General features: G+C 28.6%; 56 protein-coding genes and 2 riboswitches (1 of these 58 running past the window's edge). Of the genes, 48 read left to right on the top strand and 8 right to left on the bottom strand.

The annotated features are described in order from the left end of the window. The 12 genes from J7M87_RS05560 to J7M87_RS05505 form a co-directional block, all read left to right on the top strand. On the top strand, nt 1–805 hold the final stretch of the coding sequence (locus tag J7M87_RS05560) for a glycoside hydrolase family 3 N-terminal domain-containing protein (RefSeq protein ID WP_291649457.1). It extends 1,445 nt beyond the left edge of the window; only the last 805 of its 2,250 coding nucleotides appear in the window; the start codon falls outside the window, past its left edge; it ends in the stop codon at nt 803–805. A gap of 1 nt (nt 806) precedes the next feature. Beyond that, complete coding sequence (locus tag J7M87_RS05555; protein WP_291649455.1) at nt 807–2,102, top strand: PTS transporter subunit EIIC; 1,296 nt, start codon at nt 807–809, stop codon at nt 2,100–2,102. Nucleotides 2,103–2,173: 71 nt separating this feature from the next. Next, a complete protein-coding gene (locus J7M87_RS05550; protein WP_291649453.1) occupies nt 2,174–3,160 on the top strand; it encodes an alpha/beta hydrolase in 987 nt (328 codons plus the stop codon). Then, a complete protein-coding gene (locus J7M87_RS05545; protein WP_291649451.1) occupies nt 3,144–4,160 on the top strand; it encodes an alpha/beta hydrolase in 1,017 nt (338 codons plus the stop codon). Before J7M87_RS05550 ends, J7M87_RS05545 begins: the two co-directional genes overlap by 17 nt. 18 nt (nt 4,161–4,178) lie before the next feature. Beyond that, on the top strand, nt 4,179–5,060 hold the full coding sequence (locus J7M87_RS05540; protein ID WP_291649450.1) for an ROK family protein: 882 nt from the start codon (nt 4,179–4,181) through the stop codon (nt 5,058–5,060). After that, nucleotides 5,061–6,428, top strand: coding sequence for a glycoside hydrolase family 1 protein (locus J7M87_RS05535; RefSeq protein ID WP_291649448.1), 1,368 nt, complete (start codon nt 5,061–5,063; stop codon nt 6,426–6,428). A 9-nt stretch (nt 6,429–6,437) separates the two neighbouring features. After that, complete coding sequence (locus J7M87_RS05530; protein WP_291649446.1) at nt 6,438–7,247, top strand: alpha/beta hydrolase family protein; 810 nt, start codon at nt 6,438–6,440, stop codon at nt 7,245–7,247. A 66-nt stretch (nt 7,248–7,313) separates the two neighbouring features. After that, nucleotides 7,314–8,549 carry an SGNH/GDSL hydrolase family protein gene (locus J7M87_RS05525; protein WP_291649444.1) on the top strand — a complete coding sequence of 412 codons (1,236 nt, stop codon included), beginning with the start codon at nt 7,314–7,316 and terminating at the stop codon, nt 8,547–8,549. Nucleotides 8,550–8,574: 25 nt separating this feature from the next. Beyond that, nucleotides 8,575–9,666 carry a MupG family TIM beta-alpha barrel fold protein gene (locus tag J7M87_RS05520; protein WP_291649442.1) on the top strand — a complete coding sequence of 364 codons (1,092 nt, stop codon included), beginning with the start codon at nt 8,575–8,577 and terminating at the stop codon, nt 9,664–9,666. Nucleotides 9,667–9,676: 10 nt separating this feature from the next. Then, on the top strand, nt 9,677–10,579 hold the full coding sequence (locus J7M87_RS05515; RefSeq protein ID WP_291649439.1) for an ROK family protein: 903 nt from the start codon (nt 9,677–9,679) through the stop codon (nt 10,577–10,579). A 2-nt stretch (nt 10,580–10,581) separates the two neighbouring features. After that, nucleotides 10,582–10,884 carry a PTS sugar transporter subunit IIB gene (locus J7M87_RS05510; protein WP_291649438.1) on the top strand — a complete coding sequence of 101 codons (303 nt, stop codon included), beginning with the start codon at nt 10,582–10,584 and terminating at the stop codon, nt 10,882–10,884. Nucleotides 10,885–10,917: 33 nt separating this feature from the next. Further along, the gene (locus J7M87_RS05505; protein ID WP_291649436.1) at nt 10,918–11,229 is read left to right on the top strand and encodes a PTS lactose/cellobiose transporter subunit IIA; all 312 of its coding nucleotides are present in this window, start codon (nt 10,918–10,920) and stop codon (nt 11,227–11,229) included. A 150-nt stretch (nt 11,230–11,379) separates the two neighbouring features. Here the strand turns inward: J7M87_RS05505 and J7M87_RS05500 are convergent, their stop codons facing one another. Further along, on the bottom strand, nt 11,380–11,589 hold the full coding sequence (locus tag J7M87_RS05500) for a cold shock domain-containing protein (RefSeq protein ID WP_291649434.1): 210 nt from the start codon (nt 11,587–11,589) through the stop codon (nt 11,380–11,382). Nucleotides 11,590–12,120: 531 nt separating this feature from the next. On the opposite strand from J7M87_RS05500, the gene J7M87_RS05495 reads away from it, so the two are divergent. From J7M87_RS05495 to J7M87_RS05445, 11 genes are all read left to right on the top strand, one after another. Then, the gene (locus J7M87_RS05495; protein WP_291649432.1) at nt 12,121–13,350 is read left to right on the top strand and encodes an MFS transporter; all 1,230 of its coding nucleotides are present in this window, start codon (nt 12,121–12,123) and stop codon (nt 13,348–13,350) included. A 373-nt stretch (nt 13,351–13,723) separates the two neighbouring features. Next, nucleotides 13,724–13,907, top strand: a riboswitch (Lysine riboswitch). 149 nt (nt 13,908–14,056) lie between these two features. Continuing rightward, nucleotides 14,057–14,881, top strand: coding sequence for a transporter substrate-binding domain-containing protein (locus J7M87_RS05490; protein WP_291649430.1), 825 nt, complete (start codon nt 14,057–14,059; stop codon nt 14,879–14,881). Nucleotides 14,882–14,954: 73 nt separating this feature from the next. Continuing rightward, nucleotides 14,955–15,731: an amino acid ABC transporter permease gene (locus J7M87_RS05485; protein WP_291649429.1), complete on the top strand. Its 777-nt coding sequence runs from the start codon at nt 14,955–14,957 to the stop codon at nt 15,729–15,731. Nucleotides 15,732–15,742: 11 nt separating this feature from the next. After that, the gene (locus tag J7M87_RS05480) at nt 15,743–16,483 is read left to right on the top strand and encodes an amino acid ABC transporter ATP-binding protein (protein WP_291649427.1); all 741 of its coding nucleotides are present in this window, start codon (nt 15,743–15,745) and stop codon (nt 16,481–16,483) included. Between the two features lie 181 nt (nt 16,484–16,664). Then, on the top strand, nt 16,665–18,662 hold the full coding sequence (locus J7M87_RS05475; RefSeq protein WP_291649425.1) for a methyl-accepting chemotaxis protein: 1,998 nt from the start codon (nt 16,665–16,667) through the stop codon (nt 18,660–18,662). Nucleotides 18,663–18,812: 150 nt separating this feature from the next. Then, nucleotides 18,813–19,703, top strand: a complete 891-nt coding sequence (locus tag J7M87_RS05470) for an SDR family oxidoreductase (RefSeq protein WP_291649423.1) — start codon at nt 18,813–18,815, stop codon at nt 19,701–19,703. A gap of 135 nt (nt 19,704–19,838) precedes the next feature. Further along, nucleotides 19,839–20,405: a dihydroxyacetone kinase transcriptional activator DhaS gene (gene dhaS / locus J7M87_RS05465; protein WP_291649421.1), complete on the top strand. Its 567-nt coding sequence runs from the start codon at nt 19,839–19,841 to the stop codon at nt 20,403–20,405. A 204-nt stretch (nt 20,406–20,609) separates the two neighbouring features. Next, complete coding sequence (locus J7M87_RS05460; RefSeq protein ID WP_291649419.1) at nt 20,610–20,975, top strand: hypothetical protein; 366 nt, start codon at nt 20,610–20,612, stop codon at nt 20,973–20,975. A 264-nt stretch (nt 20,976–21,239) separates the two neighbouring features. Continuing rightward, nucleotides 21,240–22,028: an electron transfer flavoprotein subunit beta/FixA family protein gene (locus J7M87_RS05455; RefSeq protein ID WP_291649417.1), complete on the top strand. Its 789-nt coding sequence runs from the start codon at nt 21,240–21,242 to the stop codon at nt 22,026–22,028. Between the two features lie 11 nt (nt 22,029–22,039). After that, nucleotides 22,040–23,242 (top strand): electron transfer flavoprotein subunit alpha, encoded by a 1,203-nt coding sequence (locus J7M87_RS05450; RefSeq protein ID WP_291649415.1) that lies wholly within the window; start codon nt 22,040–22,042, stop codon nt 23,240–23,242. Then, nucleotides 23,232–24,632, top strand: a complete 1,401-nt coding sequence (locus J7M87_RS05445; RefSeq protein ID WP_291649414.1) for an FAD-binding oxidoreductase — start codon at nt 23,232–23,234, stop codon at nt 24,630–24,632. The genes J7M87_RS05450 and J7M87_RS05445 overlap by 11 nt, the downstream gene beginning before the upstream one ends. Before the next feature lie 112 nt (nt 24,633–24,744). Here the strand turns inward: J7M87_RS05445 and J7M87_RS05440 are convergent, their stop codons facing one another. Next, on the bottom strand, nt 24,745–24,873 hold the full coding sequence (locus J7M87_RS05440; protein WP_291649412.1) for a hypothetical protein: 129 nt from the start codon (nt 24,871–24,873) through the stop codon (nt 24,745–24,747). 233 nt (nt 24,874–25,106) lie between these two features. Between J7M87_RS05440 and J7M87_RS05435 the strand changes: the two genes are divergently transcribed. Continuing rightward, nucleotides 25,107–25,382 carry a hypothetical protein gene (locus tag J7M87_RS05435; protein WP_291649409.1) on the top strand — a complete coding sequence of 92 codons (276 nt, stop codon included), beginning with the start codon at nt 25,107–25,109 and terminating at the stop codon, nt 25,380–25,382. A 113-nt stretch (nt 25,383–25,495) separates the two neighbouring features. Here J7M87_RS05435 and feoB read toward each other — a convergent pair whose 3' ends face one another. Together feoB and J7M87_RS05425 are read right to left on the bottom strand one after the other, a co-directional pair. Then, nucleotides 25,496–27,607: a ferrous iron transport protein B gene (gene feoB, locus J7M87_RS05430; protein WP_291649408.1), complete on the bottom strand. Its 2,112-nt coding sequence runs from the start codon at nt 27,605–27,607 to the stop codon at nt 25,496–25,498. A 21-nt stretch (nt 27,608–27,628) separates the two neighbouring features. After that, nucleotides 27,629–27,856: a FeoA family protein gene (locus tag J7M87_RS05425; protein ID WP_111928528.1), complete on the bottom strand. Its 228-nt coding sequence runs from the start codon at nt 27,854–27,856 to the stop codon at nt 27,629–27,631. A 172-nt stretch (nt 27,857–28,028) separates the two neighbouring features. Here J7M87_RS05425 and J7M87_RS05420 point away from each other — a divergent pair, with 172 nt between their 5' ends. The 3 genes from J7M87_RS05420 (at nt 28,029) to J7M87_RS05410 (ending at nt 30,909) form a co-directional block, all read left to right on the top strand. Continuing rightward, complete coding sequence (locus J7M87_RS05420; protein ID WP_291649403.1) at nt 28,029–28,508, top strand: iron dependent repressor, metal binding and dimerization domain protein; 480 nt, start codon at nt 28,029–28,031, stop codon at nt 28,506–28,508. 84 nt (nt 28,509–28,592) lie between these two features. Continuing rightward, entirely contained in the window at nt 28,593–30,035 is a 1,443-nt protein-coding gene (locus J7M87_RS05415) for an FAD-dependent oxidoreductase (RefSeq protein ID WP_291649401.1), read from the top strand. Continuing rightward, on the top strand, nt 30,025–30,909 hold the full coding sequence (locus tag J7M87_RS05410; protein WP_291649399.1) for a tocopherol cyclase family protein: 885 nt from the start codon (nt 30,025–30,027) through the stop codon (nt 30,907–30,909). Before J7M87_RS05415 ends, J7M87_RS05410 begins: the two co-directional genes overlap by 11 nt. Nucleotides 30,910–30,943: 34 nt before the next feature. Here the strand turns inward: J7M87_RS05410 and pflB are convergent, their stop codons facing one another. After that, nucleotides 30,944–33,175 carry a formate C-acetyltransferase gene (gene pflB, locus J7M87_RS05405; protein WP_291649397.1) on the bottom strand — a complete coding sequence of 744 codons (2,232 nt, stop codon included), beginning with the start codon at nt 33,173–33,175 and terminating at the stop codon, nt 30,944–30,946. Nucleotides 33,176–33,403: 228 nt separating this feature from the next. Here pflB and J7M87_RS05400 point away from each other — a divergent pair, with 228 nt between their 5' ends. The 10 genes from J7M87_RS05400 (at nt 33,404) to J7M87_RS05355 (ending at nt 42,802) form a co-directional block, all read left to right on the top strand. Then, the gene (locus J7M87_RS05400; protein ID WP_291649395.1) at nt 33,404–33,724 is read left to right on the top strand and encodes a (2Fe-2S)-binding protein; all 321 of its coding nucleotides are present in this window, start codon (nt 33,404–33,406) and stop codon (nt 33,722–33,724) included. 224 nt (nt 33,725–33,948) lie between these two features. Further along, complete coding sequence (locus J7M87_RS05395; RefSeq protein WP_291649393.1) at nt 33,949–34,701, top strand: DeoR/GlpR family DNA-binding transcription regulator; 753 nt, start codon at nt 33,949–33,951, stop codon at nt 34,699–34,701. After that, nucleotides 34,698–35,603 carry a 1-phosphofructokinase gene (pfkB, locus tag J7M87_RS05390; protein ID WP_291649391.1) on the top strand — a complete coding sequence of 302 codons (906 nt, stop codon included), beginning with the start codon at nt 34,698–34,700 and terminating at the stop codon, nt 35,601–35,603. Before J7M87_RS05395 ends, pfkB begins: the two co-directional genes overlap by 4 nt. Nucleotides 35,604–35,617: 14 nt before the next feature. Further along, nucleotides 35,618–37,489 (top strand): fructose-specific PTS transporter subunit EIIC, encoded by a 1,872-nt coding sequence (locus tag J7M87_RS05385; RefSeq protein WP_291649389.1) that lies wholly within the window; start codon nt 35,618–35,620, stop codon nt 37,487–37,489. A 253-nt stretch (nt 37,490–37,742) separates the two neighbouring features. Beyond that, nucleotides 37,743–38,330, top strand: a complete 588-nt coding sequence (gene rbr / locus J7M87_RS05380) for a rubrerythrin (RefSeq protein ID WP_291649387.1) — start codon at nt 37,743–37,745, stop codon at nt 38,328–38,330. Between the two features lie 290 nt (nt 38,331–38,620). After that, a complete protein-coding gene (locus J7M87_RS05375) occupies nt 38,621–40,468 on the top strand; it encodes an ATP-binding protein (protein WP_291649385.1) in 1,848 nt (615 codons plus the stop codon). A 23-nt stretch (nt 40,469–40,491) separates the two neighbouring features. Continuing rightward, nucleotides 40,492–41,091, top strand: coding sequence for a response regulator (locus tag J7M87_RS05370; RefSeq protein ID WP_291649383.1), 600 nt, complete (start codon nt 40,492–40,494; stop codon nt 41,089–41,091). 509 nt (nt 41,092–41,600) lie between these two features. After that, nucleotides 41,601–42,041: a hypothetical protein gene (locus tag J7M87_RS05365; protein WP_291649381.1), complete on the top strand. Its 441-nt coding sequence runs from the start codon at nt 41,601–41,603 to the stop codon at nt 42,039–42,041. Nucleotides 42,042–42,113: 72 nt separating this feature from the next. Continuing rightward, nucleotides 42,114–42,413: a DUF3892 domain-containing protein gene (locus J7M87_RS05360; protein WP_291649379.1), complete on the top strand. Its 300-nt coding sequence runs from the start codon at nt 42,114–42,116 to the stop codon at nt 42,411–42,413. A 209-nt stretch (nt 42,414–42,622) separates the two neighbouring features. Beyond that, on the top strand, nt 42,623–42,802 hold the full coding sequence (locus J7M87_RS05355) for a hypothetical protein (protein ID WP_291649377.1): 180 nt from the start codon (nt 42,623–42,625) through the stop codon (nt 42,800–42,802). 582 nt (nt 42,803–43,384) lie between these two features. Here J7M87_RS05355 and J7M87_RS05350 read toward each other — a convergent pair. Further along, on the bottom strand, nt 43,385–43,804 hold the full coding sequence (locus tag J7M87_RS05350; RefSeq protein ID WP_291649375.1) for a DUF1700 domain-containing protein: 420 nt from the start codon (nt 43,802–43,804) through the stop codon (nt 43,385–43,387). Between the two features lie 552 nt (nt 43,805–44,356). Here J7M87_RS05350 and sfsA point away from each other — a divergent pair. The 3 genes from sfsA (at nt 44,357) to J7M87_RS05335 (ending at nt 46,283) form a co-directional block, all read left to right on the top strand. Then, a complete protein-coding gene (gene sfsA, locus J7M87_RS05345; RefSeq protein ID WP_291649373.1) occupies nt 44,357–45,052 on the top strand; it encodes a DNA/RNA nuclease SfsA in 696 nt (231 codons plus the stop codon). 109 nt (nt 45,053–45,161) lie between these two features. After that, complete coding sequence (locus J7M87_RS05340; RefSeq protein WP_291649371.1) at nt 45,162–45,665, top strand: NUDIX domain-containing protein; 504 nt, start codon at nt 45,162–45,164, stop codon at nt 45,663–45,665. A gap of 117 nt (nt 45,666–45,782) precedes the next feature. Beyond that, nucleotides 45,783–46,283, top strand: a complete 501-nt coding sequence (locus J7M87_RS05335) for a peptidoglycan recognition family protein (protein WP_291649370.1) — start codon at nt 45,783–45,785, stop codon at nt 46,281–46,283. Between the two features lie 63 nt (nt 46,284–46,346). On the opposite strand, the gene J7M87_RS05330 is transcribed toward J7M87_RS05335, so the two are convergent. Then, complete coding sequence (locus J7M87_RS05330) at nt 46,347–46,691, bottom strand: hypothetical protein (RefSeq protein WP_291649368.1); 345 nt, start codon at nt 46,689–46,691, stop codon at nt 46,347–46,349. Nucleotides 46,692–46,694: 3 nt separating this feature from the next. Then, nucleotides 46,695–47,891 (bottom strand): DUF1576 domain-containing protein, encoded by a 1,197-nt coding sequence (locus tag J7M87_RS05325; protein ID WP_291649366.1) that lies wholly within the window; start codon nt 47,889–47,891, stop codon nt 46,695–46,697. Nucleotides 47,892–48,118: 227 nt separating this feature from the next. Here J7M87_RS05325 and J7M87_RS05320 point away from each other — a divergent pair, with 227 nt between their 5' ends. The 8 genes from J7M87_RS05320 (at nt 48,119) to ugpC (ending at nt 57,391) form a co-directional block, all read left to right on the top strand. Further along, on the top strand, nt 48,119–48,796 hold the full coding sequence (locus J7M87_RS05320; RefSeq protein ID WP_291649364.1) for a hydrolase: 678 nt from the start codon (nt 48,119–48,121) through the stop codon (nt 48,794–48,796). A gap of 72 nt (nt 48,797–48,868) precedes the next feature. Further along, nucleotides 48,869–49,037: riboswitch (Lysine riboswitch) on the top strand. A gap of 132 nt (nt 49,038–49,169) precedes the next feature. Then, the gene (gene lysA, locus J7M87_RS05315) at nt 49,170–50,462 is read left to right on the top strand and encodes a diaminopimelate decarboxylase (RefSeq protein ID WP_291649362.1); all 1,293 of its coding nucleotides are present in this window, start codon (nt 49,170–49,172) and stop codon (nt 50,460–50,462) included. A gap of 135 nt (nt 50,463–50,597) precedes the next feature. Then, a complete protein-coding gene (locus J7M87_RS05310) occupies nt 50,598–50,822 on the top strand; it encodes a DUF3006 domain-containing protein (RefSeq protein WP_291649360.1) in 225 nt (74 codons plus the stop codon). Further along, the gene (gene lepB, locus J7M87_RS05305; protein WP_291649545.1) at nt 50,819–51,388 is read left to right on the top strand and encodes a signal peptidase I; all 570 of its coding nucleotides are present in this window, start codon (nt 50,819–50,821) and stop codon (nt 51,386–51,388) included. The genes J7M87_RS05310 and lepB overlap by 4 nt, the downstream gene beginning before the upstream one ends. 19 nt (nt 51,389–51,407) lie before the next feature. Next, nucleotides 51,408–53,324, top strand: coding sequence for an ATP-dependent zinc metalloprotease FtsH (ftsH, locus tag J7M87_RS05300; RefSeq protein ID WP_291649358.1), 1,917 nt, complete (start codon nt 51,408–51,410; stop codon nt 53,322–53,324). Between the two features lie 98 nt (nt 53,325–53,422). Continuing rightward, nucleotides 53,423–55,522 carry a UvrD-helicase domain-containing protein gene (locus tag J7M87_RS05295; protein ID WP_291649356.1) on the top strand — a complete coding sequence of 700 codons (2,100 nt, stop codon included), beginning with the start codon at nt 53,423–53,425 and terminating at the stop codon, nt 55,520–55,522. Between the two features lie 258 nt (nt 55,523–55,780). Beyond that, nucleotides 55,781–56,257 (top strand): hypothetical protein, encoded by a 477-nt coding sequence (locus tag J7M87_RS05290; protein WP_291649354.1) that lies wholly within the window; start codon nt 55,781–55,783, stop codon nt 56,255–56,257. 24 nt (nt 56,258–56,281) lie between these two features. After that, nucleotides 56,282–57,391, top strand: coding sequence for a sn-glycerol-3-phosphate ABC transporter ATP-binding protein UgpC (ugpC, locus tag J7M87_RS05285; protein WP_291649353.1), 1,110 nt, complete (start codon nt 56,282–56,284; stop codon nt 57,389–57,391). Nucleotides 57,392–57,671: the final 280 nt, after the last annotated feature.

Here is a 57,671-nt window from a genome sequence, read left to right as displayed (position 1 = left end):
TATAGTTTTAACCTTTGGAGAGCAGTTCTTTGAAAGTGGAGAAGGTGCTTCTAAAACTAATTTAAGAATATCAAGAGAACAAAAGGAATTAATTAAGGAGCTTCACAAATTAGGAAAGCCTATTGTAGGAATACTTTATACAGGAAGACCTTTAGTTTTGACAGATGTAGAAGAATATTTTAGTAGCATATTGCTTGTTTGGTATCCAGGGACTATGGGGGGAGTTGGAATTAGTAATATACTAGTTGGAAAAGCTAACCCATCAGGTAAGCTTGCAATGACATTTCCAAGGAGTGAGGGGCAAATACCAATTTATTACTCTCAATACTCAACAGGACGCCCTATAAATGAAAGCAATCATTCTTCTAGATTTGTATCTAAGTATATAGATGAAAGCAACAAACCTTTATATCCATTTGGATATGGATTGTCATACAGTGATTTTAATATAGAGCTTATAGGGGAAGAGGATAGAAAAGTTAATTTACTAGATAGTGTTGTTTTAGAATATTGGGTTGAAAATACTACTAAAATAGATGGAGAAATAGTTTTACAGCTTTATAAAAATGATAAGGTGGCAAGTATTGTTCAGCCTATAAAAGAATTAAAGAAAAGTAAAAGAATTTATATTTTTGGTGGAGAAAAGAAAAAAGTATCATTTAAACTAAATAAAGAAGATTTTTGTTTTATTGATAATAAGGGTAATAAGATTTTAGAAGAAGGAAAATTTAATTGGTATATTGGCACATCTAGTGAGGATATATCAGCCACTGTCACTATTGAATTTATGAAAGAGAGGATTTAAAATGAATAAATTTGAGAAATTATTAAGTGATAAATTAATGCCATTATCAGAAAAAATTCAAAATAATAAGATACTTGGGGCAATGATGGAAGGGTTTATCCGTACAAGCCCAATAACATTAGGTATTGCTTTCATTACTATTATTGGAAACTTTCCAATACCAGCATGGGCAGATATCTTAAAAAAATATGGTCTTTTTGATCATTTTAATGCAATCACAAATGGTGCTACAGGAGTAATATCACTATATATAGTTTATAGTTTAGCTATGGCCTATGCAAAAAGATTAAATGTTAACGAAAGAAACTCAGCAATTATTTCTTTAGCTTTCTTTATTATGATTATGCCTCAAAGTATAATGACTACAGTAATAAATAACGGTGAGCAAACAGAACAAGTAATTAGTGCTTTAAAGTTAGATTATATTGGTGGACAAGGTATTTTCATTGGTATGATAGTAGCTCTGTTAGTAACTAGGTTATATGCGTATTTAAGTAGTAAAAATATGATTATTAAATTACCAGATAGTGTACCACCAATGGTTACTCAATCTTTAGCTCCGGTTTTTGTTGTAACAATTATTTTTTCATTAGCATTTATTGTTAGAGTTTTATTTGGATTAACACCTTCAGGGGACATATTTACATTTTTTATAGATGTAATAAACAAGCCACTTAATTCATTGGCTGCTAGTCCTTTATCAATAATTATAATTATGGAATTGCTTGCATTACTATGGTTCTTTGGTATTCATAATGCAGTATTACAAGGACCTTTAGGCGTAATAAGTATAACTATGGTTGTAGGAAATATTACAGCATATCAACAAGGCGCAGAATTGCCATATTTAATTCCATCAGTAGTTTATGGAGGGATGTATGCAGCCGGATTTATGGGGTTTGTTACAGTCTTTATGATTAAGGGTAAATCAGCTAAATATAAACAACTAGGAAAATTATCAATAGTTCCAGCAATATTTAATATTTCAGAACCAATTGTATTTGGAATACCAGTTATTCTAAACCCTATTTATTTTATACCACAAGTATTTACTCAATTAATAGCGGGATTTGTAACTTGGGGATTAACAACAACGATATTACCTATAAATTTGAATCCAACTATGTCATTATTACCTTGGACAACACCAGTATTTATTAAAATGCCTCTTTCAGGTGGTCTAAATTATACAATATTAATGGTTATTTGCTTAGCAATTGGATGTCTAATGTGGTATCCATTCGTTAAAATAGCAGATAGAAGAGAGTATGAATTAGAGTTAAAGGGAGAAGCTTAAGAAATTACAAATAAACTTATAGAATAAGCAGATAAATTAATTATTTGCTTATTCTAAAAAGGAGATTAACAATGAAGTATATTTTTATATTTTTAATTATTTTAATAGCTTTAATATATACTTTTAACAATAAAATTTTTGTTTGGTATTTGAGAAGAGATAAAGGAGACGGTATAGATAAAAGTCCGAAAAATATAGAAGAAGTAAGAAATAGAATTATAATTAAACTTGATAGACGTTATGATTCAATATTTAAGCAAAATAATTATGATGCATATATACCTAAAACAAATAATAAGGTTCCTGTAATAGTATGGTTTCATGGAGGGTCCTTTATAGCCGGAGATAAAATAGGAATTAAAAACTTCGGAACTTTAATGGCGGATAAAGGATATGCATTTTTTAGTGTCAATTATGAATGGGCACCAGAAAAACACTTTCCAAGTCAATTAGAACAGTTAAATGATTTCTTTAAATATTTAAATAGTGAATTGAAAAATGAACTTTCAATTGATACATCTAAAATTATTTTAGGGGGAGATAGTGCAGGTGCTAATATTATAGCTAGCTATGTTGCTGCATGCAGAAATGAACAACTATCAAAAGAACTTAAATTTAAGTCAATTATTAATGAGGAAATTAAAGGAATGCTTCTTTTTTGTGGACCATTAGATTTCAGATATAATCCTAATATAATTAAGAATAAAAAATTAAAATTTTTTATGAAACAAATAGGTTGGGCTTATCTTGGAAAAAAATTTTGGTGGAAAACTAGATTACCAATCTTATCCTCTCCAATAGCTTGGGTTAATAAGGATTATCCACCTACTTATATTGTGGATGGAAATAAGTTTTCTTTTGAAGATCAAGGAAAAGCAATGCTTAGGGAATTAGAAAGCAAAGGAGTATTTGCGAAGGGGAGATTTTACAAAGATAAGGAAATACCACATGAATTTCAATTCAATTATAAAAAATACAATATTGAAGCGATGGAAGTTTTTGAAGAGAGTATTGAATTTTTAAAGGAAGTTATGAAAGATAATGAAAAAAGTTATTAAAAAAATCATAAGTTTATTTAAGATAATATTACTAACTTTAACTTTTTTAATAATAGTACTCGTATTTTGTAGTAAGATCACTTACAAACCTATTACCTACTTAACTAATAAACTTTTTGATAGTTCGAAGAAAGAAGTTGCTTATCCGAGGATAGAGAATTTTGATGAATTATTATTTAAAGTTGAAGTTAATAGAGATCTTGAGTATAAATCAGAATATGAAAATAATAAGTTAGACTTAATTATTCCAAAGAATAAAGACGATATCCCTGTTATATTCTGGATTCATGGAGGAGCTTATGTTGGAGGGGATAAGAGAGATACTTTAGATTATTTAATTAGTATAGCTTCATATGGATATGCTATTGTAAATATTAATTACGAATTAGCACCTAAAACAACGTATCCAACTCCAATTAAGCAAATTTCAGAGGCTTTTAAATTTATAGAGAGTATTGCACCTAATTATAATATTGATTTAAATAATATATTTATAGGTGGAGATAGTGTAGGAGCTCAAATTGCAGGGCAATTTACTAATATTCAAATGAATAAAGAATATAGTAATAAAGTTAATATAGACCCTTGCATTAAATCTGAAAATATTAGAGGATTCATATCATTTAGTGGATTATTAAATTTAAAGGAATTTAATAAAACTGATAGTAAGCTTTCTAATAAGTTATTTTATCATGCAGCCTGGGCTTATTTTAAAGATAAAGATTGGGAAAATAATCCCTTAGTTAAGGAAGCTTCTATAACTGGAAATATAGAAGAGTTTCCACCTACATTTTTAACAGATGGAAATATAAATTCTTTTGAAAATCAAGCTAAGGATTTGTATTCTGAGTTGAAAAATTTGAATATCCCAGTAAAAATTAACGTATATGAAAAAGATAAGGTTAAATTAGGACATGAATATCAATTTAATATGGATTTAATTGAAGCAAGAGAGAATTTTGATATGGTAATAGAATTTTTAAATGAATACAAAGATTAAGATATTGGAGGGGGAAGTATGGCTTACTTAGGTATAGATATTGGTGGAACCTTTATTAAGTATGGGATTGTTGATAGTAAAGAGATAATTAACAAGGGTAAGGTTTTAACTCCAAAAGATAACTATGATAATTTTATTAAGGAAATAAAGAATATAATATTAGAAAATTGTAGTGATATTAAGGGGATTGGAATTAGTGTACCTGGAAAGGTTAATAGTAAAACAGGGTTAATTCAACATGGTGGAGCTTTAGCTTATTTGCATAATAAAAATTTAAAAGATGAAATAAAAAGGATTATAGATCTTCCAATTTATATAGAAAATGATGGGAAAGCAGCTACATTAGCAGAGCATCTTTATGGAAATCTTAAAGGAGTAAATAATGGTGGAGCTATTATACTTGGTACTGGTGTAGGTTCTGGATATATTTTAGATGGAGTATTAAGAAGAGGAGAACACTTTCAATCTGGTGAGATAAGCTTTATAGTTCAAGATAATAAGCTTCAAGGAGAACAATCCTTTGTAGCCTACAAAGCTTCGGCAGTACTATTGATTAATGAACTAGCTAATATATTAGGTGTAGAGCCAGATGGTAGAGAAGTATTTTCTATTATAGCTAAAAGCCCTGATGCTTTAATTAGATTGAATAATTATAGTAAGAATATAGCTTTATTAATTTATAATATACAAGCAATTTTAGATCTAGATTGCTATGTAATTGGAGGAGGTATAAGTGCTCAATCTTTATTAATAGAGAGTATTAATAAAGCGTATGATGATATTTATAATGCAAGCTCTATAATAAGTGAGACTCTTAGCAGACCTAGAATAATACAAGCAAAGTATAGAGAAGATGCTAACTTAATTGGAGCAACGTGGAATCTTAAGGAGGAGAAATAAATGAGTAAATTTCCAGAAAATTTTTTATGGGGAGCTTCTACAAGTGCTTATCAAGTAGAAGGCGGATGGAACTCCCATGGAAAGTCCCCTTCAGTACAAGACATGAAGGAAATCCCGGCTGGTACTAGTGATTTTAAGGTGGCAGTAGATCATTATAATAGATTCGAAGAGGATGTTAGACTTTTTAAAGAATTAGGATTAAAGGCATATAGATTTTCTATTTCTTGGTCAAGAGTAATTTCAAATGGAAATATAAATGAAAAAGGTTTAAGTTTCTATAGAAATTTAATTGATTTATTAATAGAAAATGATATTGAGCCTATAGTAACTGTATATCATTTTGATCTACCATATGATTTATATAAAAAGGGTGGATGGGAAAATAGAGAAACTATAGATTGTTTTTTAGAATATTGTAAGATTTTGTTTGAGGAGTTTGGTAGCAAGGTTAAGTATTGGCAAACTATAAATGAACAAAATGTAATGGTTTTAGCTGGGAGCGTAATAGGTACAGGAAATAAAACAATGAAAGAAAGATTTCAAGAAAATCATCATATGCTAGTAGCTCAAGCTTTAGTAATGAAGGCTTATCATGATGGAAACTATATTGGGAAAATAGGACCAGCACCTAATATTGCAGCTGTATATCCATATAGTAATAAACCTTGTGATATATTAGCAGCAAGGAATATGAGTGCATTAAGAAACTGGTTGTTCTTAGATGTAGCTGTATTTGGTCTTTACAATCACAATGCAATGAATATTTTGAAAAAGTTAGGGATTGAACCAGAAATAACAGAAGAAGATAAAAAGATATTAAAGGAAGGTACTTGTGATTATATTGCATTTAACTATTATAACACAATGACAGTATCAGCTTACGAAAAGAAAGAAAGCAAAAAAATAGATCAGCAAAGCGGCTTTGGTATTCCAGGATTTTTTCAAGCTCAGGAAAATGATAATTTAGAAAAAACAGAGTTTGGATGGGCAATAGATCCGATTGGATTGAGGGTGACTGCTAATGAAATATATTCACGTTATAGATTACCTATGCTGATAACTGAGAATGGTTTAGGAGGAAGAGATATTCTTGAGGAAAATGGAGAAGTTCATGATTCTTATAGAATTGACTATTTATCAAAGCATATAGAACAACTAAAATTAGCTATTGAAGATGGAGTAGAGTTTATAGGATATTGTCCATGGAGCGCTATTGATTTAATTAGTACTCATGAAGGGATAGAAAAAAGATATGGATTTATATATGTAAATAGAACTGATAATGATTTAAAAGATCTTAAGAGGTATAAAAAAGATAGTTTCTATTGGTATAAAGAAGTTATTAAAAATAATGAATTAATAAAATAGGAGGATATGATGGCATTTTTAAAAGTTAACTTTTTTTCAAATGTATTGGGAATTAATACTGCTATGAATGTTATATTGCCGCAACAAAAGGCCAATCATATAGGAATGAAGGAAGAGGTAAGCAGTAAAAGTTATCCAGTGCTATATTTATTACATGGAATGAGCGATGATGAAAGTATTTGGATGCGTAGAACATCTATAGAAAGATATGCTTCTGAGTATGGATTTGCAGTAATAATGCCAACTACTGGCTTAGGATGGTATACAGATACTACTTATGGATTAAAATATTGGACGTTCATATCAGAAGAATTACCAAGGATTTGTAAGGAGTTTTTTGCAAATATATCAGATGAAAAAGAAGATACCTTTGTAGCAGGCCTATCTATGGGAGGCTATGGAGCTTTTAAATTAGCATTAGCAAATCCTAAAAGATTTAAAGCATCAGCTTCTATATCAGGAGCTTTAAATTTAGCAAGTGAATCAAGCATTTTAAGATTTAAAGAGAATAAGAGTTTTTGGGAAGGTATATTTGGTCCTTTAGAGAATATAAGAGGATCAAAAAATGATTTATTTTATCTTTCAGATTCTATAGTAAATAATACTGAAATTAAAGTTGAAGAAAGACCTAAGTTTTACTTATGTTGTGGAACAGAAGATTTTTTATATCAAAGTAATCTAGAAATGGAAAAAAAGATGCTAGATTTAGGATTAAGTATAGAATCACATTATTTAAAAGGGAATCATAATTGGTCTTTTTGGGACTTAGAAATTCAAAATGTTTTAAATTGGTTTGATAAATTAAGATCTAATAAATAATATAAATAATAAAAAATAAGAAGTAATATGAAATATACTTAAAATATAAAAACAAGAGGTATCAATATGGAAAGTAAAGACAGGTGGATAACCTATTGGAGCCAACCTCAAAGAGGATTAAGGTTAATTCCTAAGAATGACTTGGGAAGGACTATTGAAGTTAGCTTACCAATTAATATAGAAGGAAATATGATTAGAATAAGATTTTCAAATGATTATGGATTATCTAGCGTTTATATTGAAGATGTTCATATTTATTATAATGATAATGTATATAAAGTTACATTCAATAAATCTAGCTGTTTAAAAGTAAGTCCTTCTATTGAATATATAAGTGATAGGATAAGTTTGAATTTAGAAAGAAACACACAAATAAAAGTAAGGTTTTATATAAAAGAAAATCAAGCAAATAGACCAGTTTCAGGGTCTGTTATACATCCATCATATGGTATCAATCTAATAAGATCTGATATTGGAAACTATGCTGATTTTACTCATTGGGAGATAGATAAGACTGAAGATGAATTTATAGATAAAGAAAATTTAGTAGCATCAGATGATAAGTATAAAGCAATACTTATGCTTTTATCAGGAATGGATATATATACTAAAGACTATAAACAGACAGTGGTAGCTTTTGGTGACTCTATAACAGAACAAGGAGTTTGGACTGAACCTCTAAGAAAAAGCTTTGAAAATTCGTCATTGATAAATCAAGGATTAGGCGGAAATAGATTACTTAAAGAAATTAGAAATTATGCAAGTGATATAAATGAAGATTCTGAACCGGTTGAAAAGTATCTAAAAAGCTTAAATAGTTTTCCATTAGATATACAGTTTTTTGGAGAGGCTGCCATAAAAAGATTTGAAAGAGATGTATTTAAAAGGAATGTCAATGTATCACATGTTATCGTATCACTAGGAATAAATGATTTATATCAACCAGGCAAAAATTTGGCCCTTCAAGAAGAATTGCCATCATTTGAAGATATTATAGATGGATATCTCAATTTAATTGAAGTAGCTAGAATATATAAAAGTAAGATTTTCTTTTGCACAATAACTCCATTTAATGGAGCAGAAGGAATAATAGAGGAAAGAGAAGAATTAAGAAAAAGAATAAATCATTGGATTAGAAATAATAAATATATAGATGGTTTTTTTGATTTTAGCAAACAGATTGAATCGAAGGAAGAGTTTACGAAAATACAAGAGATTTATGATTCAGGAGATCACTTACATCCCAATAGTTTAGGTGGGATGAAGATGTTTGAATGTATTGATTTAAATGCATTTAAATAAAAAATTATCAGAGGAGGAAAATTTAATGGGGAAAGTTGGTATTTCGATTTATCCAGAACATACTACGATTAAAGAAGATGAGGAATATTTAAAATTAGCTAAAAAGTTAGGGTTTTCCAGGGTATTTACAAGCTTTTTACAACTTAATTTAGATAATATTCAAGAATCTATGAGAAGATTTAAAGAAAGTATAGGTATTGCAAGAAATTTAGGATTTGAAATTATAGTGGATGTACATCCATTTGTATTTAAATACTTAAAGATAGATTGTACTGATTTAAAGTATTTTTATGACTTAGGTGTGAGTGGGATTAGGCTAGATAAGGGTTTTACAGGAAGAGAAGAAGCAATTATGACTAGAAATCCTTATGATTTAAAAATAGAAATAAATATGAGTAATTATAATCATTATTTAAACCAAATATTAGATTATAATCCTAATAAAGAAAATCTAATTGCAAGTCATAATTTTTATCCTCAAAGATATACAGGATTATCTAATGAGCATTTTGAAAAATGTTCAAGAAGATTTAAAGAAAATAATATAAGAACAGCAGCTTTTGTTACATCGCAGGTTGGAGAAATTAGTCCATGGCCTGTTCAAGAAGGGTTATGTACCCTTGAGCATCATAGGGATTTACCTATAGATGTTCAAGTTAGAGATTTAGCGATGACGGGATTAATAGATGATATTATAATTGCAAATCTTTATGCTTCAGAGGCAGAATTAGAATTAGTTGCAAAGTGTTTCTTTTCAAAAATTGATGCTATAAAGGTAGAAACTTTTGAGGATATAACAGATTTAGAAAAGAAAATACTTTTTGAAAACATTCAAACCTATAGAGGAGATTTTTCTGAATATGTTATTCGCTCAACTAAAGGTAGATTAAAATATACTAAAGAATCAATACCTAAAAAGAAAGTAGTTAGAGATATTAATTTTGGTGATATCCTTATATTAAATGATGAGTATGGTCAGTACAAAGGAGAAGTTCAAATTGCTTTAAAGCCTAGATCTGGAGATGAAAGGATAAATGTAGTTGGCAGAGTAAATTCTGAAAATATAACATTGGTAGATAAATTAAAAATATATCAAGATTTTATGATATATGAATAAGGAGGAATATATGGAATTTTATATTGGAGTAGATATAGGAGGAACCTTCATCAAATTTGGAGTAGTTTCAAAAGATGGAGTGGTAATACATGAAGAAAAGGTTGAAACAGGACAAGTAGGTATTGAAATAATATCTAAGATAAAAGAATTTTATTTATCCCAAAAAGAAAAGCATAATTTATTAGGGCTTGGATTAAGTCTTCCTGGAATAGTTTCAGAAGATGGTTTAATGAGAACAGCTGGAGCAATTAAGGATTTTATAGGTGTTAATGTTAAAGAACTGTTACAAAATGAGATAGATATACCTGTAAAGATAATTTCAGATAGTAATGCTGCAGCAGCGGCAGAAGCTTGGAATGGAAAAGGGAGAAATATTAAGAATTTTGTTTGCTTGACTTTAGGGACAGCAGTTGGAGGAGCAATATATATAGATGGTAAATTATACAAAGGGTTAGAGGGATTAGCTGGTGAATTTGGAGTTGCTTTAATGGAAAGAGAAAGTCCAAGTTACAAGGAACAATCATATTCAATGCATGCTGGCGTAGTTGCAGGACTTTGTAGAAATTATAGCTTAAAAGTAAAAGAAAGAATTTTAGATGCAGAAGAAATATTTAAAAGATCAAAAAATGGAGATTTAATTGCAAAAGAATGCATCCAAGAATTTTATTCAAGTATATCAAGATTATTAATAACAGTAGCTTTGACAGTAGCTCCTGATGTAATATTAGTTGGTGGAGGTATAAGCAACAATAGAGAAGTGATGGATAATATAATAAATGAATATAAAAAAATATGTGTTGATTATAAGGTATTATCAATGGTAAGTATGCCAAGAATTGAAATCTGTCATCATAAGAACAATGCAGGATTAATTGGGGCAGTTTCGATGTTTATAAATGAAAGGAATGAGTAATAATGAAAAAGATTTTATTAATATGTTCAGCAGGGATGAGTACAAGCCTTCTTGTAAATAAGATGAAGGAATCTGCTAAAGAGAGAAATATTGAGGTGGATATAAAGGCTATACCTATTTCAGAGGCTCAAGAGGTGGTTAATACAGTAGATGTCATATTATTAGGACCACAAATTAGATTTCAACAAAAGTCAGTAGAAAATATGGTAGAAGGTAATACTCCTGTATTAGTTATAGATATGGTTTTATATGGGACTATGAATGGGAAAGAAGTATTAAATAGAGCATTAGATTCAATAAAGTAAAACTTTATAAACATAAGATGGGTGGTGTTATATATGGAAGGTTTAGAATTAATATCCTTTGAAATAATAAGTAATGTTGGTATGGCAAAATCACTTGCTATAGAAGCGGTAAGAGAAGTTAGAGACGGAAAATATGAAGATGCAAAAGGTAAGTTAAAAGAATCTAACACTTATATGATTCAAGCGCATAAGGCTCATTCATCATTAATTGAAAGTGAAGCAAATGGAGAAAAGGTGGAATTTTCATTAATACTTATGCATGCTGAAGATCAAATGCTAAGTGCAGAGACTATAATAGTTTTAGTAGAAGAAATGATAGAAATGTATATAGATTTAAAGAAATAAAGAAGTTTATACTAGATTTGGTTTTTATAAAAATTTAGATGATTTCTCATTATTTCAGTAAGGAATACTATCATAATTTTTTGATTTACACATAAATTTTACATTAAGGGGCTGGCGACAGCCCCTTATATTTTTAGTTTTTATATTAAATTATAATTTTTGTACATTTACAGCCATAGGTCCTTTTTCATTTTCTTTAATATCAAATGTTACATCTTCGCCTTCATGCAAAGATTTTTCAGAACCCTTTTCTTTGATTTGAGAATGATGAACAAATACATCGTTACCCTGATTACAGGATATGAATCCATAACCTCTTTCGCAATCAAACCATTTAACTACACCTGTTATTTCTGCCATGATTTTGCCTCCTTATTTGAACTTTCATTAAATAGTATTTATCAAATTTTATATTTTAACACCTTGATAAATAAGGAATTTAAATATTAGATAGATCAATATTGATAAATATTATTGTTATATCTTAGCAATATTACGATAAAAAATTTTTATTATTAAATAAATAGTTAATTTTATATGAATATTTGATTGACATAACTTTATTTTGAATATATAATTAAATTCAATTTTAAATATGAGGTGATTATATAAAATGTTAATTTAGTCTTATCCAATAAGTTAAAATCAATACAAATAAAATGAAGAGCATCTTCTAAATAAAAGATGTGAGTTTTAGTGTTGTGTTAAACTGTTAAATTAATTTGGATAGGATTAGAAAGCATTATATTACCTTATACAAAGTACAGATTATACTTACAATCTTTTATAGTAATACCTGTATTGAATTTTTATATGGTAATGTTATGTCCTTCCAAATTTATAATTTGGAAGGTCTTTTTATTTTAATTTAAACATGAAAGGGTGATAAATATGACGACTACAAGTATACAGAAGGATTGGAAGAAAAATTCTATACTTTTTTTAGCAAGTCAAACCATATCTTTATTTGGTTCAATGCTTGTTCAATACGCTATTACTTGGTATATTACTTTAACAACACAATCGGGAGCTATGATGACAATAGCCATTATATGTGGATTTTTACCTTCATTCTTCATTTCTCCATTTGCAGGAGTATGGGCCGATAGATATAATCGTAAAATGCTAATAATTTTATCAGATTCAGCGATAGCAATATCTACATTAATTTTAGCTATAGTTTTTCTTTTAGGATATGATTCTTCTTGGATGCTATTTTTAGTTTTGGGAATAAGATCCTTAGGAACAGGAGTTCAAACACCGGCCGTTAGTGCTTTTATACCTCAAATTGTTCCAGAAGATAAGCTTAGTAAAATAAATGGGATAAATAGTAGTATACAATCATTAACAATGTTAGTATGTCCTATGCTGAGTGGAGCATTATTAAGTATGGCTACAATTGAAGCAATATTCTTTATAGATGTTATAACTGCTGCTATAGCTGTTTTTACATTATTACTATTTCTTAAAGTGAAAGCTCATTCTAAAGCATTAGAAGCGCAGCAAGCTAGTTATTTTAATGATATGAAAGAAGGAGTTATTTATATTAAAAATCATAGTTATGTAAAAAAATTCTTTTTATTTTGTACTATTTTCTTTCTTTTAGCTGCACCTATTTCTTTTTTAACTCCACTACAAGTAACTCGTAGTTTCGGAGATGATATTTGGAGATTGACAGCCATAGAAATTACATTCTCTATAGGAATGATGGCTGGTGGTATAATTATGGCATCTTGGGGAGGATTTAAAAATAGAGTATATACGATGATTTTATCTACTAGTATTATAGGAATAGGTACATTTCTTTTAGGTGTTATTCCAATATTTTGGATATATCTAACGGTTATGGCTATTGTGGGAGTAGCTATGCCTATTTTTAATACACCATCAACAGTTTTATTACAAGAGAAGGTAGAACCAGATTTTCAAGGAAGAGTTTTTGGCGTACTTGGAATGATTTCAAGTATTATGATGCCAGCTGGTATGATGATATTTGGACCTTTAGCAGATGTTATAAAAATAGAATGGTTACTTATAATAACAGGAATATTCTTGTTTGTTCAAAGTATTTTTATGTTTAAGGATAATGTGTTAATAGAAGCTGGAGAAAGATTAAATTAAACAATTTAATTAGGTAACAATAATATATTTATAAGAAAGTTAAGTTGTTTAAAAGTAAAATATACTCTATAGAATAGATGGGAGAAAAGTCTTTACTATAGAGTATTATTTTTTTCAAAACAATAGTAGATCTTAGCAGGAGCACTCGTTAAAGTTTAGAAGGTTTTTTATGTCTTATTAAAGATATTTTACGTTTTTGGATAAAAATCAGAGGGAACTGTATAGTTAGAATTACTCCTCAGAAGATAGAGGTTTTATATCGTGATATTTATTAATTTCTATAATATTTTGAAAAATAATACAATGTTGTATTGACAAATATATGAAAAAGATATAAACTATATTTAAAATTTAATAAATACCTCACTTTTATATGTGAGGTAGAGGCGCAAAATTTAACAGTCTTTAGTGGAGCTTGAGAAGGTGATGAAACTATGGAGAAGGAAATTTTGCCGAAGCTTGTAATATTTCTCAATATTGCTTGCTGGGTCTGCAGTTAAGAGCTGCAGGACTGTCTTAATAAATGTCCCGGTTTATTAAGTTGTGCTATCTCAAATGGGAAAGATGAGGATTAGGTTATCTGTAAGATTGAATCTGAGCTTTGCTCAGTTATTTTTTTATAGAATCTTATCTGAATATTTAAGATAGCACCAACCCAAGATTTAAGGGTTGGTTTTTTTATTATAAAAAAAGGAGAGGATTCAATATGAAGAAAAAATTATCACTATTAATTTTACTATCATTAGTAGCAATGCTAATACTAACAGGTTGCGGCTCAGGAAAGTCAGCTAAAAATGAAAATGTATTTAGAGTAGGTATGGAAGCTGGATATCCACCATTTAACTGGACACAAATGAATGATTCGAATGGAGCAGTAAAAATAGATGGAAGTTCAGAGTATGCAGGTGGATATGACGTTGAAATTGCAAAGAAAATAGCAGAAGGACTAGGCAAAGAATTAGTAATTGTTAAAACAGAGTGGGACGGGCTGGTACCAGCATTAACTTCAGGAAAAATAGATGTAATTATTGCAGGTATGTCTCCTACAGCAGAACGTAAGGAAACAATTGATTTTTCAAATAATTATTATCAATCACAATTAGTAATGGTTGTTAAAAGCAATGGAAAATATGCAAATGCTAAAAGCTTAGCAGATTTTAATGGAGCAAAAGTTACTGCTCAATTAAATACATTCCATTATTCAGTAATAGATCAAATTGAAGGTGTAGATAAGCAAGAAGCCATGGATAATTTCCCTGCAATGAGAGTTGCACTTGAATCAGGAGTAATTGACGCATATGTATCAGAAAAGCCAGAGGCTGTAAGTGCTCAATCTGCAAATTCTAACTTTAAAATGATTGAACTTCAAAATGGATTTGTTACTAATCCAGAGGATACACAAACAGCAGTAGGCATTAAGAAAAATAGTGATTTAACTGGAAGAATAAATGAAATTTTATCAGGAATATCAGAAGAAGAACAAGTAAATATAATGGGGGAAGCTGTTAAGAATCAACCAGCAGCGCAATAAAGTTTACTAGAATGGGTTATATTTGATAACTCATTCTAGCCCAATAACTTGATTTTATTTTAGGAGGGTTTAAATGAGCATTGAATGGATAATAAAAATACTTCAAGATAATTTACCAATGTTCTTACGTGGAGCTGGGATGACACTTTTAATTTCTATAATAGGAACTATAATAGGAACTTTAATAGGTTTATTAGTTGGTGTTATAAGAACAATTCCTGTTCCAGAAAGAGGTATAAAAAAAGTATTTCTTAAAATCATAAATATAATTCTTTCTATCTATATAGAATTTTTTAGAGGAACACCTATGATTGTGCAAGCTATGGTAATTTATTATGGTTCAGCTCAATTTTTGGGGATAGATATAAATAAAATAGTTGCAGCTTTATTTATAGTATCTATTAATACAGGAGCATATATGTCAGAAATAGTTAGAGGAGGTATTGTTTCAATAGACAAGGGCCAATTTGAGGCAGCTCAAGCAATTGGAATGACACATTCTCAAACAATGCTTAATGTAATATTACCACAAGTAATTCGTAATATTTTACCAGCAACAGGAAATGAGTTTGTAATTAATATAAAAGATACATCAGTTCTTAATGTAATTTCCGTTTCAGAGTTATTTTTCCAAACTAAATCAATTGCGGGAAATAACTTTAGATATTTTGAATCTTTCTTTGTTGCATGCTTTATTTATTTCATAATGACATTTACAGTAACTAGAATATTAAGAGCAATAGAAAGAAAATTAGATGGACCAGATAATTACATTATGGCAGGTAATCAGATGCAAGTAGAAAGGCCAGAGGATATGTTACGTAAATCGAAAGACAACGTAATAGCATAGGAGGAGAAAATATGCGAAAAGTAATTGATATAAAACATTTAAATAAATCTTTCGGATCCCATGAAGTATTGAAGGATATCAACTTTTCAGTAGATAAAGGAGAAGTTGTTTGTATAATAGGTTCTTCTGGGTCAGGTAAATCAACTTTATTACGTTGCATAAACCTTTTAGAGAAGCCAACTGCTGGTGAAATAATGTATAATGAGAAAAATATTCTAGATGATAATCACAATATATATAAATATAGAACTAAGTTAGGAATGGTTTTTCAGCAGTTTAACTTATTTAATAATCACAATGTATTAAGCAACTGTGTAGTTGGACAAATGAAAGTTTTAAACAGATCAAGAGAAGAATCTGAAAAAGTTGCTATGAAATATTTAGATGTTGTTGGTATGGGAAATTATATAAATGCTAAACCAAAGCAATTATCAGGGGGACAAAAACAACGTGTTGCTATTGCAAGAGCCTTATCCATGGAACCAGATGTTATTCTTTTTGATGAACCAACATCAGCTCTTGATCCTGAAATGGTAGGAGAGGTTCTTAAAGTTATGAAAGAACTTGCTGAAACTGGACTTACAATGTTAGTTGTAACACATGAGATGGAGTTTGCAAAGGAAGTATCTGACCGAGTAGTATTTATGAATAATGGAGTTATTGAAGAGGAAGGTAGTCCTGAACAAATATTTAATAATCCAACAAAGGAGCGTACCAGAGAGTTTTTAAAACGTACTTTAACTAATGGTTAGAGAAAGCTACTATCAAAATTTTGATAGTAGTTTTTTTGTTTTTTCAATAGATTTTAAAAAGAAAGTAAAATATATATATTAATCGTTAAAAAATGTGGTTTTTTATCTAAATCTAGAATGAAAAAATACGATAACTTAACTATATAGAATAAATTAAGAATTTGTATATAAGAGGGATAAAATGAAGAAAAAAACAATAAAAAAAGAAATAATTCAACTTTTAATTTTTACATCAATAATACCAATAATAGTAATGGCAATAGCAAACTTTTATTCGCTTAATAAAAATATTAATGAATTTACAGATTCGATAATTAAAAGTAGCGTTAATTTATTAAATGAGGAATTAGTAAATATTCACCTAAATAGCGATAGAGATATTGAGTATTTATCATTAGATGCTAATGCCAAAGGAATAAAAGAAAATAAAAATAATGAAGCATTATGGTTTGAAAAAACTTTACAAAGTTATACCAGCGTGAATGATGATGTGGTTTCAGCTTATATTGGAAGTGAGGATGGAAAGTTTTTATTATCTCCTCATGAGGATATAGGAAGTGATTATGATCCGAGAAATAGGGAGTGGTACAAGAAAGCTGTAACTAACCCATCAGAAGTTATAATTTCAGAACCTTACGAAGATGCAATTAATAAGAGGATTGTAGTTACTTATTCTAAGGCTATATTTAATGAGAAAGGAGAGTTTCAAGGAGTAATTGCAATAGATAAAAATCTAGAAAAATTATCTGATGTAGTTAGCAATATAGATTTAGGAGAAGGGGCATTTGCAAGTATATTTAGCAAGGATGGAACTATTATTGCAAATAATAACTTTAGTTTAATTGGGAAAAATGAAAAGGATATTCCTTGGATAGAAAAAGTGCTTGAGATTGAAAATAAAACTAATAAATATTTGAAGATAGATGGAGTAACTTATCTAAGCTATAAGGATATAGAAAGTGAGAGTGGATTAAATATAGCTACTTTTATTCCAGTTAGTGAACTTATAAAATCATATGTGGAAGATTTTATATTATCAATAATAGTATTTACAGCTATTGTATTACTTGTAATTATATCTTCGAAAATATATACAGGGAAATTAACTAAACCAATAAAACAAGTAGTAGATATATTAAACAGGATAAAAGATGGAGACTTTACAGAAAAGGTAGAAAGCAGGCTTTATTATAATAAGGAAATTGATTCAATGATTAATGGATTAAATGCTTTAATAGAGGATATGGGAGTATTATTATCAGGGGTAAAGGAAGCATCTGAAAAAGTAAATTGTGGCTCTGAAACTCTATTTGGAATTATTTCAGAATCAAGTAATGTAGGAGAAGAAGTAGCAAAATCTATTCAACAAATAGCAGGGGGTGCTACAAATCAAGCATCTCAATTAGATGAAGGTGTAAGAGTAGTTGCAGAATTAGAGGAGGAAGTAAATAAGTCAATAGAAAGCTCGGATAGGATGCTAAGTACTTCAAATGAAGTTAAGTCATCATCTATTGAAGGAATAATTGCAATAGAAAATTTAAGTGAAGCATATGAAAAAAATAAGGAAGCAAGTGAGAATATGGCTTCAAAAGTTGATATGTTATCAGAGAAATCAGAGAAAATAGGAATTATAATTGATGCAATTAAATCAATTACCGAGCAAACAAATCTTTTAGCCTTAAATGCAAGCATAGAAGCTGCAAGAGCTGGTGAAGTTGGTAGGGGGTTTGCTGTTGTAGCTGAGGAGGTAAGAAAACTTGCAGAGGAATCAGCGAAATCAGCTACAGAAATAAACAGTGTTGTAGGAGAAATAAAGGGAAATATAAAAGATCTTTATGAAGATACAGTAACAACTAGAAGATTAAACGAAGATACTCAAGAAAGTTTATTAGTAACAAGAGATAAATTTGGAGTAATAGATAACAGAATAAATGGACTAGAAGAAAATATTAAAGAGGTTAGCGCTTCTTTAGATAAGATAATTCAAAGTAAGGATACTGTTGTTTATAAGATATCAGAAGTAGCTGCTGTATCACAGGAAACTGCAGCGATTACAGAAGAGGTAAGTGCTGCTTCGGAAGAGCAATCATCTTCTTTACAAGAGATGGCTGGGGAAGCAGAAACATTAAGAGACTATTCCGAGATATTAAACAATTTAATCAATAAGTTTAAAGTATAAGAAAGTAGGCAGTAATATTACTGTCTACTTTTAATTGTAAAAGATATTAAAAGTGTTAATGTATTACGATTAGGTATATTTTATGTATGGAACCATATTTTATGTGAATTCATAGTATAAATACTGTGATAAATAAAGTTGGAGGATTACATGAAATCAAATTATAGAAGTAAGATGAGAACTGATAGTGAAATTAGAAATTTCCCACCACAACACCAGGATGTTCAGCCAGGGATAGAATCAATAATGAATCCAAGACCTATATTTGATGATCCTGAGTATACAGGGAGTGGGAAACTAAAGGATAGGGTTGCAATAATAACAGGCGGAGATAGTGGAATTGGAAGGGCTACAGCAGTTGCTTTTGCTAAGGAAGGAGCAAATGTTGTAATAGTATATTTATATGAAAAGGAAGATGCAGAAGAAACTAAAGGGTATGTAGAGAAGTATGGTAGTGAATGTTTAAATTTAGAGGGTGACATTAGTGAAGAAGACTTTTGCAAGGAAATTGTAGAAAGAACAATTGAAAGATTTGGGAAAATAGATATATTAGTAAATAATGCGGGTGTTCAATTTCCACAAAAAAGTATAGAGGATATAACTTCTGAGCAGTTAGAATTAACTTTTAAAGTTAATATTTTCCCCATGTTTTATTTAACTAAAGCTGCATTACCTTATTTAAAAAAGGGAAGCTCTATTATAAATACAACATCTGTTACAGCATATCAAGGACATAAAGACCTTATAGATTATTCAGCGACAAAAGGAGCAATAACAACATTTACTCGCTCATTATCTCAATCTTTAGTTGATAAGGGGATAAGAGTTAATGGAGTGGCACCAGGACCAATTTGGACTCCGTTAATAGTATCTAGTTTTTCAGCAGAAGAAGTAGCTATATTTGGTTCAGATACTCCAATGAAAAGAGCTGGTGAGCCATATGAATTAGCACCAGCATATGTATATTTAGCATCTGATGATTCGAGCTATGTAACCGGACAAGTTATTCATGTAAATGGAGGAACAATGGTAGAAAGTTAAATTATAACTTTACCATTAAAGTTGAAGTAGTATATAAGTGATGTTATAATTTATAATATATTACATTAGAGGGCTTCGAATTTTATCGAAGCCTTTTTAATATAAAGAAAGATGTATTTAGGAGGAAATAAAAAAATGTCTAGTTCTTTACAAACTAAGAAGTCACTAGCAAAGTCATTAAAAAAATTAATGAGAAGAGCTCCATTAAATAAAATATCAGTAAAAGATGTAGTTGAAGATTGCAGTTTAAATAGACAAACCTTCTATTATCACTTTCATGATATATATGATCTTGTAGAATGGATATATAAAACAGAAGCTATTGAAAGTATAGCTGAATATAAGAGTTATAGTACATGGATTGATGGATTTTATAAAATATTTTTATATATAGAGGATAATAAAGAATTTTGTTACAATACATTGAATTCATTAAGCAGAACTCATTTAGATACTTATCTTTTTTCAGTAATAAATGATTTGCTTATGGGAGTTATTAATGAATTATCTAATAATATGAATGTAAAAACAGAAGACAAGAAATTCATGGCAGATTTCTATACTCATGCATTTGCAGGATTGGTAATACAGTGGATGAAAGATGGAATGAAAGAAGACCCTAAGGTATTAATAGAGAAACTAAAAGAGTTAATAGAGGGAAATTTTGTGATAGCACTAAAGCGATACCAACAAATGATTTAAGAACTTATAAATTATTTTGCAATAATAGTTATAGATGTATTATTTATAACGATCTATTCATAATGGATAGATCGCTTTTTTTATATTTTTAAATACTTTAAATTAGTTAATTCCTAAGTATGTATTATATAGAATAATCAAAATATAGGAACAAGGAATAAAGTATTACATATAATAGAAAATAATATTATATAGGTGAAGATAATGTTTATAAAATTTAAGAATACTAATAATAAAAAGCTTATAGATGTTAGAACAAAATCAGAATTTTTAGAGATGAATATGACTCAATATAATATTCCAGTAATAAATGAAGAACAGCATCTAAGAATAAAAAGATTCTATCCATTAGCTATCTTCATTATAGTTAAAAGTATAATAAAAGATAGAGAAAGAATAAAAGAGCTATTAATAAAAATATCTAATAATAAAAGTGAAGAAGTTATAATTGCATGCTCAAGAGGTAGGCTAAGAAGCCCAATTACTTATATATATGCAAGAATTATTGGAGTAAAATGTAGGGTTTTATGGGGTGGGTTAAAGAAAAGATATATTAAAGAAGAGTATTAGAAAAAATTATTTATAATTATTTTAATATCTTTTTTTTATTTTATAATATGTTAGAAAAATAACTATTATAGACAAGCTTCGTTAAAAGGTTTACAATCTATTTGGGGAATATTATGAAAATTATAAATATTAATTTGATAGAAGAAATAGACTAGAAGTTTGTTTAAATATACAAAATTATGTATATTGAAATTTAGTTAATGAATGTTTTCTTAAATTTATATAGAAGACTTTAAAACATAATAAATTAGGGGAGATGAATTTATGAATACTATAGTTTGTATCAAACAAGTACCAGGAACGTCAAAAGTTGAAGTTGATAAAAAAACAGGAGTTTTAAAAAGAGATGGAATAGATACAAAGATGAATCCATATGATCTTTATGCGCTAGAAACTGCATTTAAAATTAAGGAGAAAACTGGTGGAAGTATAAGTGTAATAAGTATGGGGCCACCTCAAGCTATGGAGGTAATAAGAGAAGCTTTTTCAATGGGAGCTGATAATGGAGTGCTAATATCAGATAGAAAATTTGCAGGCGCTGATGTTCTAGCAACATCATATACAATATCGCAAGGAATAAGGAAAACAGAGAATTTTGATTTAATTATTTGTGGCAAGCAAACAACTGATGGAGATACAGCTCAAGTTGGACCAGAGATAGCTGAGTATTTAGATATTCCTCATGTAGCTAATGTTAGAAAAATATTAGAAGTAGGAAATGATTGTATAACAGTAGAAATGGACATGCCTAATACAGTAGAAATTACTGAAGTTAAATATCCTTGTTTATTAACAGTAGAAAAAGATATATTTGAACCTAGATTGCCTTCATATAGAAAAAAGATAGAATCAAAAGATAGAGAAATTAAGGTAATATCATTAAGTGATTTTGAAGATAAAGATGAAAATAAATATGGCTTAAATGGTTCACCAACTCAAGTTGAAAGAATATTTCCTCCTGAATCTAATTCTAGTCATGAAAAATGGAATGGGAATTCAGATGAAATAAGCAAAAATATATTCAATAAGTTAAAAGAATTAAAGTTTATTTAGGAGGAAGAAATATGTCTAAGTTAGTAGTGAATCAAGATAAAGTAGGAAATATAGATGAAATTATTAAAATATGTCCATTTGGAGCCTTAGAAAATAATGCTGGGAAACTGGATATTAATTCTAATTGTAAGATGTGTAAGTTGTGTGTGAAGAAGGGACCAGAAGGTGCTGTAAAATATATAGAAGAAGAAAAAATATTAATAGATAAAAGTGAATGGAAAGGTATAGCAGTATATGTAGATCATGTAGATGGAGATATACACCCTGTTACATTTGAACTTATAGGAAAAGCAAGAGAGCTATCTAATAAAGTAAAACAAGAAGTATATTGTATATTCATAGGCTATAATATAACTGAAAAAGCAGAAGAGTTATTACATTATGGAGTAGATAAAGTATATGTATATGATAATGAGAGATTAAATAATTTTAGAATAGAACCATATACAGCAATGTTTGAGAGTTTCATAGATGACGTTAAGCCATCTGTTATATTAGTTGGAGCAACTACTTTAGGAAGGTCACTAGCACCAAGAGTAGCAGCTAGGTATAGAACAGGTTTAACAGCAGATTGTACAGTTTTAGATATAAAGGAAAATACAGATTTAATACAAATAAGACCAGCTTTTGGTGGAAATATAATGGCTCAAATAATTACTCCAAATTCAAGACCACAGTTAGCAACAGTTAGATATAAGGTTATGTCTGCACCAGAGAGAAATAAAGAAGCTACAGGAAAGTTGATAATTTGTGATATTAACAAAAATAAGTTATCATCAAATATTAATGTAAAAAGTATAGAATCTAAAAAGAAGGAGCATAGCATATCAGAAACTGATGTTTTAGTTGTAGCTGGAAGAGGAATAAAGTCAGAAAAAGATATGAATATGATAACGGAGCTAGCAGATCTACTAGGAGGAGAAGTTGCTGTTACAAGACCCTTAATTGAATCTGGATGGGAAGATGCAAGTAAGCAAGTTGGGTTAAGCGGAAGAACTGTTAGAGCTAAACTTATAATAACATGCGGAGTGTCTGGAGCAGTTCAATTTACTGCAGGTATGAATAACTCTGATTATATATTTGCTATAAATAATGATGAAAAGGCACCAATATTTAAGGTTGCACACTATGGAATAGTAGGGGATATATATGAAATAATTCCAAAGTTAATTCAAATGATTAAGGAGAATGGAGGAGAAGAACATGCAATATAATAAAGTGTTAGAAAAAAATATAGAGGAAATAAAAGTATTAATAAATGACAATGATAGAATTTTTTATGGAGAAAATATCAATGAAGATTATAGTCATGATGAACTAGGATTTGTTAGAAAATTTCCAGAGATAGTAGTTAAAGTTTCTAACACTGAAGAAGTAGCTAATATTATGAAGTATGCTTATGAAAATAATATACCAGTTACAGCTAGGGGATCTGGAACAGGGCTAGTAGGAGCTTGTGTACCGCTTCATGGCGGAATAATCATAGATTTAAGTGGAATGAATAATATATTAGAATTAGATGATGAAAATTTAACTTTAACAGTAGAACCTGGGGTTTTACTTATGGATATAGCAAAATCTGTCCAAGATCATGATTTGTTTTATCCACCAGATCCGGGTGAAAAGACAGCTACAATTGGAGGGAATATAAGTACTAATGCAGGAGGAATGAGGGCTGTAAAATATGGAGTAACCAGAGATTATGTTAGAGGATTAGAGGTTGTAACTCCAAAAGGAGAGGTTCTGAGCCTAGGTGGAAAGGTAGTTAAAAACAGTTCAGGATATAGCATAAAAGATTTAATAATAGGCTCTGAAGGAACATTAGGAATAATAACTAAAGCAACGTTGAAGTTATTGCCACTACCTAAAAAATCTATAAGTTTATTAGTTCCATTTAAGGAGTTAGAAACTGCAATTGAAACTGTACCTAAGATAATCAAATCAAAAGCAGTACCAACAGCTATTGAGTTTATGCAAGGAGAGGTAATACTAGCAGCAGAGGAATATCTAGGCAAGAAATTCCCGGATCATAGTTCAGACGCTTATTTGTTATTAACCTTTGATGGTAACTCAAAAGAAGAAATAGAGAAGAATTATGAAAAGGTTGCAGATATATGTTTAAATGAAGGTGCTATGGATGTATTTATATCAGATACAGAAGAAAGACAAGAGTCGATTTGGTCAGCAAGAGGAGCTTTTTTAGAAGCTATAAAATCATCTACAACTGAAATGGATGAGGTAGATGTAGTAGTTCCAAGAAATAAAGTGGCTAGTTTTGTAAAATTTACTCATAAGCTTCAAGAAGAGTATGAAATAAGAATAAAAAGTTTTGGCCATGCAGGAGATGGGAACTTACACATTTATATACTAAGAGATAAATTAAGTGAAGATAAATGGCAAGAAAAACTAAATAATGTAATGAAAAAAATGTATGATAAAGCTAAAGATTTAGCAGGACAAGTTTCTGGAGAACATGGAATAGGATATGCTAAAAAGGAGTATTTGAGTGATTCATTAAGTGATGAAAATATTGAAATTATGAGAGGGATAAAATCAGTTTTTGACCCTAAAAATATATTAAATCCAGGAAAGGTATTCTATTAAAATTAAATGGTCTAGTAACAATAAAGTTATTAGACCATTTAATTTTAATTAGAAAAAATCCTAATTAATTTGCTATTTTATAATTATAAGGCTTTAGCCTTGGGGGATCGGATTAAATAATATTGTTTACTGTATATATTTTTTCTAACTCATTATTATATTCATTACAGGCATTTAAAACTTTTCTATAATATTTTTTCCTGTAATTTTTGCTAAAGATAGTTTTTAAAAAATTTATCATTAGATTTCCTCCTTAAAAAGCTCATATTACTTAAATTTAATTAAGCTAATAAACCTCTATTAAGTTGATACGAGAATTATATTATATAAATATGAAGAAATTATGGAGATAAAATAAATATTATTACAAATTAATTTTATAACTAATAAGGTATATTCATAAAATCTTCATTTAAAATGATTAATATTATTATAGGAATAAATTATATTAAATTTTATTAAGGAGGATTAAGAATGAATCACAATAATGAAGATGGATATGATTATAAGCATAGTTATTTTAAACATGTATTTCATATGGGTTTATGCTGTGCTTTACCAATAGTTATAATATTACTATTGCCAATAGTCTATAAATTTTCTCCTAAAGTTAGTGAAATATTAGGAGTGATGGCACCATTTATATGCCCTTTAATTATGCTATTAATGTTACCTATGATGTTCTTAAAAAGAAAAAAAGGCAGATGCTGTGAAAAGGAGATAAATAGAAAAAATAAGAAAATGCAATAGTTTCAAATAGAAATATAATTGTATGTTTAGTTAAAAGTCAAATATTATAATAACTATAAATAGTTCAATGGTATTTTATCATTAAGCTATTTATAGTTATCATATAAAAATTATTATACAATTAATCTATATATAGATGCTGTTATAAAACATACTACAAAAGCGATTACAGTAGGAATTATAAATGAAAGTAGTGTCCATTTAATGCTACCAGTTTCCTTTTTTATAGTCCAAAGTGTGGTTGAACAAGGCCAATGAAGTAAACTAAATAGCATAGTATTTAGTGCAGTAAGTAAAGTCCAATTGTTATTTACTAAAATTTCTCTTAATGATTCTATACTTGAAAAGTCTGTTAATGTTCCTGTAGCTAAGTATGCCATTAATAGTACAGGAAGAACTATTTCGTTTGCTGGAAGACCAACTAAAAAAGCAAGAAGTATAAATCCATCTAGTCCAATAGCATTACCTAAAGGTTGCAAGAAATTAGCTACATGACTTATTATGCTTAAGTCTCCTATATAGATATTAGCTAATATCCATGTAATTGCACCAGCAGGAGCAGCAACTAGTACAGCTCTACTTAATACGAATATTGTTCTATCTATAATTGAAGTATATAATACTCTACCTATTTGAGGTTTCCTATACGGAGGAAGTTCTAGTGTAAAGGTAGAAGGTACACCTTTTAAAAGGGTTTTAGATAAAATGAATGAAACTAATAAAGTCATAGCTATACCTAAGATGACAATTAAGGTAATAGATAATGATGGAATTATATTATTTATTGTATTGTTGGATGTAACAGCAAAGAATACTGTAGCTATTGCAATTAAAGTAGGGAAGCGACCATTGCATGGAACAAAGTTATTAGTTATTATAGCTATAAGTCTTTCTCTTGGAGACTCTATGATTCTACAACCTATTACCCCAGCAGCGTTGCATCCAAAACCCATACACATAGTAAGGCATTGTTTACCATGAGCACAACATTTTTTAAACATATGATCTAAGTTAAAGGCTATTCTAGGCAAATATCCTGAATCTTCTAGTAAGGTGAATAGTGGGAAAAATATAGCCATAGGTGGAAGCATTACAGCTATAACCCAAGCTAAGGTTCTGTATAGGCCTAAGACTAAAATTCCATGTAGCCAATCTGGAGCTCCTAGTAAATTAAATAATTCAGTTAGTTTATCTTGAAATGAGAATAGGAGATCAGATAAAACTTGTGAAGGATAGTTTGCACCTTCTATAGTTAACCAAAATACAATGCCGAGTAAGAGTAGCATTAATGGTATTCCGAATACCTTTGATGTTAGTATGTCATCTATTTTTTTATCTCTATTTATTTTTTTTAGGTCTTCTTTTACAAATTTATCTTTTATTATTTTAGCTTGTTTATAATTCATTTCTGAAATGTATTCTCTTAATTTCTCTTTATCTGTATTTAGATTAAGTTCGGATTGAATGTTTTTAGCTATAATAGTGTTGAATTTATCATCGAACTCATCTAGTTTTTTAAATATATCATAGTTACTGTCTATTAACCTTAAAGCCACCCATCTTTTATTTACAATATCATACGATACTAATTTTTTTTCTATTTTTTCAACAAGGTTTTCAATAAATTCATTATATATAATTTTATTTGGGGTAGGAATTTTCTTTTTTACAGCTAAATTTTCGATTTCAGTTTTAAGTTTATCAATACCAATACCTTTATTAGCAGCAGTAAGAACTACTGGTATTCCTAATGAGTTTTCAAGTCCATCTTTATCAATTTGTATGTTTTTCTTTTTGGCTTCATCTATTAAGTTGACGCAGGCAATAACTTTATTAGTTAGTTCAGAAATTTGGTAAACTAGGTTTAGGTTTCTTTCTAAACAAGTTGCATCAGTAACTACAACAACAGCATCATAATTTCCGTAACATATAAAATCACGTGCTATTTCTTCATCAATAGAGGATGAAAATAATGAGTAGGTTCCAGGTAAGTCTACAAGAATATATTCATTCCCATTGTAATTAAATTCTCCACGAGCATTTACAACTGTCTTGCCAGGCCAATTGCCAGTATGCTGATGAAGTCCAGTTAAATAATTAAAAACTGTACTTTTACCGGTATTAGGATTACCCGCTAAAGCAATTACATACTGATTATTTTTTTTGCCAATATTAAAAATGTCTTTCATAGAATTAATTTGACTAGTTTGAGCTGTTAAACCCATTTTAAAATCACCTCTTAAAATTTATAGTTCTGAAACTTCAATAAGTTGTCCTTCTTCTTTTCTTAAAGCAATCATAGCTCCTCTGATTCTATAGACTGTTAAATTATTTTTAGGGCCTTTTCTAAGCACCTCTATTATTGCACCTTGAGTTAATCCTAATGCTAATAGTCTTTCTTTAAGTGATGATTTGGAATTATTTCTTTTTACAATTACGCTACTTCCAACTTTAATTTCTGATAAGTTTTTCATAAATTACCTCCATAGTTTCGTTTATCTAATTTTTTTAGCTTAGGCTAAATTTATTTATAGTTCAATTTATGAGGTAATAATAAATATTGATACAAAAATATAAAATTTTATAAGAATTTTATATTAGGTAGTTAAATATAATATAAAGATAGTTTGAAATGGAGGGGTTGACATGAATGAAAGAGAAGAATTTTATACTTTTAATAACTACTTAAAAAATGATAGCAAGTTAATTACAGCTTCAATGGAAGATTATATAGAAATGATATATAGGTTATCAAAAAATAAAGGGTTTACTAGGGTGGGGGATTTATCAAAGGCTTTAAATGTGAAACCTGCTTCAATAACCAAGATGATAAAAAAATTAGATGAATTAAGTTTAGCTAGCTATGAAAAATATGGTTATGTAAAATTGACTGAGAATGGAAGCAGTTATGGAGAATATTTATTAAATAGGCATAACACTATAGAAAAATTTCTTAAGATATTGGGTGTATCAAATTACTTATTACAAGAAACTGAAAAAATAGAGCATGTTTTAAGTAAAGAAACTTTTGAGAGGATGATAAATTTCATAGAAGTAGTAGAAAAATATCCAGATATAAAAAAAAAATTAGATAATAATTTTATAGAATTTAAAGATTCATTATAAAATATTAATTATATTAGGCACCTTATCTTAAATTTGTTTAATTACTAAAATTAATGGAATAATAAAATATGAGGTGATATTTTTATGAAATCCGTTTGGAGTAAAAGTTATGATATTAAGGAAAGAAGACCTTTGAAGAAAGACATAGAAGTAGAAGCAGTTGTTATTGGAGCTGGTATAACAGGATTATTAACAGCATATATGCTAAAAGAAAAAGGAGTAGATGTTGTTGTTATAGATAGGGGGAAAATATTAAATGGAAATACTAAAAACACAACAGCTAAAATAACAATACAACATAATATAATATATGATAAGCTTATAAAAGAATTTGGCGAAGAAAATGCGAAAAAATATGCTAAGGCAAATGAATTAGCCATAGAAACATATAAAGAAATAATAAATAGTAATAATATAGATTGCGATTTTGAAATAGAAGATGCATACGTATATAGTTTAGATAATCCTAAAAAGATAGAAAATGAATATGATGCATCAATAAAAATTGGTATAGATGCAGAATTAGTAGATGAAATTGAATTGCCATTTAAAATAGCAAAGGCTGTAAAATTTAAAAACCAAGCACAATTTAATCCTATAAAGTTTTTAAACTATATAGCTAAAGAACTAGTTATTTATGAAGATACAAAAGCTATAGACATAAAAGAAGATATTGTTATAACTAATAATGGAAATATAAAAGCTAAAAGTATTGTAGTAGCAACCCATTTTCCAATTATAAATACTCCAGGATATTACTTTATGAGAATGCATCAAGAAAGAGAGCATTTAATTGCACTTAAAGATGCCCAGATTATTCATGGAATGTATTTAGATGAAAAAGATGGTGGCTATACATTTAGACGATATAAGGATTTGTTAATTATGGGTGGAATCTCTAAGAGAACTGGAGATAATGAATTAGGTGGATCTTATGATAAGATTAGAGACTTAGCCAAGAAATTATATCCTAATTCAATAGAAAAATATAATTGGTCAGCTCAAGATTGTATGACTTCTGATGGGATTCCGTATATAGGCATTTATTCCAAGGAAATGCCAAATGTTTATGTAGCCACTGGATTTAATAAATGGGGAATGACATCATCTATGGTTTCATCAATAATTATTAGTGATATGATAGTTGGTGTAGAGCATGATTTTAACGATATATTTTCTCCAAGTAGATTTGATATGACTGCATCTATAAAAAATCTAGCAAAAGATGGAGTGGAAACAGCATATAACTTTATTGCACAGAAAATACATATACCAATGCAAACAATAGAACATGTAAATAATGGCGAAGGTGAAATTATTATTTATAATGGAGAGAAGGTAGGAGTATATAAGAATAATGATGGAAAAGTCTATACAGTTTCAACTAAGTGCCCGCATTTAGGATGTGAGCTAAAGTGGAATGCAGATGATTTATCTTGGGATTGCCCTTGTCATGGGTCAAGATTTGATTTTAAGGGGAACTTATTAGATTCACCTTCTATAAAGGATTTAAGGTATGAAGAATAAAAATTCATATAGTAATAAGAAAAGCTTTTTTGAAGGTTGGTATTTTAAACAACAATTTGGTGATGATAGCATAGCTTTTATTCCAGGCGTAAATATTGATAAGAATGGATTAAGGTATGCATTTATTCAAGTGATAACTAATAATAAATCTTATAATATAAAGTACGATTTTAAAGACTTTTCAATAAGCTATGATAAATTAACTATTAAGATAAAAGATAGTATATTTTCTAAAAAAGGATTGATATTAAATATAGTTAGTAGTGATATAAAAATCAAAGGTAAGTTAAGTTATGATAATGTTACTCCAATTAAAAATGATATAATGGGACCATTTGCTTTATTTCCGTTTATGGAATGTAATCATGGAATAATAAGTTTACATCATATAGTTAATGGGAATTTGAATATAAATAATGAAGATATAATAATAAAAGATGGTATAGGGTATATTGAGAAGGATTTAGGAAAGTCATTCCCTAAGTCATATTTATGGATTCAATGTAATAGTTTTAAAAATATAAAGGCAAACATTATGGTTTCCATCGCAGATATTCCATTCTTAGGATTTGAATTTAAAGGATGTATTGCATCTATTTTATATAAAGAAAAAGAATATAGATTAGCAACTTATAATGGCGTTAAAATATTAAGTTATAATGAGAATGGATTAATTATAAAAAAAGGAAAGTATAAGTTGGAAATAGAAATAAATGAAAACTATCCGCAAAAACTATTAGCACCAGATGGTGGGAAAATGATAAGAACAATTTATGAAAATTTATCATGTAAAGCAAGGTTTAAATTTTATAAGAAAGATAAGTTGCTTTTTAACTTAGAAAGTGAAAAAGCTAGTTTTGAGTATGTTAAGTAAAAAGGGACTTAGTAAATACTAAGTCCCTAATAAATTACATTGTTTTATGGAATGTTCTGTTTATAACATCTAGTTGTTGTTCTCTTGTTAACTTGATGAAGTTTACAGCGTATCCGGAAACTCTTATAGTTAATTGAGGATATAATTCTGGATGTTCCATAGCATCTAATAGAGTTTCTCTATCAAATACATTTACGTTTAAGTGGTGAGCATCTTGACCAAAATATCCATCCATTAATGAGCTTAAGTTCTTAATTCTATCTTCAGGATTTTTACCTAAAGCATCTGGAATTATTGAGAAGGTATTTGATATACCATCTTGGGAATGTTCATATGGTAATTTAGCAACTGAGTTTAATGATGCTAATGAACCGCTGTTATCTCTTCCATGCATTGGGTTAGCTCCTGGAGCAAATGGTTCTCCAGCTTTTCTTCCATCAGGAGTAGTACCAGTCTTCTTACCATAAACAACATTTGAAGTTATAGTTAAAACAGATTGAGTATGATAAGCATTTCTATAAGTCTTGTTTTGTCTGATCTTGTTCATCATATTTTCAACAAGATATACAGCTATATCATCAACTCTATCATCATCATTTCCGTATTTAGGGAAATCACCTTCGATTTCAAAATCAATAGCAACTCCTTCTTCATTTCTTATAGGCTTAACTTTAGCATATTTAATAGCTGAAAGTGAATCAGCACAAACGGATAATCCAGCTATACCACAAGCCATTGTTCTAAATACATCTCTGTCATGTAAAGCCATTTGTAATTTTTCATAAGAATACTTATCATGCATGTAGTGAATAACATTTAAAGTGTTAACATAAAGGTTAGCTAACCAGTCTGTCATTATTTCAAATTTATCCATTACTTCTTCATAATTTAAATATTCACTAGTTATTGGAGCTAGTTTTGGACCAACTTGCATTCCATACTTTTCATCTCTTCCACCATTTATAGCGTAAAGTAAAGTTTTAGCTAAGTTAACTCTAGCACCGAAGAATTGCATTTGCTTACCAACTCTCATAGCAGATACACAACAAGCAATTGCATAATCATCACCCCAGTAAGGAGCCATTAAATCATCATTTTCATATTGAACAGAACTTGTATCAATAGAAACTTTTGAACAGAAGTCCTTAAATCCTTGAGGTAATCTTGTTGACCAAAGTACAGTTAAGTTAGGTTCTGGTGATGGTCCTAAAGTATATAGTGTATTAAGGATTCTGAAAGAGTTTTTAGTAACTAATGTTCTTCCATCTAGTCCCATACCACCAATTGATTCAGTAACCCAAGTTGGATCTCCAGAGAATAAGTCATTATATTCTGGAGTTCTTAAGAATTTTACAAGTCTTAATTTCATAACGAAATGATCAACTAATTCTTGAGCTTCTTCCTCAGTAATTAATCCTGCTTTTAAATCTCTTTCAATATATATATCTAAGAATGTTGAAGTTCTTCCAAGAGACATAGCAGCACCATTTTGGTCTTTTATTGCACCTAAGAATCCAAAGTATAACCATTGAATAGCTTCTTTAGCGTTTTTAGCTGGTCCAGATATATCAAGACCGTAAGTTTCAGCTAATCCTTTCAATTCTTTTAAAGCAACTATTTGATCAGAAAGTTCTTCTCTTAATCTAATAACATCTTCATCTATGCATCTAACTTCTAAGCTCTTCTTTTGAGCAATTTTATCTTCTATTAATCTGTCAACTCCATATAGAGCAACTCTTCTATAGTCACCTATTATTCTTCCTCTACCATAGGCATCAGGAAGACCTGTGATAACACCAGATTTTCTTGCTAATCTCATTTCGTCAGTATAAGCATCAAAAACACCTTGATTATGAGTTTTTCTATATTTAGTAAATATTTCTGAAATTTTTGGACTTACTTCATAGCCATAAGATTTTGCAGCATTTTCAGCCATTCTGATACCGCCGAAAGGCATTACAGCTCTTTTTAATGGAGCATCAGTTTGAACACCAACTATTTTTTCGAAAGCTTTATCTATATATCCAGCGTTATATTCATTAATACCAGAAACAGTTTCAGTATCAACGTCTAAAACTCCACCGTTTTCTCTTTCCTTTTTAAATAATTCACTAACCTCATCCCATAACTTCTTTGTGGCTTCTGTAGCACCAGATAAAAAGCTATCATCCCCATTGTATGGAGTATAGTTTAATTGTATAAAGTTTCTTACATCAACAGATTTAGTCCATTGACCTTCTTTAAAATTGATCCATTCTTGCTTCATATAATGCACCCCTTTTTCTAACAATTATAAATATTGACTTATATTGGAAGTAATTCTCAATAAATAATATTTATCAAGTAAATTTTAACATTAAAGTTCTCTTATTGCAATAAATTAATAATTAAATAAAATAATAAAAATATAATAAATTAATTAATAAAATATATTGAATAATAAATATTATCAATATATAATGTTAAAAGAAATAAATATAATCTGGAGGAGTTTATGACTGGGGATAGAAAGATTTGTAGATGTAGAAATGTAAGTTATTTAGATATAAGAAAAGCAATGAAGAGTGGAACTAGAACATTAGATGAAATAATGGATCAAACTGGTGCTGCGACTTGTTGCGGGGGATGTACAAGCCAAGTTCAAGAAATTTTAGATTCTGTATGTAGTTGCAATAATGTATCTTTAAAAGATGTAGTTATTGCAGTTAATAATGGAGCAGATACAGTTGAAAAGGTTGGGGAAGCAACTAAAGCAGGAACTACATGTGGAAGATGTAAGGGATTGATCGAAAATATTATTCAATTAAAAAGATAAAGTATATTTTGCTATTAATTACACGAAAATAAACCTTAAGGAAGAAAATTCTTAAGGTTTTTCTTTTTATAAAAATGAAATATTAGTATTTATGGGTTAAATGGTAATAAATATTAATAAAATCTATTAAAAATGAATGAAAATGATTGTTTATGAATGAAAATGAATGATAATGGTTGAAATTGATTTTGAAAAGTTGTATTATTTAGTTGGGAGTGATTTTAGTGTTAACTGAAGAGAGACATAAACTTATATTAGAAGAGCTTAGAAATAATTCTGTAGTATATGTAAATGAACTTGTAAAGACGTTAGATACTTCAGAATCTACAATAAGAAGAGATTTGAATTATTTAGATGAAGCAGGAAAGCTTAAAAAGGTCCATGGTGGAGCAACTCTGCTAGAAAAAGAATTTCATACTAAAGATGATTTAGTATCAATAAGAGAAACATTAAATATTAACGATAAATCTATTATTGCAAAATATGCAGCAAGTCTTATTAAAAAAGATGATTTTGTATATATAGATTCAGGAACAACAACAAATTTAATGATTGATTTTCTAAAAGAGAAAGAAGCTATATATGTTACTAATGGAATAAATCAAGCAAAAAAATTAATAAGTAATGGATTTAGAACTTATATACTTGGTGGTGAAATTAAAGATTCAACAGAGGCTATAGTTGGAGTGGAAGCTATAAATAGTTTGAAAAGATATAATTTTACTAAAGGTTTCTTTGGAACAAATGGGATATCTGACTATAGAGGATATACTACTCCTGATATAAAGGAAGCCTTAGTTAAGGAAGAAGCACTAAAAAGGACAAGAAATCCATATATTTTGGCGGATAAAACAAAGTTTAATGAAATTAGTTGTATAACTTTTGGAGAAATAGACGAAGCAGTGATAATAACAACAATATTAGAGAATACTAGTTATTGTAATAAGGCAGAAATAGTGGAGGTTTTAAAGCTATGATTTATACTATAACTTTTAATCCAGCGTTAGATTACATAATAAGAGTTAAAGACTTTAAATTAGGAGAGGTGAATAGAACTTCTTATGAAGAAGTTTATGCCGGAGGCAAGGGTATAAACGTTTCGATAGTTTTAAAGAATTTAGATGTAGAAAATGTAGCACTTGGATATATAGCAGGTTTTACAGGCGATGAAATAGAGCATAAAGTTAAGGCTTTTGGGTGTAATACAGATTTCATAAAGCTAGATAATGGAATGTCTAGGATAAATGTTAAATTAAAATCTAATGAAGAGTCGGAAATAAATGGTCAGGGGCCTAGTATTTCAGATAAAGATCTAGAGGAGCTATATGAAAAGCTAGAATTATTAAAAGCAGGTGATATTTTAGTCTTAGCAGGTAGCATTCCGGCAACTCTTCCTAAAAATATATATGAATTAATAATGGAAAGGTTATCTAATAGAGGTATAAAGTTTATTGTTGATGCAACGGGTGAACTTTTGCTAAATGTATTAAAATACAAGCCGTTTTTAATTAAGCCTAACCATCATGAATTAGCAGAATTATTTAATACCACTATAGAGAATGAAGAAGATATAGTGAGTTATGCCAAAAAGCTTAGAGAAATGGGAGCGAAAAATGTTTTAATTTCTAGAGCAGGCGATGGAGCTATTTTTGTAACAGAGAATGATGAAATAATTAAATCAGATGTACCTAAAGGGAAATTAATTAATTCAGTCGGAGCTGGCGATTCAATGGTAGGAGGCTTTATAGCTGGATATATAAAAAATAATAGACTAGAAGAAGCATTTAAAATGGGGGTCGCTACTGGAAGTGCAAGTGCATTTTCAGAAGGGTTAGCAACAAAAGAAAAAGTTTATGAATTGTTGAATCAAATATTATAATTTGGAGGATTGAAATGAAAATTACAGATTTATTAAATAAAAAATCTATAGCAATAAATCCTAAAGTTACTTCTAAGGAAGGCGCTATTGATAAATTAGTTGATTTAATGAGTTTATCAGGAAATTTAAATAATAAAGATGAATATAAGAAAGCTGTTTTAGCTAGAGAGGAACTTAGTACAACTGGTATAGGAGATGGAATTGCTATACCTCATGCTAAAACAAGTGCAGTCAAGGATGCTGGATTAGCAGCAATGGTAGTTAATGATGGAGTTGATTATGATTCTTTAGACGGTCAACCAGCCAAGTTGTTTTTTATGATTGCAGCACCGGATGGGGAAAATAATCTTCATTTAGAGGTTTTAGCGAGATTATCAACTATGCTAATAGATGAAAACTTTAGAAATAGATTATTAAATGCAAAGTCTGCAGAGCAATTTATAAAATTAATTGATGAGTTTGAAAATGAAAAGGTTAATAAAGTAAAAGAAGAAAGTAGAGATGGATACAGAGTATTGGCGGTAACAGCATGTCCAACAGGGATTGCTCATACTTTTATGGCAGCTGAAAGTTTAGAAGAAAAAGCTAAGGAGATGAGAGTTTCAATAAAGGTAGAAACAAATGGTTCAGGTGGAGCTAAAAATGTATTAACTGCTAAGGAAATAGAAGAAGCAGAGTGTATAATAATAGCAGCTGATAAAAAGGTTGATATGGCAAGATTTGCTGGAAAGAAAGTTATCCAAACTAAGGTGGCTAACGGAATTCATAAAGCTGAAGAGTTAATAAATAAAGCTATATCAGGAGATGCGCCTGTTTATAATCATAGTGGATCAAGGACTTCAGATGAGGAAGTATCAGGAGACAAGGAAAGTATTGGACGTCAAATATATAAACACCTAATGAATGGTGTATCACATATGCTACCATTTGTTATTGGTGGAGGTATATTAATTGCTTTAGCATTTTTATTTGATGATTATAGCATAGATCCTTCAAACTTTGGTAAGAATACACCTTTTGCAGCATTTTTAAAAACAGTAGGTGACACTGCTTTTGGATTTATGTTACCAGTTTTAGCTGGATATATTGCTATGAGCATAGGTGATAGACCAGCTCTTGCAGTAGGTTTTGTTGGAGGCATGCTTGCTAATAGTGGTGGTTCAGGATTCTTAGGTGCATTACTTGCAGGTTTTATTGCAGGATATTTAGTAGTAGGATTAAAGAAATTATTTGATAAACTTCCTGGTAGTTTAGAAGGTTTAAAACCGGTATTATTATATCCTTTATTTGGAATATTATTAATAGGTGCTATAATAACTTTTGTAATTAATCCACCTGTTGCGTCATTAAATAATGGAATTACAAATGTTTTAAATAATATGGGTGATAGCAGTAGAATATTACTTGGAGCAGTTTTAGGTGGAATGATGGCATTTGATATGGGTGGTCCTTTAAATAAGGCAGCATATGTATTTGGAACAGCATCATTAGCTAGTGGTCAATTTGAAGTTATGGCAGCAGTTATGGTAGGTGGTATGGTTCCACCATTAGCAATAGCACTATGTACAACTTTCTTTAAAAAGAAATTTACAGAAAGAGAAAGACAATCAGCTGTAACAAATTATGTAATGGGATTATCCTTTATAACTGAAGGAGCAATTCCGTTTGCAGCAGCAGACCCACTAAGGGTAATACCAGCTTGTGTAGTAGGATCAGCAACAGCAGGTGCATTATCCATGTTCTTTGGATGTGCATTAAGAGCACCTCATGGTGGAATATTTGTTCTACCAGTTATAACTAATCCATTAGGTTATTTTGGATCTTTAGTTATTGGATCTTTAGTAGGAATGATAGTATTAGCAATATTAAAGAAAAATAAAAAATAATCATAAAAAATAGTTATAAGTTCATACTTATAGCTATTTTTTTATAACTATAATAAAAGTGTATGTTTTTAGTAATAATAACAAAGTAAACTATTAGAAGAATAAAAGATAAGTTAGAGGAATATTTAGAAAAAAGAATAATAAAATACTATTTTAATTATTTAGTTATGAAATAATTTGCTAATTAACAATATATGTAATATAATGGAATTCGGTCGAATATTAAAATTTATAAGGTAGGAGAGTGGATAAATTGAAGAGTTTAAAGGGAACTAAAACAGCAGAAAATTTAATGAAATCTTTTGCAGGAGAATCACAAGCAAGAACTAGATATACTTATTATGCAAGCGTAGCAAGAAAGCAAGGATATGTTCAAATTGCAAACATATTTATGGAAACAGCAGAACAAGAAAAAGAACATGCAAAAAGATTTTATAAATTCTTAAAAGACGATTTTGCTGGTGAGGCTATAGAAATTAATGCTGGTTACCCAGTAGATTTATATGATGATACAGCAAAAAATTTAAGAGCAGCAGCAAAAGGTGAACATGAAGAATGGTCTCATGATTATCCTGAATTTGCAAGAATAGCAAGGGAAGAAGGGTTCCCGGCTATAGCAGTAGCATATGAAAGAATAACAGAAGTAGAAGATAGACATGAAAGAAGATTCAATAAGTTATTAAAGAATATTGAAGAAGGAAAAGTATTCAAGAAGGACGAGTCAGTTTTATGGAAATGTACTAACTGTGGTTATATTTTTGAAGGTGAAGAAGCTCCACAAGTATGTCCAGCATGCTTACATCCACAAGGATACTTTGAAGTATTTGTAGAAAACTATTAAAAATATTATGTAAAAGCTTAGGAATTAATATTCCTAAGCTTTTTATGTATAAAAATATAAAATTTTAAAAATGTGAGTATATCAACTCTTTAATACCTAAGTAACTAAAAGCAGATTCGTTTTATATATTATTCGACTCAAACTTTAAGATGACAGTTATAAGTTTGAGTCGAATAATTGGGTTATGGAATAACTAAATTATATAGCATCAATTTTTATAAAAGAAAAAATAAGTATAGAATATATATTTATGTATTATGTATAATTAATATAATCAAAGAAGAATATTTTTGAATTGGAAGGTTGAAATTATGGTGAACTCCTTAAAGAAAAAATTTACAATTATATATATTATCCTTGTAGTAATAATTATTTTGGTTGGATTTTCTTCTGTTATTAATATGTATAATATCAATAACTCTATAAATGGATTAATTATTAATAATTACAAAAGTATTAATACAAGTAGTAAGATGATTGATTGTATTAATAATCAGGATAGGGCAATATTAATATACCTACAGGGAAATAAAGATGAAGCTTTAAATTTATTTCATGCAAATGATGATGAATTTTATAAATGGTTTTACATTGAAAAAAGTAATATAACAGAGCCTGGAGAGTTGGAATTAGTAGATATAATAAATTCTCAATATATAGAATTTAGTAAGTTATTTTCAGGACTACAAGATTATAATAATGGTCAAAATCATGATGAATTAGTTGAGATTTATTATAAAAAAATATCCCCGCAAATAGATTTATTAAATGAAAGTTTGAAAAAATTATTTGAATTAAATGAAGATATTATGCTTAATAAAGAAGGTGCTCTTAGAAGTAGTTCAGAATCATCCATATATTTTATTATATTTATATCACTTGGAGGAGCGATAATTGGAGGAGCCATAGCTATGTTCTTTACCAATAGATATTTTAATCCAATACATCTGTTGGTAAATGCGATAAAGTCTGTAAAGGAAGGGAATTTAAATAAGCAAGCACCTGTAATTTATGATGACGAAATAGGACTGTTAGCAAAAGAATTTAATAATATGACAAATAGATTATATGATTTTGAAAAAAGTACAGAAGGTCATATAGTTGCTGAGAAAAATAGATCTTTAAGCATAATTAAAAGTATATCAGATCCGATAATATTACTTGATGATACGTTTAGAATTAAATTTATTAATGATGAAGGAAAGGCTTTTTTTAATATTGATGAAGAACGCTGTATTGATAAAAGTTTCTTTGAAGTTATAAATTTATCTAAGGTTTACAAATATATAAAGGAATCTATTAATAAGGATAATGAAAATAGAGAGGAATTAATTGAAATAAAAAGAAATAATAAAAAATATTTTTTTAATATAACTTCAACTGTAATAAAAGGATCAGAAGAAAAAATTGATGGGGTAGTAGTATTATTTAAGAATATAACTGGATTAAAGGAATTAGAAATTATAAAAGCAGATTTTATTGGAACAATATCTCATGAATTAAAAACTCCATTGACATCAATAATGATGGGAGTGGGACTTATAAATGATAAAAATATAGGCTCTTTAAATGATAAGCAAAGAGATATTGTAGAGACCATAAGAGAGGATGTACAAAAATTAACTGATCTAGTATCAAATTTGTTAAAGATATCTCATATTCAATCAAATAAGACTTCTTTTAATATCAAGAAAAGTGATATTAAAGAATTAGTAAAAAGTTGCTTATATAATTTTATTCCTCTAGCAAAAGAAAAGGGAATAGAATTGAAAGTAAATTTAGAAGAAAGATTACCTGATGCTATGATGGATGAAGAAAAAATAAAGTGGGTATTGAATAATTTACTATCTAATGCTATTAGATATACAGAGAATGGTTCTATAAAAATAGATGGATATATTAAAGAAAATGATATATGGGTATCTGTAACGGATACAGGAAGAGGAATTCCAAGTAATTATTTAGAGAAGGTATTTGAGAGATTTGTTAGAGTAGAAGGGTTTGAAATACCAGAAGAGAGTACAGGACTAGGGCTATCTATAGCAAAAGAGATTGTAGAGATACATGGAGGAAAAATATGGTGTGAGAGCGAGGTTGGGTATGGAAGTAAATTTATATTTACTATTCCACTATCTTAGAGAAGTAATTTAGGAGTGATAATATGAAAAGAGTTTTGGTAATTGATGATACAAAGAATATAAGAATATTATTGAGTACTTGTTTAGAGTTAAGGGGTTACGAGGTAATCACAGCAGATAATGGAGTAGAAGCATTAAATATAATAAAAAATACAAATGAAGTAATAGACTTAATATTTTTAGACATTAGAATGCCAGGAATAAGTGGAACTGAGGTATTAAAGAATATTAAGGAGGTAAGAATGAGTTGCCCTGTTGTTATAATGACAGCATTTGCAACAGTAAAGAACGCAATAGAATGCACTAAATTAGGTGCAGTAGTATATCTTCAAAAGCCTTTTTCGCCTGACAGAATAAATATTGTGTTAGATGAAATAGAAAGCAAAAATATCCCTAATAAGAATGAAAGTAATATAGATTTAATTATAACTGAAGCGAAAAGTCTTTTATCCCAGAATGATATTGATAAATACAATAAAATACATGAATTATTAAAGAAAGTAATAGGAATGGATCCATATAATAAAGAAGTATATTTAATGATAAGTCAGTTTAATGGACTAATTGGAAATAAAGTAGAGGAACGAAGATTTCAAGATATATATAACTTATTTAATAAGTAATATGGCGAGTAATATCGCAGAAGCTATAAAATTTATGTTGGAAAATTTAAATCAGGTAAATAATGACATAGAAACAGTTTCAGCTACAGTAGAAGACATTAAACTTTTTATATGAAGGAATATGAGTATGAGCACAAACTAAGATATCTTCTATCATACTTTCCTTTTATCATTAGCAAATTCTCAAGAAATAGCTATTAATATAAATGATTCTATATTAGATATAGAAGAAGTGACAAAGTTGACTTAAAATAAATCAGAATTAGCAGAAGTTTTAAATAGTATGATATAAAATTTAAAATATAAAGATATGCATGTTAAGCTTTTGTATTTATATAATTAAAAGTAAGAATATACTAAGATATATATTCTAGTATAAAAGTTATATATTATTATTTGATATTACTTATTTCAAATAATATGTTTTAAAACAATAATAAGTCATATATAATTGAGTAAAGGATAATTTTGTTAAATGGAAAATTGTATTGAAGGAAGGGAGAAACAAGATGTTTTTAAAAGAATTAAATAAAGAAGAGTCTACAGCTTTTCTAAACTTAGTTTCTATTTTTGCTGATGTAGATAACAAATTTGCTAAAGAAGAGAAAGTCCTATTGGAGGAATATAAGGAAGAATTAGAAATATCTGATTCGGAGTTATATCTTATGAAATATGATGAAGTTTTAGATTTAATAAAAAAATCTAATGATAGATCAAAATCAATTATATATTTTGAACTAGTTGGATTGGCTTTAGTTGATGGCGAGTATGAAGAAGAAGAGATAGATTTCTTAGAAAGATTAGCTTATGAATTAAATATCCCTAGATCTAAGAAGATTGCCATTGCAAATTATTTTTATAACTTTAAAGATGTATATAATTTTACTACTGTGGATGCCGATAATAATATAGAATTATTAAAAGATCAAGCAGAAAATATTTTACAATAAAAATACAAATAGATTTGTATTAAAGAATTTCTAATGGACAAAATAACACTATAACCAATTGGAGGTGTTATTATGAATAAAGAAAATGATGGAATGATTGGAAGATTACCAATAAATATTAATAAAGAAGTACCAACACCAAATAGTGATGCAGAATCAATCAAAGCTTTAATTAAGAAGTCTGGAGAGATAGTAGGATATGAACTTTCAAATGGTGAACGAGTATCAAAAGAAGAAGGTGTTCAATTAGCTAAAAATGGTCAAATATCTGGTGTAGCAGTTGGAGTTTCAAAGAAGGGTGAAGAATATCTAAGAAGTCTTCCAGATCAAGATGAAAATAATAATTTAAGTTCATTACCAACAGTAGAGTAATCTAAAGTAAGATATAAAAATTTTATATATTTTTATATCTTACTCTATTTTTATGCATCAAATAAATGTAATAGTTAATATTAAAAGTGAATATTAAGTTACTTATTCACAAAGAGTTTACCTTTTGCCAATATAGTTTTATTGAAAACAATATATTAATTATGTAAAATTAAATTGAGTAAGGAAAGTAATTAATTATAGGGGAGAAAATGAATAAAATTATGGTTATTTTATTATTAATAGTATCAGTATTTGCATCATATAAGCTTGCAGAAGAAAAAGGTCAAAATAAATTAATTTGGGCTGTAATAACTGCATTAGTTGGACCGTTTATACTAGCAATTCAATATTTGACGTCATATTATAAAAAAGGTTATGCTTCAAAATAAGTAATTTAAATTATAAAAATAATAATTTAGATAATAATGACAGTAGGGAGAAGTGTTTTATACAAATCTACCTACTGTAATTTTATTTATATTAATTTCAGTAATAATGTTTTATATGATAAGTTTAAATCTCCATTAACAGTTTTTATACTGGATTTCATTTACCTATCACCAAGTTTTAAGAGAATATTTTTTTGATCAAATAATTTTGATTTGAAGAGTTATTAAAAAAGTTATATTTACAGTTGAATAATCTATAGGGGGATAGCTATTTGATGAAAGGGAGAAAGATACTTGCCCTAATGTAGTATTTATATCTATACTTTTTAATTTATCAGATGATAAAATTGATATAGTTCCATCAATAGTTGAAATGTCTACAGTGCCGTTAATATTTGTTGATGAAATTATAAATAAAAGAATGATACCTAAAACAGAAAATGCAATAACTGAATTAGGAAAATCTAATATAAACGAAGGAAAAACAAAAATTCCTATTGTGTTAGTAACTTCTTTGCCTAGATGTATTCCAGTTCCAATAACACGAATAGAAAGATTAGAAATTATTAAAGTTAGAAAAAGTCATAATATAGCGCCTATAATTCTTATAGGCATAAAACCAAATAATATAAAACCCAAAATAAGCATTAATATTGTAATAATTAAATTATTTGATGCTCTACTCTTATCTTTAGAATAATTAATAGTACTACAATTATTAAAATCTTGCTTTAAGTCTTCTGTATAGGAATTTATTTTTTCCTCATTATCTATAGGTTCTTCATAGAATTGACATTCATATTTTTTTAGGTATCCATTTCTATATTGATTTACTATATCATATGGATTATCAAGTTCTTTAATGATCTCCTCATCAGTTTTTCCAGAATCGAAGCCAAGATCAAAGTGTTTTTTGTAGTCATATAAAATATCGCCTAATATTCCTTCTGGGAAGTCACTTAAGCCACTTTTTAATATATTTAAAAACGTTTCTTTAGTCATTATAATGCCTCCAAATCATAAAAAAATATAAATTCTAAATAAAATTATTAAAATTACATACTTTCGATATTAGTATAAAAAATAGTATTACATAATACAAGCTACCAAAAAAACTTTAAGAAAAATTTAAGGTGTTGATAAGTAAAGATTAAGACGTGGAAAAGTGTTAAAACTGTGGAAAGTTATCCACAAAATGTGGACAAGTTGGAAAAACTGTTGAAAACTTTTAAAAAGGGTATTGACACAATATATATGTAAAGAATATACGTTTGTAACAATATGATGATTTTTGATGAAGAAGACGAATATATGTAGTACAATGTAATAGGTAATATTTTTAAGATTTGGATAATAAGATATAGTTATGCACAGTTTGTACAAAATGTGGATAAAAACTGTGGATAATGTTACAATAATACTATAAATATAGGAAAAATAGGTGTTTTAAAAATTTAGCCTGTGGACAACTTATGATTTTATGAGAACTGTGGATAAAATATATGGGAAAAAATGTTGAAAATCACGGTTACAATTTTATTTAAGGAGAAAAAAATGAGATACAATAAAAATATATATGAAGCAATATTTAAAAGTAGACCTAATAGGTTTAATGCAAATGTTATATTAAATGGAGAAGATATAGTAGTTCATGTTCCTAATACAGGAAGATGCAGAGAGATATTAAAAGAAGGAACAAAAGTATTTTTAAGAGAAGAATTAAATCCTAGCAGGAAAACAAAATATGATTTAGTTGCAGCAATTAAAGATGATATATTAATTAGTATAGATTCTCAAGTACCTAACAAGGTTGTTAATGAAGCTTTAAATAATAAAAAGGTTGATACTTTACATAAATATACTAAAATTAATAGAGAGAAAACTTTTGGAAAAAGCAGATTTGATTTTAAGTTATCCACAGAAGATGATAGTGAAGTATATTATTTAGAAGTAAAGGGTGTAACTTTAGAAGAGAGTGGACATTGTAGATTTCCAGATGCTCCTACAGAAAGAGGTGCAAGACATATATTAGAGCTTATAGAAGCAAAAAAACAAGGGTTTGGTGCTGGTATTTTATTTTTGATTCAATTAAATAATGTTAAGACATTTTCACCTAATGATGCAACTGATCCGGAATTTGGAAATGCATTAAGACTAGCAAAAGAAAATAATGTTGATATAATGGCATATAATTGTAAAGTTGAAAAAGATGGAATTGAAATAAATAAAAAAGTTGATATAATATTATAATTACTATATAAGAGATAAGTTGAAAGAAAAATTATATATTTAACTAAAATATATAATTAATAGATAATATTTAAATAAAGTTGCTATTTAGTTAAATAAGAGGTGTATTATGAAGTACAAATTTTGTCCTTTATGTGGTAGAGGATTAGAAGAAAAGTATAGTTGGGATGAAGGCGGTGTACCGTATTGTTCTCATGATGATGTGATGTTTTTTGATACTCCAAAGCCATGTATAATGGTAGCAGTAATTAAAGATGATGAAATACTATTATTAAAGCAAAGTTATATATACAAAAATTCTAAAGTACTGTTAACAGGATATGTAGATAATAATGAGACAGCAGAAGAAGCTGTTTATAGGGAAGTAAAAGAAGAGGCTGGAATTAATATAAATAATATTACATATATGGGTTCCGATTATGTTAAAGATAAAGAAATTTTAATGATAACATTCATGGCTGACTTTGTTTCAGGTAAAATTAATAAATCGGATGAAGTTGAAGGCATGGGGTGGAGTAAACTAGCAGATGCATTAGAGCAAATGAAAGAAGATATAATTGGAACAAGAGTTGTAAAAAGGGTTTTGGAAATAAGAAAAGCTAATGGTATATAAATGATTATGGAAATAGTAGATAGATTTAATAAGTTGAAATCTATCTACTATTTGCTTATTAACAAAATAAAAATAGTTGGCATATAATTAAGATATAGTAATAAATTAGGGGAAAAAATGAAGTTTAAAGTAAATAAGGTTAATGGGTTTGGAAATGAATTTTTATATAGGGAGTTTAAAATCAATGAAGTTGAATACAAGTGGTCTTCATCTTTAAATTATGACTTTAAGCCTGAAATGATAGTTTATCATCATACAGTAGATAATAATATGACACCTCAAAAAATAGATGAGATTCACAAAGGAAGAGGGTGGTCTGGAATAGGGTATCATTTTTATATAAGAAAAGATGGTACTATATATAGAGGAAGACCTGAAAATGCTGTAGGTGCACATGCGCCAAGTGTAAATAGTAGAGCATTTGGAATTGCCATAGAAGGTAATTTTAATATTGAAAACCTAACTCAAAATCAAATGAACAGTATTATTGAATTATCAAATCACTTAATAACAAAGTATAATATTAGAGATTTAAAAAGACATAAAGATGTTAGAAATACAGAGTGCCCAGGCAAGAATTTTCCTTTTGAGGAAATTAAATCAAAACTAGGTCTTTAATAAAAATAGTAGATAGACTTAGCTTTAATATAGGTCTATCTACTGTTTTAAATTATGCAATATTTAACAATCAGATCTATATATTTTAATAGATAAAATGCTATCGTTATAACTGATTTCAGCTTTATCAATCATCATTCCAACTAAAGAAAGCTCTCCATCTAATTCACATTCTCCGCCTAAGTGCCAATAATATTCTTCAACTTCATGTTGGCGAGGAGTATTTAGTATCTTTTTTAAATTATATAATTCAATATCATCAATTTCTTTAATCTTACCACAAATCAGAAAGGAGCTAGAGTCATCTTCAGTATGCAATTCTACATGAATATCACTAGCGCCTGATTTGTAAAGGTAAGTCATCATTTCATTAACTATTCTTAAGTTTTTTTCAAATTTAAATTTCATGTTTTAAATAATCTCCTTTTTAAAGATATTAATAACTGGAATTAAAAGCATTGCAACGAATCCAGCTGCTAAGCCATTATTATATAAATTAAGACCACCATGAAGGTATCCTATATTAGTAACCATATTTACATGTAAGAATCCAGCTAATATACCTGCTTTAAAACCAAATTTTCCAGCAATAGGTGCAAGAGCTGTTGAAAATAAAATAGATAATATTAATGATGGAGAATTAATCGGATTAATATTCATTAATGCCCCTAGAATCGCACCTAATATAATAGGAATTATATTTCTTATATGCTTACCAAAGGCTCCAAAACCAATTATGGGGAAAATACCAGAAATAGTTGGTCCATTTAAATCACCATTTAGAAGTATTACAAGAAAGGTTGATAAAAATCCAAGTACACCCATATTAATATAGCAAGTATCTCCAAATAATAAATAAAAATCGCTAACTAATCTACCTGGCTGATTAAATAAGGAGGATAATTTTTCTTTAGGGCTAGGATTATGAAGTAAACCGAGGATTATTAAATATAGAGAAATTATAAATAAAAGAATGGAGAAAATATAATTCGACCCAGTATTCCATACCATTCTAGTTTCAAATTCTATGCCTACAGCACGTAGTATAGACATTAAGAGTGTGGCAAATAATCCAGCAGCAAATCCTACGTTATATAAATTATATCCATTATGAGATTTAATACAGTGGGAAGCTATAGGTGCTAATACAAATCCAGTAAGTATCCCTATTCCATAGCCTAGTGATATTCCGAATAAGGGTGAAAAGTTATCTGTAAAGCTAAGTTGGCTCACAGTAGGAGCTAATGTGGTTGAAAGTAGTGCCACTAAACTGTAATTAAGAAAAGGTTCTTTTTGATATTTTGAATAAAGATAGACACCTATTATTATTGGCCATATATTTAATAAGTTTTTACCAAAGAATGCAAATCCAGTCATAAGCCATAATGACATAATAGTTGACCCATTAGGTTTAACCCCTATAAATATTAAAAGTAACATGGATAGAATACTGGTCAAAGCGGAATTGAACAGAGATGCACCGATTCCACCAATTTCAACATAATCAGTTATCAAAATATCTGGACTTAAGATTATTCTTTTTAATCCATAAAATATTTCAATTGGAGAATCTAATATTAGTGCAACAAGAATAAAAAATAAATACATTATCAGTAAAACTACATAGGGTGGATAAAATTTCCTCTTTTTTATATAAATCACCTCTCAAAAAAATTATTATTTATATTATAAAATTTAAATAAATATATTGATAAAAACAATTTAATCTAATAAAATTATTTAGTTATGTATATCTTAATATATGTTTAAGGTAGTATAATATAATTATAGCTTAGAAATGATTAGAGTTGAATATAAAATAGGAGGAGTTTGGTATGGATGGGAAGAAAATAAAACAAGTACCAGAGATAAAAGGATTATTAAGAAGTCATGTAATAGAAGTTCCTTCTTGCATAAGAGATTGCAGTGGAATAAAAATATTTGGAAAAAGAATAAAATCTTTATTATTTACTACAGATGTTGCCATTATAAGAAATACCAATGCAGATGCCATAATAGCAGTATATCCCTTTACTCCTCAACCACTTATAACACAAGCTTTAGTTATGGCAGCAGATGTACCTGTATTTTGCGGGGTAGGTGGAGGAATAACTCAAGGGAAAAGAGTAGTAAATTTAGCTTTGGATGCAGAATTTAAAGGAGCAATGGGAGTAGTTGTAAATGCTCCTACAGCAAATGATATTATAAGGAAAATACGTGAAACTATAGATATACCCGTAATAGTTACTGTAGTTTCAGAATGTGAAAATGTTGCTGAGAGGATTGAAGCTGGAGCAACGATACTAAATGTTTCTGGAGGTAAAAATACACCAAATATTGTAAGGAAAATAAGAGATCAATTTCCGACTTTCCCTATAATAGCAACTGGTGGACCGACAGAGGAAACTATAATAAGAACTATAGAGGCTGGGGCTAATGCAATAACATATACTCCACCACCATCTGGTGATGTTATGGGAAGTTTAATGGATAAATACAGAGACCAGAACTAATTAGAATATTTAATCCATAAAAATATAGAATAATAATAGAAAAGGTGTATAATATATATATATAGGACTAATGACCAAGGTAGAGGTGCTGTTATTAATAGTATTTATAATGAGCTTTGCAAAGTTATGAATTATAAAGAAAGGATTAACAGCCGAAGGAATATATCATTGCAAGGATTTATTTCTGGGGATGCATATAATATGTGTATCACTGTCACGTAAGTGGAGGGCTACAAGGCAATAATTATAAATTTTATTATTATATGCTAAATACACCTATAGCCTTTAATTTCACTTAAGGAGATCTACCACTATGGAAAGCCATAGTGGTTTTATTTTTATAATAATATAAGTATATTTTGGAGGAGATTATATGATACTTTTTGGGGCAAGTAAAATAGAAGAAAATAATTTAATTATTGGGGGTATAAAGGCAAGAGACTTAGCAAAAGATTATGGAACTCCGTTATATGTAATGGATGAACAGCTTCTAATAGATAATTGTAGAGATTATGTAAAATACTTTAAAGTTAATTCAGAGAATAATAGAGTAGCTTTTGCAGGGAAAGCTTTTTTAACATTAGAAATGTGTAGACTTATAGAACGCGAAGGACTTTATTTAGATGTTGTTTCAGGTGGTGAACTATATACAGCATATAAGGCTAACTTTCCTGTAGAGAAAATATATTTTCATGGAAACAATAAGACTTTAGAAGAGATAGAGTTTGGAATTAAACTAGGTGTAGGAAGATTTGTAGTGGATAATCTATGGGAAATGGCAAAGATAAATGAGATATCTGAAAAATATAATAAGGTTCAAAAGGTTTATTTAAGACTTACACCGGGAATAGAAGCTCATACTCATGAATATATTAAAACAGGTCAAATAGATTCAAAGTTTGGGTTTGCACCAGTAGGAAATATAATTATGGATGCTGTAAAAAAAGCTTTAGAATTAGAGAGTATAGAGTTGGTAGGTCTTCATTGTCATATAGGATCACAAATATTTGAAACAGAGCCATTTGCGGATGCAGCAGAAGTAATGATAAACTTTATAAACAATATAAGACAGGAAACAGGACACATGATTGAAGAGTTAGATTTAGGTGGAGGATTTGGCATTTATTATTCAGAGGGAGATAAGCCAAAGGAAACAAAAGAGTATTGTGATATTATATTAAATAGAGTTAATGAAGTATGTAATAAGTTATCACTTAAAAAACCTATCTTAACAATAGAGCCAGGAAGATCAATTGTAGCTAATGCAGGAACAACATTATATACAATAGGTTCAATAAAGGAGATACCGGGTATAAGAAAATATTTAGCTATAGATGGTGGAATGACGGATAATATAAGACCAGCTTTATATGAAGCAAAATATGAGGCCATAATAGCTAATAAGGCGAGCGAAAATATAGAAAGTAGAGTTACTGTAGCTGGAAAGTGCTGTGAGTCAGGGGATATTTTATTACAAGATATAAATCTTCAAAAAGCAGAAAGTGGAGATATACTTGCAGTTCTATCAACTGGAGCCTATGGATTTTCAATGGCTAGTGGATATAATAAAAATTTAAGACCAGCAGTAGTATTTGTAAGAAATGGTGAAGCAAAAGTTGTATGCAAAAGACAAAGTTATGAAGAATTATTAATTAATGAAATATAATGTTAGAATAAAAAATAGGGTAAATGAAATTCATTTGCCCTATTTTTAATAATATATACTCTATTTAAATTTTTCATAAATATGATATACTAGAATATAAGCTAAAAAAGCGAGGTGAGTAAAAGTAGTATTATTATGGAGAAAAGGGAATATATAGTAGATAGAATTGAGTGTGATTACGCTGTATTGGAAATAAAATCCAATGAATTAATTAGTGTTAAAAAAAGTGATATAATAGGAAATGTAAAAGAAGGAGATATTTTATTTAAGAAAGATAACTTTTATTTTATAGATGAAGAAGCTAGTAAATTAAGACGTGAAAATATCAATACTATGATGAAAGGACTATGGGAAGAATGAGTGATAGTAATAATGTAAATGAAGGAATTGATCTAGAAGAAGGTAAGAAAGAGCGTGATTCTAAAAAAAGCTTTATTAGTGAATGGGGAATTCCAATAATTTCAGCGATAATATTAGCTTTTCTTATAAATAAGTTCTTATTATTTAAAGTTTTAATTCCATCAGAATCAATGGTACCTACACTAAATGTTGGTGATAGGCTTTTTGTTACAAGAGTATATAACTTAGAAAAGCTTAAACGAGGGGATGTTATAGTATTTCACTCAGAAGAACTTCAAGATTCATTAATAAAAAGGTTAATAGGATTACCAGGAGATAAAATAAATATAGAAAATGGTAAAGTATTTGTGAATGGAGAAGAGTTGCAAGAAGATTATATAGGTGCTGAAGATAATTTTAATGGAGAGTATGAAGTACCAGAGGGGAAATATTTCTTTTTAGGAGATAATAGACTTTGGTCAAAAGATTCAAGATATTGGATTAATCCATATATTGATGGTGAAGATATAAGTGGTAAGGCTCAAATAAAAGTATATCCTTTTGATCAAATTGGTAAAATAAAATAAAGTAAGGAAAGGAAGAGCTATGGGAAATAAAAATACAGAAGAAAATAATAATAATAGAAAGCAGCATACTCTATTCTATGCGGTAATGGCATTTCTATTTTTATACGCTTTTACTTCAACTAAAAATTTTATGACAACTCAAGAGATAAGTTATAATGAATTCTTAAATATGGTAGAGAATAAGCAAGTGGAAAGTGTTATTATTTCATCTACAGAAATAAAAATATTACCTAAGAGTGATGAAGATAGTAAAGAGACAGGCAAAATATTATATACTGGCAATGTTGATGATCCTAATTTAATAAATATTTTAAATGAATCAGGAGTAGAGTTTAAAGGAGCGCCAGTACAAAATAATTTCATAGCAGAATTTATTTTTAGTTGGATAATAATGCCTCTTATACTCTTCTCTATATTTAGATTTATAGCTGGAAGAATTGGTAAGAAAATGGGCTCATCTCCTATGATGGGAATGGGGATGGGAAAAAGTAATGCTAAGATCTATAAGGAAAATGATATAAAAATAACTTTTGATGATGTTGCAGGGCAAGATGAAGCTAAAGAATCATTAAAAGAGATAATAGATTATTTAAATAATGCTAGTAAATACACAGAAATAGGTGCTAAGCTTCCTAAAGGAGCTCTTTTAGTTGGGCCACCAGGAACAGGAAAGACATTATTAGCAAAAGCAGTAGCTGGAGAAGCAAATGTTCCGTTTTTATCCATATCAGGTTCAAATTTTGTAGAGATGTTTGCGGGAATGGGAGCAGCAAAAGTAAGGGATCTTTTCCAAGAAGCAGAAAAAAATGCTCCATGTATCATATTTATTGATGAAGTAGATTCTATAGGTAAAAGTAGGGATTCTCAGCTTCAAACTAATGATGAAAGAGAACAAACACTAAATCAATTATTGACACAAATGGATGGATTTGATTCAACTAAAGCAATAGTTGTTTTAGCAGCTACAAATAGACCAGAAATATTAGATAAAGCATTATTAAGGCCTGGAAGGTTTGATAGAAGAGTAATAGTAGATAGACCAGATTTAAAAGGAAGAATAGATATATTAAAAGTTCACTCTAAAGGAGTAAAACTTGGAGATGATGTAAATCTAGAAGAAATTGCAAAAAGTACTCCTGGGGCAGTAGGAGCAGATCTTGCTAATATAGTAAATGAAGCAGCTTTAAGAGCAGTAAAGCATGGCAGGGAATTTGTAATGCAAGAAGATTTAAGAGAAGCTGTAGAAGTTATAATAGCAGGAAAAGAAAAGAAGGATAGAATTCTATCTCCTATGGAAAAGAGAGTAGTTGCATTCCATGAAGTAGGTCATGCACTTGTTGCTGCATTATTAGAAAAAACAGATCCAGTTCATAAGATAACTATTGTTCCTAGAACTATGGGAGCACTAGGATATACAATGCAATTGCCAGAAGAAGAAAAATACTTAGTATCAAAAGATGAATTAACAAGTCAAATAATGGTTATGTTAGGTGGTAGATCTGCAGAAGAAGAAGTATTTAAATTGGTTTCAACAGGTGCTTCTAACGATATAGAGAGAGCTACACAAACAGCTAGAAGTATGGTTACTATTTATGGAATGACAGATAAATTTGATATGATGGCTTTAGAGTCTGTTCAAAATAGATATTTAGATGGAAGAGCAGTAAGAGAATGTAGTGACGAAACTTCAACTTTAGTAGATGAAGAAATATTAAAAATTATAAAAACTTGTCATGAAAATACTAGAAAGTTATTAAATGAAAATAGAGATTTACTTGATAAGATTTCAGAGTACTTATTAGAAAAAGAGACGATATTTGGTGATGAATTTATGGAATTTGTATATGATAAATATCCGGAACTAAGAGATAAGAAAAAGAAAAAGATTGAAGATTCAAGTAAAGTTATAGAAGTAGAAGAAATAACAGAAGTTTAAAATAACGAAAAATGGATAAATTAATGAGAGGGTGTACATGATTTATTGTTACACTCTTTCTTAATAATATAAATTAAAAATCAAAGGGGGATTAGCTCTTGGATAAAATAGAACTATTAAAAGAAGATGAAAACTTAAAAAATACGTTAAATATTCTTAGTGAAGAAACTTTAAAATATATAGATAAGAGAAAAAGTATTTCAGAATATATACTTGATTATAGAAAAAAATATATAGAAGAATATAGAGATGATGAAGATAAGTTAATGGAATACTTTGATCATGAAAGATATATTAAAGAAGAGTCATATAAAATGATAGATAAAAAATTAGGTGAATTTGTTAAGCTTAAAGAGTCTCCATACTTTGGAAAAATTGGGTTTATAGATGATGGATATTCAGAGGAGTTATATATAGGTAGATATGGATTAACTCCAGAAGGAAGTTATGATCCAGTTATAGTTGATTGGAGAGCACCAGTTGCATCTTTATTTTATAAAGGGATGCTAGGTGAAACTACTTATAAAAGTCCGCAAGGGGAAATACCAGTAGATATATTATCAAGAAGGCAATTAATTATAAAAAAGGCTAAGTTAGAAGGATATTTTGATTCGGATATAAATATACAAGATGAAATATTACAAATGGTTCTATCATCTAATTCAGGAGAGAAACTTAAGGATATTGTAAATACGATACAAAAAGAACAAGATGAAATAATAAGAGCTGATAGAAATAAAGTTGTGGTTGTAAATGGAGTTGCAGGTTCAGGAAAAACTACTATAGCTCTTCATAGAATAGCATATCTTTTATATAATTTTAGGGAACAACTAACAGATAAAGTTCTTATTTTAGGACCGAATGACATATTCATGGACTACATTTCAGAGGTGTTACCTAATTTAGGAGAGACGGCAGTTGTTAATGAAACATTTTTATCTTTTGCATATAAGGAAATAGGCTTAAATGAGCCTGTAAGAGATATAACATCTTATTTAGAAGAAGTATTAAAAGGTAATGAAAAGATAATTGAAGATATAAAATATAAATCATCAAATAAATTTATAGAAATGTTGGATAAAAAAATAGAAGATATAGAAGAAAACTATTTCAGAATAGAATCAGTAAGATTTTTAGATGAAGAAATAGTTTCTATAGATGAAATAGAAGAGCTTTTTGAGAAACATTATAAATATATGCCTATATTTAGAAGAAGCCAAAAGATAAAGAGAATATTATTTTCAAAAATAAAAGATAAAAGAGATGAGAAAGTAAGGGAAATTAATTTAAAAGCGCAAGAAGAAAAGTCGAAGCTATCTGCTGATGAACTAGTAATTGAAGAAAACAATATTGAATTTAGAAGAAGAATTGCTATAAGAGATATAGTAAGAGAAGTTATGAAATCTAAATCTGAAATAGAAAAATGGATAGAAAATGAAGGTATTGTAGATATATATAAAGAATTTATTAATATCCAAAGTCTTTCATATTTAGATTTAGCAGGTATTTTATACTTAATGATAAAATTAGATGGAAAGAAAGCTAATACAGAAATAAAGCATATAGTTATTGATGAAGCTCAAGATTACAACATGTTACAGTACTTAGTTTTGAAGGAATTAACAGGATGTAGAAGTTATACTATCGTTGGAGACTCAAATCAAAGACTTATAAAAGCAGAAGAAGTCCCAGCTATGCTAAAATTAAAAGAACTTTTTGGCGGATTTTTTAGTTTATTTGAGCTGAAGAAGAGTTACAGATCAACTTATCAAATAATGGAATATGCAAGTAAGCTTTTAGATGAAAATGCAGTTGTTCCATTTGTAAGAAAAGGTGAATTTGATGTACTAGAAACAATAGTACCAAAAGATGATAAGGACGATTTAATAGATGTAATATTAAATTTATTAGAAGACTATCAAGAAGAAAAGTATGAAAATATAGCTATAATAACAAAGGATAAGGAAAAATTAAATCTTATATCTCCAGAACTTAAAAAATACACAAATATATTGGCATTCAATGGTGGAGATGTAGTGTATAAAGGTGGAAAGGTATTAATACCATCCTATTATGCTAAGGGGTTAGAATTTGATGCTGTAATAATTGTTGATTTTGATGAGAATACCGATAATTTAATTAAATATATAATGTGTACTAGAGCGTTGCATAGATTGTCAGTAGTTAAAGTAAGATAAATTTTATATATTTATATGAATATAATTAAAAAGGAGCTATCGCAGAAAGCTATTTAATTGTGCGATAGCCCTTTTTTCTTTTTTGAGGTTTAAATTTAAAAAAAATTATTTGTGAAATTTCACAATATATTTAATTTTTTATTAGTCATAATTTAAGAAAAGTGTATATTGAAGTTAATAACATTGAAATAAAGAAAAAAGATACTATAATAAAATCATAAGCTCTTTGTAAACGATATTCAATAAAGGGGTTAGGGTATGGAGTGCTTTTATGAACAATTTCAAACTAAAGATTACGGAAGTTTAGAAAAGATACTAAATATTTCATCCAAGGTTTCATTAGTTATTGCAATATTGTTTGCATCAATGTTGAATTTAGTATTTACAGCAGTTTTTGCTTTAATATACTTAGTAATCTTCATTTTGTCTAGAAATCTTATAGTTGAGTATGAATATGAGCTTACAGCAGATGAGTTAGTTATATTCAAAATAATGAATAAGAGTAAAAGAAAGCAAATAGGAAGTTTTAATATCAGACAAATATCAAGTGTTAAAAGTCCAGAAGGACTTGGAAAGAGTAATAGTAAAATTATAAAAGCTTATTTAGAAGAGTCTGGATTAAAAGACATGGTGTATATGGCAAAAACATCTCAAGGAGTTGTAGGATTTCAATTGGCAATGGATGAAAAGTTAACAAATTTAATAAAAAGAGTTAATCCGTTAGCATTTTATTAATATATAAATTTGGAGGAGAAGATTATGGCAGGTTTAAGTTTAAAAAATATTCAAAAAGTATATGAAAATGGATTTAAGGCAGTTCAAGATTTTAATTTAGAGATTGAGGACAGGGAATTTATAGTATTTGTTGGACCATCAGGATGTGGTAAGTCAACTACATTAAGAATGATTGCAGGATTAGAAGAAATATCTGGAGGAGAATTATACATTGATGATAAGATAGTAAATGATGTAGCTCCAAAAGATAGAGATATAGCAATGGTTTTCCAAAACTATGCATTATATCCTCATATGACTGTATATGAAAATATGGCATTTGGATTAAAGCTTAGAAAGCTACCAAAGCAAGAAATAGATACTAAAGTTAGAGAAGCAGCAAAGATATTAGATATAGAACATCTTTTAGATAGAAAACCAAAAGCTTTATCAGGTGGACAAAGACAAAGAGTTGCTATGGGAAGAGCTATAGTTAGAAGTCCTAAAGTATTCTTAATGGACGAACCTTTATCAAACCTTGATGCTAAGTTAAGAGTTCAAATGAGAATAGAAATTTCAAAGTTATATAATGAATTAAATACTACATTTATATATGTAACACATGACCAAACAGAAGCTATGACTTTAGGAACAAGAATAGTTGTTATGAAGGATGGGGTTATTCAACAAGTTGCTTCACCAACTGAAATTTATAACCACCCAGCTAATCTTTTTGTTGCAGGATTTATAGGAAGTCCTCAAATGAACATGACATATGGACAAAACCTTGTTAAGGATGGAAAAAACTATGTTAAGGTATTTGATAAATTAGTTGAAGTTCCAGCTGAAAAAGCTAAGATAGTAAAAGAAAAGAATGCTGAAAACTTAGAAGTTATAGTTGGAATAAGACCAGAAAATATCTATCATTCAAAAGAAGAATTAACTGCTGAAGGAGTTGTTACTTTTAAAGGAGAGGTTGATTTAAAAGAAAACCTAGGTGCAGAAACATATATCCATGTTAAAAAGGATGGGGCAAACTTTATAATAAAATCTAGAACTGGTGCTGATTATAAGATCGGAGATCCAATAGAATTTGGATTTGATTCTAATAAGATCCACATTTTTGATAAAGAAGAACAAAATACAATATTCTAGTACAAATTATTAAGTGTAAAATATTATATAGTGATTAAAGTAAACAGGCTTAAGGATAATAAAATCCTTAAGCCTGTTTAATAATTTATTAAAAGGATAGAATTTACAAATGATTATAATGGAAGAAGTGAATGAAGATTTTAAAAGGCGCTAACGAAATGGTCTGACCCCTAAAAAGTAGACATTGTTAAAAGGGATATATCATTGTGAATTACAAAAATGGCTTCGATATTTAATTGGAGCCATATTTTTTAACCTTTTTTGAAATCTAATATTATTA

The sequence above is a fragment of the Clostridium sp. genome, from assembly GCF_017888565.1.
In the GTDB taxonomy this organism is placed as follows: Bacteria; Bacillota; Clostridia; order Clostridiales; family Clostridiaceae; genus Clostridium.
Note: the sequence above shows the minus strand (reverse complement) of the source record. Positions and strands in the feature narration are given on the sequence as shown.

What these genes read in the sequence shown, in the direction of transcription:
- J7M87_RS05535 (WP_291649448.1), top strand. Translation starts at nt 5,061, where the DNA reads ATGAGTAAATTTCCAGAAAATTTTTTATGGGGAGCTTCTACAAGTGCT.
- ftsH (WP_291649358.1), top strand. Translation starts at nt 51,408, where the DNA reads ATGGGAAATAAAAATACAGAAGAAAATAATAATAATAGAAAGCAGCAT.
- J7M87_RS05480 (WP_291649427.1), top strand. Translation starts at nt 15,743, where the DNA reads ATGCGAAAAGTAATTGATATAAAACATTTAAATAAATCTTTCGGATCC.
- lepB (WP_291649545.1), top strand. Translation starts at nt 50,819, where the DNA reads ATGAGTGATAGTAATAATGTAAATGAAGGAATTGATCTAGAAGAAGGT.
- J7M87_RS05450 (WP_291649415.1), top strand. Translation starts at nt 22,040, where the DNA reads ATGTCTAAGTTAGTAGTGAATCAAGATAAAGTAGGAAATATAGATGAA.
- J7M87_RS05495 (WP_291649432.1), top strand. Translation starts at nt 12,121, where the DNA reads ATGACGACTACAAGTATACAGAAGGATTGGAAGAAAAATTCTATACTT.
- J7M87_RS05290 (WP_291649354.1), top strand. Translation starts at nt 55,781, where the DNA reads ATGGAGTGCTTTTATGAACAATTTCAAACTAAAGATTACGGAAGTTTA.
- J7M87_RS05555 (WP_291649455.1), top strand. Translation starts at nt 807, where the DNA reads ATGAATAAATTTGAGAAATTATTAAGTGATAAATTAATGCCATTATCA.
- pfkB (WP_291649391.1), top strand. Translation starts at nt 34,698, where the DNA reads ATGATTTATACTATAACTTTTAATCCAGCGTTAGATTACATAATAAGA.
- feoB (WP_291649408.1), bottom strand. Translation starts at nt 27,607, where the DNA reads ATGGGTTTAACAGCTCAAACTAGTCAAATTAATTCTATGAAAGACATT.
- dhaS (WP_291649421.1), top strand. Translation starts at nt 19,839, where the DNA reads ATGTCTAGTTCTTTACAAACTAAGAAGTCACTAGCAAAGTCATTAAAA.
- J7M87_RS05370 (WP_291649383.1), top strand. Translation starts at nt 40,492, where the DNA reads ATGAAAAGAGTTTTGGTAATTGATGATACAAAGAATATAAGAATATTA.
- lysA (WP_291649362.1), top strand. Translation starts at nt 49,170, where the DNA reads ATGATACTTTTTGGGGCAAGTAAAATAGAAGAAAATAATTTAATTATT.
- J7M87_RS05310 (WP_291649360.1), top strand. Translation starts at nt 50,598, where the DNA reads ATGGAGAAAAGGGAATATATAGTAGATAGAATTGAGTGTGATTACGCT.
- J7M87_RS05325 (WP_291649366.1), bottom strand. Translation starts at nt 47,891, where the DNA reads ATGTATTTATTTTTTATTCTTGTTGCACTAATATTAGATTCTCCAATT.
- J7M87_RS05435 (WP_291649409.1), top strand. Translation starts at nt 25,107, where the DNA reads ATGAATCACAATAATGAAGATGGATATGATTATAAGCATAGTTATTTT.
- J7M87_RS05335 (WP_291649370.1), top strand. Translation starts at nt 45,783, where the DNA reads ATGAAGTTTAAAGTAAATAAGGTTAATGGGTTTGGAAATGAATTTTTA.
- J7M87_RS05400 (WP_291649395.1), top strand. Translation starts at nt 33,404, where the DNA reads ATGACTGGGGATAGAAAGATTTGTAGATGTAGAAATGTAAGTTATTTA.
- J7M87_RS05340 (WP_291649371.1), top strand. Translation starts at nt 45,162, where the DNA reads ATGAAGTACAAATTTTGTCCTTTATGTGGTAGAGGATTAGAAGAAAAG.
- J7M87_RS05460 (WP_291649419.1), top strand. Translation starts at nt 20,610, where the DNA reads ATGTTTATAAAATTTAAGAATACTAATAATAAAAAGCTTATAGATGTT.
- J7M87_RS05515 (WP_291649439.1), top strand. Translation starts at nt 9,677, where the DNA reads ATGGAATTTTATATTGGAGTAGATATAGGAGGAACCTTCATCAAATTT.
- J7M87_RS05350 (WP_291649375.1), bottom strand. Translation starts at nt 43,804, where the DNA reads ATGACTAAAGAAACGTTTTTAAATATATTAAAAAGTGGCTTAAGTGAC.
- J7M87_RS05510 (WP_291649438.1), top strand. Translation starts at nt 10,582, where the DNA reads ATGAAAAAGATTTTATTAATATGTTCAGCAGGGATGAGTACAAGCCTT.
- J7M87_RS05525 (WP_291649444.1), top strand. Translation starts at nt 7,314, where the DNA reads ATGGAAAGTAAAGACAGGTGGATAACCTATTGGAGCCAACCTCAAAGA.
- J7M87_RS05385 (WP_291649389.1), top strand. Translation starts at nt 35,618, where the DNA reads ATGAAAATTACAGATTTATTAAATAAAAAATCTATAGCAATAAATCCT.
- J7M87_RS05550 (WP_291649453.1), top strand. Translation starts at nt 2,174, where the DNA reads ATGAAGTATATTTTTATATTTTTAATTATTTTAATAGCTTTAATATAT.
- J7M87_RS05420 (WP_291649403.1), top strand. Translation starts at nt 28,029, where the DNA reads ATGAATGAAAGAGAAGAATTTTATACTTTTAATAACTACTTAAAAAAT.
- J7M87_RS05365 (WP_291649381.1), top strand. Translation starts at nt 41,601, where the DNA reads ATGTTTTTAAAAGAATTAAATAAAGAAGAGTCTACAGCTTTTCTAAAC.
- J7M87_RS05530 (WP_291649446.1), top strand. Translation starts at nt 6,438, where the DNA reads ATGGCATTTTTAAAAGTTAACTTTTTTTCAAATGTATTGGGAATTAAT.
- J7M87_RS05520 (WP_291649442.1), top strand. Translation starts at nt 8,575, where the DNA reads ATGGGGAAAGTTGGTATTTCGATTTATCCAGAACATACTACGATTAAA.
- J7M87_RS05320 (WP_291649364.1), top strand. Translation starts at nt 48,119, where the DNA reads ATGGATGGGAAGAAAATAAAACAAGTACCAGAGATAAAAGGATTATTA.
- J7M87_RS05425 (WP_111928528.1), bottom strand. Translation starts at nt 27,856, where the DNA reads ATGAAAAACTTATCAGAAATTAAAGTTGGAAGTAGCGTAATTGTAAAA.
- J7M87_RS05455 (WP_291649417.1), top strand. Translation starts at nt 21,240, where the DNA reads ATGAATACTATAGTTTGTATCAAACAAGTACCAGGAACGTCAAAAGTT.
- J7M87_RS05540 (WP_291649450.1), top strand. Translation starts at nt 4,179, where the DNA reads ATGGCTTACTTAGGTATAGATATTGGTGGAACCTTTATTAAGTATGGG.
- ugpC (WP_291649353.1), top strand. Translation starts at nt 56,282, where the DNA reads ATGGCAGGTTTAAGTTTAAAAAATATTCAAAAAGTATATGAAAATGGA.
- J7M87_RS05470 (WP_291649423.1), top strand. Translation starts at nt 18,813, where the DNA reads ATGAAATCAAATTATAGAAGTAAGATGAGAACTGATAGTGAAATTAGA.
- J7M87_RS05330 (WP_291649368.1), bottom strand. Translation starts at nt 46,691, where the DNA reads ATGAAATTTAAATTTGAAAAAAACTTAAGAATAGTTAATGAAATGATG.
- J7M87_RS05440 (WP_291649412.1), bottom strand. Translation starts at nt 24,873, where the DNA reads ATGATAAATTTTTTAAAAACTATCTTTAGCAAAAATTACAGGAAAAAA.
- sfsA (WP_291649373.1), top strand. Translation starts at nt 44,357, where the DNA reads ATGAGATACAATAAAAATATATATGAAGCAATATTTAAAAGTAGACCT.
- J7M87_RS05360 (WP_291649379.1), top strand. Translation starts at nt 42,114, where the DNA reads ATGAATAAAGAAAATGATGGAATGATTGGAAGATTACCAATAAATATT.
- J7M87_RS05500 (WP_291649434.1), bottom strand. Translation starts at nt 11,589, where the DNA reads ATGGCAGAAATAACAGGTGTAGTTAAATGGTTTGATTGCGAAAGAGGT.
- J7M87_RS05475 (WP_291649425.1), top strand. Translation starts at nt 16,665, where the DNA reads ATGAAGAAAAAAACAATAAAAAAAGAAATAATTCAACTTTTAATTTTT.
- J7M87_RS05485 (WP_291649429.1), top strand. Translation starts at nt 14,955, where the DNA reads ATGAGCATTGAATGGATAATAAAAATACTTCAAGATAATTTACCAATG.
- pflB (WP_291649397.1), bottom strand. Translation starts at nt 33,175, where the DNA reads ATGAAGCAAGAATGGATCAATTTTAAAGAAGGTCAATGGACTAAATCT.
- J7M87_RS05355 (WP_291649377.1), top strand. Translation starts at nt 42,623, where the DNA reads ATGAATAAAATTATGGTTATTTTATTATTAATAGTATCAGTATTTGCA.
- J7M87_RS05415 (WP_291649401.1), top strand. Translation starts at nt 28,593, where the DNA reads ATGAAATCCGTTTGGAGTAAAAGTTATGATATTAAGGAAAGAAGACCT.
- J7M87_RS05445 (WP_291649414.1), top strand. Translation starts at nt 23,232, where the DNA reads ATGCAATATAATAAAGTGTTAGAAAAAAATATAGAGGAAATAAAAGTA.
- J7M87_RS05490 (WP_291649430.1), top strand. Translation starts at nt 14,057, where the DNA reads ATGAAGAAAAAATTATCACTATTAATTTTACTATCATTAGTAGCAATG.
- J7M87_RS05505 (WP_291649436.1), top strand. Translation starts at nt 10,918, where the DNA reads ATGGAAGGTTTAGAATTAATATCCTTTGAAATAATAAGTAATGTTGGT.
- J7M87_RS05410 (WP_291649399.1), top strand. Translation starts at nt 30,025, where the DNA reads ATGAAGAATAAAAATTCATATAGTAATAAGAAAAGCTTTTTTGAAGGT.
- J7M87_RS05545 (WP_291649451.1), top strand. Translation starts at nt 3,144, where the DNA reads ATGAAAAAAGTTATTAAAAAAATCATAAGTTTATTTAAGATAATATTA.